This window comes from Curtobacterium sp. ISL-83 (assembly GCF_018613895.1).
In the GTDB taxonomy this organism is placed as follows: Bacteria; Actinomycetota; Actinomycetes; order Actinomycetales; family Microbacteriaceae; genus Curtobacterium.
In genome coordinates, this window is sequence record NZ_JAGGPH010000007.1 from 452,475 (window position 1) to 509,248 (window position 56,774).

Below are 56,774 nucleotides of genomic sequence, written 5' to 3' on the forward strand. Positions count from 1 at the left end.
CAGCACCGCAACGCCGTGGACGCCGCTGTCGCCGCGGGTGTCGGCCGGGTCCTGTACACGAGCCACCAGGGTGCCGGTGCCGGATCACCGTTCATCCCGGCGCAGCACCACGCGGCGACCGAAGACATGCTCGAGGCGTCCGGGCTCCGGTGGACGTCCCTCCGGAACGGGTTCTACGCCCACAGCATGCAGTGGATGCTCGGGCCGTGGCAGGCCACCGGGGTCGTGTCGGTGCCGGCGAACGGGCCGGTCTCGTGGACGTCACGGGACGACGTGGCCGAAGCCGCCGCGCGGATCCTGCTCCGCGAGGAGCCGTTGGACGGACCGGTGACGCTCACCGCGACCGAGGCGCCGACGTTCGCCGACCTCGCGCAGATCGCCTCCGAGGTGTCCGGCACCGCGGTGCGGTTCGAGCTGGTCGACGAGCAGGTCTGGATCGACCGTGGCATCGCTGCGGGGCAGCAGGAGCAGATGCTGCGGTTCCTGCTCGGCATGTACCAGGCGGCGGAGCAGGGACGGTTCGCCGGGACCGATCCGCTGCTGCGCGAGCTGCTGGGTCGCGAGCCGGTGACGGCTCGTGAGGTGCTCGGTGGCATCATCGCGGCGACGTCGGCGGCGTGACCGCCGGACCGCCTTCTCGCCGAGGAAGCGTCGGACGGGAGGCGCGTGGCGGGGCGGCCACGAGCCTCCCGTTCGAATGGCGGTCGGGCTGGGACCCGCGTCATCAGGGGAGGACGACGACCTTGCCGGTGATGCCCGCCTCTGCGGCCTCGGCGTGGAGGGCCGGCAGCTCGCTCAGCGGGATCCGGCGCGTGACCTCGACGGTGAGCGCGCCCTGGTCGACGAGTTCGACCAACTGACGGAGCCGGTCCCGGTTCGGCTGGACGAACACCGTCACCGCGCGGACACCGCGCGACTCGTCGCCCGGGGTGGCCATGAACGCCGTCGTGCTGACGACCGCGCCCCCGTCGCGGACCGGTGCGACGTTGCGGACGAACTGCTCCGGGTCGACCGGTGCGAGGTTCAGCAGCACGTCCACCTGCCCGTCGACCGCCTGCAGCACGTCGGTCGTCGTGTGGTCGATCACCTGATCGGCCCCGGCTGCACGGACGGCCTCGGCACTCCACGGGCTCGCCGTCGCGATGACGTGCACGCCGGCGCGCTTCGCGAGCTGGATCGCGTACCCGCCGACGACACCACCGGCGCCCACGATGAGCACGCGCTGTCCGGCGCGGAGGGCGCCCTCGTCGAAGAGGGCCTGCCATGCGGTCAGGGCCACGGACGGGAGGGCTGCGGCATCCGCCAGCGGGATGGTCGTCGGCGCCGCGACCAGTGCCTCCGCCGGTGCCACCACGTACTCGGCCGCACCGCCGTCGCGCTCCATCGGCAGGAACCCGATCACGGCGTCACCGATGGCGAGCCCCGTGACACCGTCTCCGAGGGCGTCGATGGTGCCCGAGACGTCGTAACCGGGGATGTGCGGAAGAGCGATCGGAATCGGGAGGAGGCCGGCGCGGATGCTCCCGTCGGCGGCGCTGTAGGCCGACGCGGCGACCCGCAGGCGAACCTGACCGGGGGTCGGGACCGGCTGCTCGACGTCGTCGTAGCGCAGGACCTCGGGGCCGCCGACCTGGTGGAACTGGACTGCCTTCATGGTGGGTTCCCTTCGTCAAGTGTTTCGAATTCGAAGCACTACGGCGACCGTAGCACTGCTTCGAATTGGAAGCAACGGGTAGGATCGAACCATGACGGAGCCGAGTGGACCCCTGACCCCGACGCAGCTGGCGGCGTACTTCGCGTTCACCGAGGTGAGTGGGCTGGTGCGGCCCGCAGTCGAGCAGCAGCTCCGCGACGTCGGCGAACTGAGCTACGTCCAGTTCCAGGTGCTCGCACGACTGGGGGATGCGCCGGACGGCCACCTACGGATGACGGACCTGGCGGACGGCGTCGTGCACAGCCGGAGCGGGCTGACCTACCAAGCGCAGCTGCTCGAGCAACGGGGGCTCATCACACGCTCGCCGTCGCCGGAAGATGAGCGCAGCACGGTGGCGGCGATCACCGCCGCCGGCCGGGACGTGCTGTCCGCGGTCCTGCCCGGCCACGCGGCGACGGTCCACGCGCTCCTGTTCGCGCCGATCTCGGAGGAGGACGCCAGTGATCTCGCGCGGATCCTCGGTCGGGTCAACGAGCACCTGCGGGCGGCCCCGCCGCGGTCGGCGAGTGGGCGGCGGCGCCGAGCGGGGTGACGGTGCTACCGGCGGGCGGTGACCTCTCGACCGCGCCAGGACCACCAGAAGACGAGTGCCGCGACGCCTGAGCAGGCGGCGGCGAGTGCGTGTGCTCCGAGGTAGGCCGTGGAGTCCTGCGCGGGATCGGCATGCGCGAGGTCGGTCCCGCGGGCGAGTGGCACGCCCCACAGGATCACGCCGAGCACGAGCAACAGCACGGTCGAGGCCACGACGACGGCGACGAGCACGAGCCGGCCGCGGCGGCGGGGGCCGGTCACGACGCCCACGGCGCCACGTCGACTCAGCCACCAGGCCGCCAGCGACGCGCAGAGCAGGGCGATCGCGTCACCGCCCAGGGTGTCGCTGAAGCGGTGCCACTTCGCCGTGACCGTGTAGGCGCCGATGCCGGTCGCCCACGTGAGCACGACGAGGAGCGTGATGCCCCGCCACCGGTGCGGGATGACGATGATCGCGGCGAACAGGACCGTCATCGCGATCGTCGTGTGGCCGCTCGGGAAGCTGTTCTGGGAGTAGTCGCCGACGACGTGCACCAGCGGTGGGCGGGGCAGCGCGAACCGCTTGAGGGTCTGCGTGATCACCTGCCCGAGGACGATGACCCCGACTCCGGCGATCGCGAGGTCGATCCGCCGCCGGAGCAGCGCGACCGCCGCGACCAGGACCACCGCCACCGCGAGGGACGAGATCGTGATGGCGTTCAACGCCCGGTTGGCGGTGTCCAGGTCGTCGTTCGTCACCTGGTCCGCGCCCCGCAGTGCTGCGTTCTCGAGGGTCTGGCCACCGACGGTCCACACGGCGACGAGGTACGTGACGACGACGACCACCGCGCTCGCCGCCGCGATGACGAGCCACCGACGCCCGGTCACCGGCTCCGTCGACTGCTCGTCGGCCACCACCGCTCGTCCGCCCATCCCCATGGCGGGAACGGTAACAGCGGGAGTGCCGGAGTCGACACAGGCGGGATGGTCCGGGACGGCCCCCGTCAGGCCAGGAGCTCCTCGCTCAGCTCCCACAGCCGCCGCGCGTCCTCGGCGTCGAGCATCGCCGAGTTCGCCATCGACGGGATGCTGTCCGGGGTGAGCGGGTACTGCGTGTCGTCGAGTTCGGCGACGTCATTGTCCCGCAGGTACACCCCGCCGATGCCGTCGAGCAGCGGACTGACCGCGGCGAAGACCAGCGTCGCGGCGCCCTGCTCGATGGTCTTCTTCCCGACGGCCGGGTCGATGATCGTGGTGCCCTCGGCGTCGACCAGCCCCTGCTGTCGGTACGAATCGACACGGCTCGGGGCGTGCGGGCCGGGGCCGATGACGACGCCCGGGTGGGTGGCGAACGCCCGGATGCCCTCCGCCGCGTACCGACGGTCGAGTTCGACGGTGAACAGGACGTTCGCCCGCTTCGACTGCCCGTACGCCGCACCGGGGTCGTAGCCGGCTGCGAAGTCGAGGTCGTCCCAGCGGATCTCGCCGAACCGGGCCGCACCGGACGTGACGGTGACCACACGGGCACCGTTCGCGGCACGGAGCGCCGGCAGGAGTGCCCGGGTGAGCTGGAAGTGCCCGAGGTGCGAGGTCGAGAACGAGAGCTCGTGGCCACGGGCGTCCCGCCGGAGCTCGGGCTGGAAGAGCACCGCCGCGTTGTTCACCAAGACGTCGAGCGGTCGGCCGGAATCGAGCCACCGGTGGGCGAAGGCGTCGATCGAGGCGGGGTCCGTGAGGTCGAGCTCCTCGACCTGCGCGCCGGTGATCCCGTCGACGGCAGCGGCGGCCTTGGCGGTGTCGCGTGCTGCGACGGTGACGGAGGCCCCTGCTGCCGCGAGTGCGCGCGTCGCCTCACGGCCGAGCCTGCTGTGGCCGCCGGTGACGATCACGTGCCGGCCGGTCAGGTCGATCCCGGCGAGGACGTCCGACGCGGTCGAAGCAGCGGTGAAGGGGGTGTGCAGTGGTGTCTGTTGGTCGATCATGATGCCCAGTCTGGGTCTCCCGAGGCGGACGCGGAATGGTTGTGCGTCCGGACTTCTTGCGCGAGAGTACGGACATGACCGAGCTCGTGCCCGATGTGCTGTCCGACGTCTTCGAGCAGGTCGAGGTCCGCGGCATGCTGACCGGCGGGTTCGCCGTCCGTGGCCCGTGGGTGGCGCGCGGCACGGTCACGCGGCCCTTCAAGCTGATCGCGCTCGTCGCGGGGTCCGCCTCGGTGATCGTGGACGGCCCGGGCGGTCCGCAGGGACCCGTCGACCTCGCCGCCGGTGACGTGGTGCTCCTGAACCACCGCACGCACCTCGAGGTCCGCGGCGGTGGCCCCGGCGTCGCGCAGACCCTGCTGCCCGAACCGAGCTTCGACTCGATGGCGCTCGCCGCGGCCGACGCGTCGCGCGACGACATCCTGATCGGTGGGTGGATCCAGGTCAGCCCCGCCGGGGAGGCGATGCTCGGTGCCGTCTTGCCGGGTCTGGTCCACGTGCAGGCGGCGCGGCCCGCGGCCGATCGCCTGGCATCACTCGTCGGTGGACTCTTCGACGAGGCCTCCAGCGGTCGTCTCGGGTCGGCGTTCGCGCTCCGGCAGCACGGGCAACTGCTGCTGCTCGAGGTGCTCCGCTCGTACCTCGAGCAGGAGCAGCCGCCGACCGGATGGCTCCGTCTGCTGGCGGACGAGCCGCTCGCGCCCGCGCTGCGGCTCATCCACGCCGAGCCCGGCCGCCCCTGGGGACTCGTGGAGTTGGCGCGTGCGGCCGGGATGTCACGGACGAGCTTCGCCGAGCGGTTCCGCACGGTCGCGGGGGTCCCGCCGCTCGCCTACGTCTCCCGCTGGCGCATGCTGCTCGCCGAGCGGGCTCTCCGTGATCCCGACGTCCGCATCGGTGCGCTCGCCGCCGAACTCGGCTACGGCTCGGACAGTGCGTTCAGCACGGCGTTCAAGCGGGAGGTGGGGGAGTCGCCAGCTCGGTACCGGCGGCGGGTCCGGTCCGCCGCGTAGACCACCACCGCTCGGACGGGAGGCTCCTCACCGGAGACGGGACCTGCTGACGCAGGCCGCGGCGCCAGCTGGCACCGCGCCTCCCGTGCTCCATGCCGCCCTTGCGGCCGGTCCGTCATCCGCGATTGGATCAGCGGACCAGTCGTCGAAGGGGGAAGCATGTATCGGACCGGTGTGTGGGCACTCTGCGGAGCCGCCGCGCTGTTCGCGCTCGACGGCATCGGGGGCGTCCTGGTCTCGTTCGGGCCCGCCGCGGCCCTCTGGGGTCAACTCCTGGTGCTGCTCGCCGCCGTGGGTGTCGCCGTCCTGGGGATCTGGTTCTACCGCTCGGTCGTGATGCGACGATGGGCCCGGCGCGAGCCTGCGGAGCTCGGTCGAGTGGGCGCCGGACGTGCGGTGGTCGTCGGACTGCTCGTCGGGGCCGGCTTCATCACCGCGACCATCGCGATCGCGATCGCCGTGCAGGTGTACCGGGTGGTGGGACCCGCACGCCTCACGATCGGGGACGTGGTGGCGGTCCTCACGCTCGTGGTCATCTCGGCGGTCCTCGAGGAGCTGGTGTTCCGCGGGGTGCTCCTGCAGGCGTTCGAGCGCTGGCTGGGGTGGATCCCGGCGCTCGTGATCACCTCGCTGTTGTTCGGCGCCGCGCACCTGGGCAACCCGGGCGCGACGTGGTTCGGTGCGCTCGCCATCGCGGTCGAGGCCGGGTTCCTGCTCGGGGCAGCCTTCCTGTGGAAGCGGAACCTCTGGTTCACGATCGGCCTGCACGCCGGGTGGAACGCCCTCGAGTCGTTGCTCGGCGTCCCGGTGTCGGGCGAGCCGGCCCACGGGTTCCTCCGGCTCGCCGCGTCCGGTCCGGAGTTCCTCACCGGAGGCACCTTCGGCATCGAGGCGTCTCTCATCCCGATGGTCCTCGGCGCGGCGCTCGGGTGCGTGTTCCTGTTCGCACGCGCTGTCGAACAGCGACAGCCTGCACGGCGCGGAGTCGGTCAGTAGTCGGTGTCGTCCGTGTTCGACACCTCGGTGTCGAAGCGGGGTCGCTGTCCGGCGTTGTCGTCGTCGAGGATGGCGAGCGCTGTGTTGGTCGTCACGAGGAGCTGGGCGCGCGTGAACCGGCCCTCGGTCGCGTTGACGGTCAACCAGAACGGCGCTCCGTCCGCGAGACTCGCCGTGAGGTGCTCACGCAGTTCATCGGGCGTCCGGTCGGAGACGGTGTAGACCCGGTCCCCGTAGACGATGATCGTCCGGCTCATGCGGTCTCCTCCGGGGGTGCGGGCTCGGGCACGATCCGCAGGCCCGCCGTCGCGATCGAGGCCTGGTTCAGCGCCTCCACCCAGTTGCGGTTGATCGTGGGTTGCCGGCTCCCGTTGTACTTGAAGGCCAGGGGGATCCCCGGCGCGATCCACAGCGCACTCCGGCCGTCGCCGATGGCGTGGTCGTCGCGCCAGGTGAACATGAATCCCTCGCCGCGGCGGAGCTTCGAGGCGATCACGATCTGCAGGTGCGCGAGCACGCGATCGTCGAAGTCGACGGTGAGCGTCGAATCGTAGGTGAGTTTTCCCATGGCGCCTCCCGGGCACGACAGCGTACGTCGTTCGCTATCCGTCCTAGTTGTACGCCTTCTTCGTTTTCAGGCTCAGAGGTGCACGATGACGGGCATGCGACGAATCCACTACGCCTCCGGCAGCGTGCTCACGGGCGACCGGACATGCAAGGCCGTGCTCCGCTATGCGCGGGCTCTCGCAGAGGCCAGCACCGCCGACGTCGTGGAGATCCCCGTCGTCACCGACGCCGGGAGCCGTGCGTACGCGCACTTCCTCATCGGTCCGGCCAGTCAGATCTTCTCGACGCCGGTCCCCGACAGCCCCGACGAACCGCTTGACGTCGACGTGATCGAGCACCTGGAGCGAGCCACGTACCGGCTGCAGCCGAGCAGGCCGGAGTGGCCTGACGAGATGACGGACGTGCCGGACCTGGATTGGGACTTCAGCTTCGACTGATCGCGGGGGCGGCGGACGGGAGGCCCGTGGCGGCGTCGCCACGGGCCTCCCGTCTGCTGGGTGGCTGTGCTGGGTCAGCCGCCGATGCGGATGAGCTTCTTGTTCACGAACTCGTCGATGCCGAACGCGCCGAGCTCCCGGCCGAACCCACTGCCCTTCACCCCGCCGAACGGCAGCTCCGGGCTGTCGGCCCCGACGATGTTGACGTAGACCATGCCGGCCTCGATCTGGTCCGCCACCCGCAACGCCTGCTCCGCGTCGGTGGTGAACAGGTACGAGCCAAGGCCGAACGGGGTGTCGTTCGCCAGCCGCACGGCGTCGTCCTCGTCGGTGACGCGGTGGACGACGGCGACCGGCCCGAAGAACTCCTCGCGGTAGGCGTCGTTCGCAGGGGTCACGCCGGTCAGGACGGTGGGCGCGAACGCGTTGCCGGTGCGCGTGCCGCCGGTGACCGCGGTCGCACCCTGCGCGAGCGCGGCCTCGACCTGCTCCTGCAGCCGGTCCGCGGCGGCGGGGGAGGACAGGGGGCCGAGTTCTGCTCCCGGAACCGACGGGTCGGACGGCTCCACGGCCTCCAGGGCGCTCGTGAACTTGTCCAGGAACGCGTCGTACAGGTCGTCCGCGACCAGGAACCGCTTCGCGGCGTTGCAGACCTGCCCGTTGCCCTCGAGCCGGGTCATCACGGCGGACTCGACGACGGCGTCCAGGTCGTCCGTGGACAGCAGGATGAACGGGTCGGACCCGCCGAGCTCCAGGACGACCTTCGTCAGGTTGCGGCCCGCGATCTCGGCGACGGCCGCACCTGCACGCGCCGAACCCGTCAGCGAGACCCCCTGCACCCGGGGGTCGGCGATGAGGTCGGCGATCTGCTCGTTCGTCGCGAAGACGTTCGTGTAGGCGCCCTCGGGGAAGCCGGCTTCGTGGAAGATCGCCTCGATGGCGAGCGCGGACTCCGGGCACTGCGGGGCGTGCTTCAGCAGGACCGTGTTGCCGATGAGCAGGTTCGGGCCAGCGAAGCGGGCGATCTGGTAGGCGGGGAAGTTCCACGGCATGATGCCGAGCAGTACACCGACCGAGCTCTTCCGCACGAAGGCGGTCCCCTCGGAGCCGTCGGCCAGGGTGATCGGCTGGTCGGCGAGGAACGCCTCGGCGTTGTCGGCGTAGTAGTCGTAGATGTCGGCGCAGAAGTCGACCTCACCGAGGGCCTGGTCGATCGGCTTCGCCATCTCGCGGACGATGGTCGCTGCGAGGGCCTCGCGGCGGTCGCGGTAGAGCGCTGCGACGCGGTGGACGAGCGCCGCGCGGTCCGCGACCGTCGTCGAGCGCGACCACTCGTCGTGCGTGCGGTCGGCGGTGGTGATCGCGTCGCGCAGCGCGTCGTCGGTGATGGTGTCGAACGTCGCGAGCACGGTGCCCGTGGTCGGGTCGGTGACGGCGTAGACGGTGGTGGTCGTGTCGGTCATGGCTGGTCTCCTCGGTGCTGCACGTTCAGACAGTACGGGTTCAGAGGCTGTCGGTCAGCTGCTTGTTGACGCCGGTCACGGGCTGGTTCTCGTCGAAGCTCTTCGGCATCACCCGGAAGCCCTTCGTGATGACGAGCAGGTAGACGAACCCGATCGCCGCCCAGACGGTGCCCGCGATGAGCGCGTCGGCGTGCAGCTGCGACCAGAGCAGTCCGGTGAGCACCATGGCGACCCCGGGCAGCACGATGTACTTCCAGACGTCACCGGCCGTGTGGCGACGGCCCTGGCGGATCGCGAAGTGCATGATGACGGTCGCGTTGACGAAGGTGAAGGCGATCAGGGCGCCGAAGTTGATGTAGGCGGAGATCGTGTCGAGCGAGAACGACATCGCGAGCAGGGTGACGAGCCCGACGATGATCACGTTCGGGATCGGGGTGCGCGTCTTCGGGTTCACCCGGCCGAACACCCGCCGTGGCAGCACGTTGTTCCGGCCCATCACCAGGAGCATGCGGGCGACGCTGGCGTGCGAGGCGAGCCCCGACGCAAGGGCGGCGATGAACCCGGCGGCGACGAGGATCGCCTGGAACACCGTGCCCCCGACGAGCAGCCCGATCTGGGGCAGCGGGTCGTCGGTGAACTCGCCGAACGGCTTGTTCGTCGGGAAGCGCAGCTGCGCGAAGTACGCCGACACCAGGAAGATCAGGCCGCCGAGCAGCACGGTCATCAGGATGGCCTTCGGCATGAGCTTCACCGACTTCGCCTCCTCGGTGTACATCGTCACGGCGTCGAACCCGATGAACGAGAAGCACACGACGGTGGCACCGGTCAGGAGCGCCGACATCGTCACGCCGTCGTGCACGAACGGCTGGGTGCTCACGATGGTGCCGGCACCGGCTCCGCGGACGAGCTCGATCACGGCGAAGACGACGAACGCGATCATCGCGAGGATCGCGCCGATGAGCAGCACCATGTTGAGGTTCGACGTGCCGCGCATCGACAGGCAGATCACGGTGGTGACGAAGACGGTGTACACGACGACCGTGACCCATGCGGGCAGCGCCGGGAACACCTGCTCCAGGTAGAGCCGGATGATGAGCGCGTTCACCATCGGCAGCAGCAGGTAGTCGAGCAGCGACGCCCACCCGACCATGAAGCCGAGGTTCGGGTGCATCGACTCGCGGACGTACGTGTACGCGGAACCGGCGGCGGGGTAGACGCGCACCATCTTCCCGTAGCTGATCGCGGTCAGGAGCATGATCACGAGCGCGATCAGGTAGGCGCTCGGGACGGCACCCTTGGTCTGGCCCGACACGATGCCGAACGTGTCGAAGACGACGGTCGGGGTCATGTAGCCGAGACCGAGTCCGACGATGGACCAGAGGCCGAGGTTGCGCTTCAGCGAACTGCTCGGGGCCGAGGGGGCCGGTGCCGTGAGCGTGACGGGTGATGCCAAGGGAGTTCCCTCCTGCGCGCGGCCTGTCCGGCCGCGGGGCTGGGGTCCGCGCGGCGGTGCGCGGGCCGGGTCGGGGTGGACCGATTTCGCAGAACCCTATCGACGGGGTGACACCGCGAGGACCCGACGTCGTGTACAGCCGTGTGAACAGGGCTGTACGCCGCGGCGATGCCGTGGACGGAGGCCGCGCACCCCGCCGCCGGGCACGTACCGGAAGCGCAACCGGGACGCCGCGGGGCTGGGCCCGCGCGATGACGCCGGCTGGCCCTGCGATCGTCAGCCGCGCAGCGCGGTCACCTCCGCCTCCAGAGCGGCCACGCGGTCGCGGAGGGGCTGGGTCAGACGGGTCACCTGCTCCTCCGTGTACTTGCGCGGGATGTGCTGCGGACAGTTCCAGTCGAAGGCGGCGATCGTGACCACGACGGCGCGCTCGATGACGGCACCGGCATCGAACGGGTGGCGGAGCTGTCCGAACAGGTCGGGGCGGTCACCCCTCCTGGTCACCGTGGCGCGGCCGTAGAGCTTGAGTCGCTTCCTGGTCGCGTAGTCCACCGCGATGATCGCGACCCGGTCCTCGTCGCGGAGGTTCCCGGTGCTCACGTGCTGCAGGTTCCCCTGGTAGTCCGCCCACGCGATGGTCGAGGGGTCGAAGACGTGCAGGAAGCCCGGGGGACCGCCCCGGAACTGCACGTAGGGCCACCCGGTCTGGCCGACGGTCGCGAGGTAGAAGGAGTCGCGCTCCGCGAGGAAGGTCGTCTCGCGGTCACTCAGCGCGTCTCCGCCGTCGGCACCGGCTCCGCGCTCAGCGATCTGTCGGTAGAAGTCGGCGCTGCCGTAGGCCTCCTGCTCGGCGTCGACCCCGGGGGTGAAGGCGATGCATCCGTACTGGCGACTCATGGACGAACCCTCCTCGGATCACCGATCGGCGTCAAGACCGGATCGGCGCGGACGGGGCCGTGTCGAGCCTCCCGACCCCGTCAGTGCGACGACGACTCCGTCAGTGCGAAGACGGTTGCAGCGCCGGCTGCACCGCCGGCTGCTGCTGCGTGATGCAGTGCAACCCACCGCCCCGGGCGAAGACCTCGCGTGCGTCGACCGTCCGGACGCGTCGACCGGGGTAGACGTCGGCGAGGATCCCACGCGCGCGGTCGTCGGCGACGGGGTCGCCGAACCCACACGCGATTACGGCGTCGTTCACCACGACGTGGTTCACGTAGTTCCAGTCGACGGGCCCGCCGTCGTCGGCCAGGAGGCCCGGGGCCGAGATCTCGACGATCGTCGCGTCGGTCGCGGCCTCGATCGCGGCCCGCACCTGCGGCATCACGAGGTGGTCCGGATGGCCGGCGTCCGGCTGGGCGTGCAGCAGGACGACGTCCGGCGAGGGGAAGGTCGCGACCATGTCGACGTGCCCCCGCGTCCCGAACCCGTCGTAGTCGCGAGTGAGCCCCCGGGGGAGCCAGACCACCCGGGTCGTGCCGATCGTGCGTGCGAGCTCCTGCTCGACCCGTGCGCGGTCGGCGTACGGGTTCCGTCGCGGGTCGAGCTGCACCGTCTCGGTGACGAGCACCGTGCCACGGCCGTCGACGTGGATCGCACCACCCTCGTTCACCAGCAGCGACGGGATGCGCTCGGCGCCCGAGGCCTCGGCCACGATCGCGGCGATCTCGGCGTCTCGGGTCCACGTCGACCACGCGTTCGCGCCCCAGCCGTTGAAGACCCAGTCCACTGCGCCGAGCCGGTCGCCGTCGAGCACGAACGTCGGTCCGATGTCCCGCATCCAGTAGTCGTCGAGCGGTGCCTCCAGCACGTCGACGTCTGCGCCGAGCAGGCGTCGGGCGTCGCCCCGAGCGACCGGGTCGACGACCACCGTGACCGGCTGGTGCTCCGCGATCGTGTTGGCCGTGGTCGCCCACGCGACGCGGGCGGCCTCGGCGCTCGCCGCATCGTCGCCGAGGGTCGGGTTCGGGCGCGGGAACGCCATCCAGGTGCGCTCCTGTCTGGCGGTCTCTGGAGGCATCGACCAGGTCATGCGCGCACCGCCCGTGCCACGTCGTCCCCGTGCTGGTCCGCGATGGCGGCGTCGATCGCGTCGCGGGCGCCGTAGGCGTGCCGCTCTTCGTCCACCGGGGCGACGAGAGTGCTGTAGAGGTCCGGGCGACGGGTCAACGAGAACGGGAAGAGCCGGAGCCACTCCGTGCGGGCATCGAGGTCGAGGTCCGCGACGAGGACGACGTCACCGGACCGCGGCGCCTCGACCAGGACGCGTCCGAACGGGTCGGAGATGAACGACGAGCCGTAGAAGGTGATGTCGCCCTCGTCGCCCCACCGGTTCGGCACGACCATGAACAGCCCCGACGTGATGCCGTTCCCGACGATCACGTGCCGCCAGATCGGCGCGGTGTCGAAGTCGGGGAAGGTCGGTTCGGAGCCGATGGCGGTCGGGTACGCGAGGACCTCGGCGTCCGCGAGGGAGTACGATCGCGCGACCTCGGGGAACCACTCGTCCCAGCAGGTGGGCAAGCCGATCCGGGTGCCGACGGCGTCGTACACGGGGAAGGGGTCGGCGCCGGGGCCCGGGCGGAAGTACGTGTCCTCGTAGTAGCCGGCGCTGATCGGGATGTGGGTCTTCCGGGTCCGGCCGACCAGTGATCCGTCGGGCGCGACCAGGACGGCGGTGTTGTAGCCGCGCGGGTCCTCCGGGTGGTCGTCGGGGCTGCCGTCCGTGCCCGGGCGCTCGTACAGCGACGCGTGGACGTGGATGCCGTGGGCTGCCGCCTGCTCGCGGGCGAAGGTCAGCGTGGGGCCGTCTTCGAGCGATTCCGCCAGGTCCTTCGGCACGCCGCTCGCCGGGACGTCGCCCGGGTACCGCGAGAGCGTGAGCTCCTGCAGGAAGACCACGTCAGCGCCGTTCGCGGCCGCGGTCGCGATGCCGTCGCCGAGGACGCGTCGGTGCTCGTCGGGGTCGGCGTGCCACCTGGTCTGCACGAGTGCGACGCGGATGCTGCGGCGGGGGTGACCCGTGTCCTGTCGGAGCGGGGAGGCCTGGGGTGCGGCGATGACGACGTCCATGCGGCCATTGTTGACCATGCGATCAATTGAGTCAAGAAATTGACCAGGTCTTGCGCGGGTCTTCACCGATGATCCGACGGAGGTCGCTGCGCGCCATCGCCAGAGCCGGGTACTCCCGATCGATCGCGGCGAGGAGCGCGAGTGTTCCGTTCAGACGGTGTCGGGCGTCCACTTGGAGCAGGTTGTCGTGGTGTGCAACTCGGTTGCGCAGACGACGGAGGGTTTCGAGCTGCTCGCCGATGGCGTGTCGGGCACTGTCTTCCCCGGTCGTGTTCGGAAATGCGTCCCGCAACGAGCGATGCCACAACAGCTGCTGCCGCCTCGGTGACTCATCCCGGGACGCAGGTCGAACGATCCGGACCCAAGACCCGAACATGAGCTGCGCGACGACATCGTCGTGCCCCGGAGCGAGGTCACGGCGGGGGTGTGTCGCAGGGCGCTGGGCTGCTTCTCGAGATGCTCTGGTCCGCGCCTCGATGAGTTGCCGACGCAGGAGTGAGTACAGCGGCTCCGCCGCGGCGCCCGGTGCGGTCCACTCCGGCCCACCTCCGTGCACGCTGTTCCACGCGGCGAGACGAGCGTCGATGGCGTTGCGGACCGCGACCTCGACGAACGCGATCTGCGCGTGGAGTGCTCCCCCGAGCTGGTTTGCCCAGAGGTACAGCTCTGCGGCCCTGCCACGATCGCCGCCGGACGCTGCGAGGTACGTCGACAGCCGGGCGTCGCCGAGAAGGCGCTCGACCGCCTGTTGACGTGGAGCGTCGGGGGCTGTATTTTGCGTATCAGAAGCGTCGGGCTCGGACCGGCGTGCATACCCCGGGAACCCCTCGCTCAGCGGGGGGTTCCCTGTTTCTCCCACCCACTTCCCGTTCGTCCGCATGCCGGAACGGTACGTGTGCGAGTAGCCCGTGGGAATCGCGGACGTGATGCCGAACGACGTCCTCAGAGGGGCCGACCGCCTCGCCACTCGTCTTCTGCAGGAACGAGCGAGCGATGCTCTGTCGTCGGGATGATCGGGTCGGCGAGCGACACCGGGTCGACCTCGTGCCCGAGCAACCGCCCGGCCGCGCGGAGTCCCGAGCGCAGCGCCCCGTGCACCGTCGCCGGGTCGTCCCCCCAGGTGGCCTCGCCAGCGAGCTGCACGGGCCCGACCGGTGTGCCGAGCAGGTCGTGGTCCTCAGGGGATGCGCCGACGTGCAGGTACGAGTACGACCCTCGGGCGAACGGGTCCTCGGCCCACCGGGTGACGTGTGCACCGGTCGGCTCCGGCACGGCGTCGCCGAACATCCGGCGGAGGGCCGCCGTGCCCTCCTCGACGACCATGGCGTCGGGGAGCCGCTCGAGTCGCCGAGCCCCGGCACCACCCACGAGTGCGGCCAGCACGGGCTCCCCGGTCACCCGGGACATGTCGTACCAGGAGTGCCAGTCCACACCCGCCGGACCCTGCTGCCGCAGGACCCAGTCGTCGCCCCAGAACCGGTGTGGGAACCGCAGGAACACCTTGTCGTAGGCGCCCATCCCGAGCCGCCCCATGGCCTCGCGGACCGGAGGTGACAGCGGGGGGTCGAACCGGACGTCGCCGGCCTGCAGGACCCCGAGCGGCAGGGTGACGATCGCGTGGCGGGCGGCCACGGATCCGCCGCCGACCAGCCCGACGACCACGCCCGCGTCGGTCGTCGTCACGGACCGGACGGGGGTCGCGAGCCGGACGTCGAGCCCGTCCGCGAAGGCTCGGGCGAACTGGCCGTAGCCACCGGGGAACACGACCTCGTCACCGGGGACGTGCTCCTCGTCGAGCCCGTGTGCGTCGAGCACGGTGACCGGGGCGCCGCAGAGGTCCTCGGAGCGGTGTGCCATGTACTCGCGGATCCGTGCGGCCCGGTCACCGTGCCACTGCAACCCGCTGAGCACGGTGTCGACCGCGGCGGCGTAGGTCGAGGGCGGTGGTGCGTCCGCGATCACCCGGGGGAGCGCTCGGTCCACCGTGCGGAGGTCGGCCGCGAACGCCGCTGCGACCTCGTCGGTGACGCGGGCTCCGGACGGGTCGTGCCAGGCGATCGGCCGTCCGTCGAACTGGAAGCTCCCGACCGTGTACTCGACGGTCTCGATGCCGAGGCAGCCGGCGAGTGCCCACAGCGGGTTGCCGTCGATGCCGTGGATCCACGACGCCCCGAGGTCGACGGGGACGCCGAGCGGGTCATCCGTCCAGGTCCGTCCGCCGATCCGGTCGCGGGCCTCGAGCACGACGACCCGCTGACCGCCGAGTGCGAGCGCCCGGGCCGCGGCGAGCCCGGAGACGCCGGCTCCCACGACGACGACGTCGAACGTCGCGTCCGCGTCAGGACCGGCGGTGGCGGGGATTCCAGGGGGAACGAGCGACATCAGTGTCCTCCGGTCAGGGGTGCCATCAGCTTCGCGGCGAGGCTCGGCCGCCCGGTCAGGGCCTCTTCGCGGTCGGCCAGGTCGGTCGCGACCAGTCCGGCGTTCGCCCCGAGGAACCGCAGCGGCTCGGGCTCCCAGTCGGGCGAGCGGTGGTTCACCCAGGGCAGGGCGGTCAGCGGAGAGGACTCCCCGCGCACCAGGTCGGCGAGCGTCCGGCCCGCCAGGTTCGTCGTCGACAGCCCGTCACCGACGTAGCCGCCGGCGGTCCCGACGTGGCCGTCCCAGGTGACGGACGCGCACCAGTCGCGCGGGACCCCGAGCGGGCCGCCCCAGGTGTGGGTGACGGGGGCGTCCGCGACGGCGGGGAAGAGTTCGACGAGTGAGCGGCGGAGGTGGGAGAACACGCGCGGCACCCGGTCGTACCCGGGGGTGATCGACGAGCCCCAGTGGTACCGGGCTCCGCGTCCGCCGAACGCCAGGCGGTCGTCGGCGGTGCGTTGGCCGTACACGAGCAGGTGCCGGTAGTCGGAGAACGTCTGCCCGTGCTCGAGGCCGATCCGGTCCCAGACGCTGGCGGGCAGGGGAGCGGTCGCGATCATGAGCGAGTACAGCGGCAGGATCCGTCGTCGGGACTGTGGCACCTGTGCGCCGTACCCCTCGAGCGCGACGACCACCGCGCCGGCCGTGACGGTCCCGCGGGTGGTGACCACGCGCCCGCGGTCCCACGACGTGGCGGCCGTCTGCTCCGCGATCCGGACGCCCCGTGCCTCCAGGGCGGCGGCCAGGCCGCGCACCAACGCTGCTGGCTGCACCCGTGCGCAGTCCGGGGTCCACGCGACCCCCGCCGTTCCGGCGGCGTCGCCCGCCTGCGCAGGGCGGTACGTCATGTCGTCGCCCCACTCGGCGGACGCCGCGACCTCGTCGCGGGCCGCGCGCTCCTGCACGGCGGACCGTGCGTACAGGACGGTGCCGCCCTTCACGTAGTCGCAGTGGATGCCGGCCGCCTCGGCGGCACGGCCGACCTCGTCCACGGTGTCCCGCATCGCGGCCCGCAGGGCGAGCGCTGCGTCGCGGCCGTGCCGTTCCGCGATCGAGCGGGCGGAGGCGGGGAACAGTGCCGAGCACCATCCGCCGTTCCGGCCCGAGGCACCGAAGCCGGCGATCTCGCGTTCCACGACGACGATCTGGAGGCCCGGGTCGGCCTGGTGCAGGTACCACGCGGTCCAGAGACCGGTCAGACCACCACCGACGATGCAGACGTCCGCGGTGGTGTCGCCGTCGAGCGGGGGCCGGGGCGTCAGGTCGTCGCGCCCGGAGGACGCGAGCCGGTCGAGCCAGAACGAGACGCCCCGGTACGCGCTCACGGTCAGATCTTCGACGACGCCTCGGACAGGACGCTCCGCAGGATCGAGGTGATCTCGCGGAACTCCGGCTGCCCGATGGTGAGCGGCGGGGCCAGCTGCACGACGGGGTCGCCACGGTCGTCGGCCCGGCAGTACAGGCCCGCGTCGAACAGCGCCTTCGACAGGAACCCGCGCAGGAGCCGCTCGGACTCGTCGTCGTCGAACGTGGTCTTCGTCGCCTTGTCCTTGACGAGCTCGATGCCGTAGAAGTACCCGGCGCCGCGGACGTCACCGACGATCGGCAGGTCCTTCAGGGTGTCGAGCTCCGCCTTGAAGAGCGGCGCGTTCTGCTGGACGTTGGCGAGCAGGCCCTCTTCCTCGAAGATGTCGAGGTTCTCCATCGCCACGGCGGCCGACACCGGGTGCCCGCCGAACGTGTAGCCGTGGTAGAAGGTCGTGTCGCCCTTCGAGAAGGGCTCGAACAGCCGGTCGCTGATGATGGTCGCGCCGATCGGGGAGTACCCGGAGGTCATCGCCTTCGCGCAGGTGATCATGTCCGGCACGAAGTCGTACGTGTCGCAGGCGAACATCGTGCCGATGCGGCCGAACGCGCAGATGACCTCGTCGGAGACGAGCAGCACGTCGTACTCGTCGCAGATCTCGCGCACGCGCTGGAAGTACCCGGGCGGCGGGGTGAAGCACCCGCCGGAGTTCTGCACCGGCTCGAGGAACACCGCGGCGACGGTGTCCGGTCCCTCGAACTCGATCATCTCGCGGATGCGCTCGGCGGCCCAGAAGCCGAACTGCTCCTCGGTGCCGCCCGGGAAGCCCATCTCCTCGGCGCGGTAGTAGTTCGTGTTGGGCACACGGAAGCCACCGGGGGTGAGCGGCTCGAACATCTGCTTCATCGCAGGGATGCCCGTGATCGCCAGGGCACCCTGCGGGGTGCCGTGGTAGGCGACCGCGCGGGAGATGACCTTGTGCTTCATCGGCTTGCCCTGGAGTTTCCAGTAGTACTTCGCCAGCTTGAAGGCGGTCTCGACGGCCTCACCACCGCCGGTCGAGTAGAAGACCTTGTTGAGGTCGCCGGGGGCGTGCTCGGCCAGCCGGTCGGCGAGCTCGATCGCGGCCGGGTGGGCGTAGGACCAGATGGGGAAGAAGGACAGCGTCTCGGCCTGCTTCGCGGCCATCTCGGCCAGGCGCTTCCGCCCGTGGCCGGCGGCGACGACGAACAGGCCGGACAGCCCGTCGATGTAGCCCTTGCCGTGGCTGTCGTAGACGTGGTGTCCCTCGCCCCTGACCATGATCGGGACCTCGGCCCCGGCTTGGTTCGCACCGTGGCGGGCGAAGTGCATCCACAGGTGGTCGCGGGACTTGCGCTGCAGGTCCTCGTTGTCGACCGCGGCGAACGGGTCGTAGGAGCCCAACCGTGTGGGCTGTTCGGAGATGGTCATCGCGTTCCCCAGTCGTAGAGCTGTTTGCGGAGTTGCAGGTAGACGAACGTCTCGGTCTCGGCGACCCCCGGGATGGCCCGGATGGTGCCGTTGAGCAGTTCGATGAGGTCGTCGTCGTCCTCGCAGACGACCTCGACCATGAGGTCGAAGCTGCCGGCGGTCATCACGAGGTAGTCGACGGCGGGGAGTCGTTCGAGTGCGTCGGCGACGGTGCGTGTGTCGCCGCTGACGCGGATGCCGATCATCGCCTGGCGGTGGAAGCCCAGTTGCAGGGGATCCGTCACCGCGACGATCTGCATGACGCCGGTCTCGGTGAGCTTCTGCACACGCTGTCGGACCGCCGCCTCGCTGAGACCGACCGCCTTGCCGATCTCGCCGTACGGGCGGCGCCCGTCGGCCTGGAGCCGTTCGATGATCCGTTTCGACGTGTCGTCGATCGGCCCCGGACGTCGTGGTGCTGCCGCCATGGCGGTCAGCATTGCAGGCCTTGTGGAACAAAGGCAAGGGATTCCGTTGTGAACTCCGTGTTTCGCAACGATTTCAGTTGTTACAAGTCTTCCGAACCGCCGTTTTCCGTGCCAGGATCACGGCCATGACCGGAGCCACCACCGCCGGAGCGGCCGCACCGACCGAGCCGTCCACGCGCCCGGGGCAGCGCGCCGCGGACGGAACTGCGGTCCCGCCGGTCCGGAACTTCGTCGGCGGCGACTGGTCGGAGCCGTCCGGTGACGCCACGATCGAACTGATCGACCCGACGAACGAGCAGGTCTACGCGACCGCCTCGGTCTCGACCGCCGCCGATGTCGACCGGGCCTTCGCGGCCGCCGAGACGGCGTTCGCGACCTGGCGTCGGACGACCCCCGGTGAACGGCAGCTCGCGCTCTTCCGCATCGCCGACGCCATGGAGGCCCGAGCGGAGGAGTTCGCGGACCTGGAGTCCCTCGACACCGGCAAGCCCCGGGCCTCGCTCGTGCAGGACGAGATCCTGCTCTCCGTCGACCAGATCCGGTTCTTCGCCGGTGCGGCCCGGAACCTCGAGGGCCGGAGCGCGGGCGAGTACCTCGCCGACCACACGTCGTTCGTGCGGCGCGAACCCGTCGGCGTCGTCGCACAGGTCACCCCGTGGAACTACCCGCTCAACATGGCGGTCTGGAAGGTCGCGCCGGCCATCGCCGCCGGGTGCACGACGGTCCTCAAGCCGAGCGACACCACGCCGCTGTCGACCCTGCTGCTCGCCGAGGTCGCTGCGGAGTTCCTGCCGCCGGGCGTGCTCAACGTCGTCGTCGGGGACCGCTCGACCGGTGGGGCGATGATCGACCACCCGACGCCGCAGATGGTGTCGATCACGGGGTCGGTCCGCGCCGGCATCGAGGTCGCCCGTGCCGCCGCCGGGGACCTCAAGCGCACGCACCTGGAACTCGGTGGCAAGGCGCCGGTCATCGTGTTCGACGACGCGGACGTCGACGCCGCGGTCGCCGGGATCGTGACGGCCGGGTTCTTCAACGCCGGGCAGGACTGCACCGCCGCCACCCGGCTGCTCGTGCAGGACGGGATCCACGACGAGTTCGTGGCGGCGCTCGCCGCGTACGCAGCCGACCACGCCACCACCGGCGGCGCACCGGACGCGCTGTTCGGACCGGTGAACAACGCCGGGCAGCTCGCCCACGTCCGCTCGTTCCTCGACGCGCTGCCGGACCACGCCACGATCGCGCACGGCGGGCACCGCATCGGCGACAGGGGCTACTTCCACGAGCCGACGATCGTCGCGGGCCTTCGGCAGGACGACCACGTGGTGCAGCAGGAGGTCTTCGGCCCCGTGCAGACCGTGCAGCGCTTCCACCACGAGGCCGAGGCGCTCCACTGGGCGAACGACGTCGAGTACGGCCTGGCCAGCTCGGTGTGGACGACCGACCACGGGCGCGCGATGCGCTTCGCCCGCGACCTGGACTTCGGCTGCGTCTGGATCAACACCCACATCCCGATCGTCGCCGAGATGCCGCACGGGGGATTCAAGCACTCCGGCTACGGCAAGGACCTGTCCCAGTACGGGTTCGACGACTACACCCGCATCAAGCACGTCATGTCGTTCATCGGCACGAGCCCGACCAGCTGAACCCGATCGGCCGGGTCCTGACCTCGGCCGCGGCCCCACCCGACCCGCAGGAGGAACCATGGCAACACCCGGCAGCTTCGCCGAACGGGGAGCGGACCTCCGCCTCGACCAGATCACGAAGTCCTTCCCCGGACACACGGCCGTCGACTCGCTCGACCTGACGGTCCCCGCCGGGTCGTTCTTCGCCCTGCTCGGTCCGTCCGGGTGCGGCAAGACGACCACCCTGCGGCTCGTCGCCGGGCTCGAGGAACCGACGAGCGGCACGATCACCCTCGGCGGCAAGGACGTCACCGACACGAAGCCGTACCAGCGTCCGGTGAACACGGTGTTCCAGAACTACGCGCTGTTCCCGCACATGAGCGTGGTCGACAACGTCGCCTTCGGGTTGAAGCGCCGTCGGATCGCCGATCCGATGACGAAGGCCATGGAGGCCCTCCGGCTCGTCGAGCTCGAGGGATCCGCGTCCAAGCGGCCCGCACAGCTCTCGGGCGGCATGCAGCAGCGCGTCGCCCTGGCCCGCGCGATCGTGAACCGTCCGGCGCTCCTGTTGCTCGACGAACCCCTCGGCGCGCTCGACCTGAAGCTGCGGCACCAGATGCAGCTCGAGCTGAAGTCGATCCAGGCCGAGGTGGGGCTGACGTTCCTGCACGTCACGCACGACCAGGAAGAGGCGATGACCATGGCGGACACGGTCGCCGTCATGAACGGTGGCCGGATCGAGCAGATGGGCAGTCCACAGGAGCTGTACGAGCTGCCCCGGACGGCGTTCGTCGCGAACTTCCTCGGCCAGTCGAACCTGCTCGACGGCGAGGTCACGGGCACCGACGGCGACCTGCTCGTGGTCCGGACCGATGCGGGCTCCCTCGCAGTCCCCACCGCACGGGCGGTCACGACGACGGGCCGGGTGCTCGTCGGGGTGCGGCCCGAGAAGCTCAAGGTCCGCACCGCCGAGCCGACCCCCGAGGCCGGACGCAACATCCTCGGGCCGGGCCACGTCGTCGACGTGTCGTTCTCCGGCGTCAGCACGCAGTACCTGGTCGAGGTGCCCGGCGCCGGTCGCGTCGCGGTCTTCGCGCAGAACTCGAAGGGCGGCCCGCGCGTCGCGCGGGGCACCGAGGTCTGGCTCACGTGGGGCGTCGACCACGGTTTCGGCCTGGAGGCGCCCCCCGCGTCGGGCGCGACGCCCACCACCCAGCCCGCACCGGGCCTCCAGTCCGCACCGACCGTGGGAGCCGTCGCGTGACCGGCGGGGCGGACCTGTTCCGAGGGCTCACCTCGGCGCGTGTCAGCCGACGCGGTCTGCTCGCCGGCGGCGGCGCCGCCGCGGTGGCCGCACTGTTGGCCGGCTGCAGCATCAAGGGGTCAGCTGCGTCCCTCGCCGACCACCCCGTCGACTGGCAGCGGTTCTGGGCCGACGCGAGGCCCACGAAGCAGCTGAACTTCGCGAACTGGCCGCTCTACATCGACTCCGACCACGGCAAGTCCGAATCGCTCCGCCTGTTCGAGCAGTCGACCGGCATCAACGTCGACTACCAGGCGGTGATCCAGGACAACGCGACGTTCTTCGCGACCGTGTCCCCGATCCTCCGGGCACAGGGCGCCACCGGGTACGACCTCGTCGTGATGACGAACGGGTTCGAACTCACCCAGATGATCAAGAACGGCTTCGTCTGCGAGCTCGACCACAGCCGGTTGCCGAACTTCGCGAAGAACGCGGGGAAGTCGGTCACGAGCCCCGTGTACGACCCGGGCAACAAGCACTCGGTGGTGTGGCAGACCGGGATCACCGGGCTCGCCTACAACCCGAAGTACATCGACCGGGAGATCACCTCGTTCCAGGACCTGCTCGACCCGGCGTTCAAGGGCCGTGTCGGACTGATGAGCGACAACACCGAACTCGGGTCGCTCGGGCTGCTCGCGAACGGGATCGCGCCCGAGCAGTCCACGCCCGCCGACTGGCGGAAGGCGCAGGCGTGGCTGAAGAAGCTGCGCCCGAACGTCGCCGGCTTCTACGACCAGAGCTACATCAACAAGCTCGAGAACGGGGACACCTGGATCACGCAGGCGTGGTCCGGTGACGTGTTCCAGGCGCAGCAGTCCGGGTTCGAGCACCTGAAGTTCGTCACGCCGGAGGAGGGCCAGATGATGTGGCACGACAACATGCTCATCCCCCGGCAGGCCGCGAACCCGGTGTCGGCGCTCGCCTGGATGGACTTCTACTACACGCCGAAGATCGCGGGCATCGTCGAGGACTACGTGAACTACGTCTGCCCGGTGCCGAGCGCGCAGGAGTACATCCGGACCGACCTCAAGGACGCCACGGTTGCGGAGAGCCCCCTCGTCTTCCCCGACGCCGCGGTGCTCGAGCGGTCGCACGAGTTCCGGGTCTTCAAGAACTACGACGAGTACTCCGAGTGGAACGCCGTCTTCAACGCGGTGGTGCAGTCGTGACCGCCGTCGGCACCGCGGCGCTCGCCGGGACCGGGTCGAACCCGACCCGTCGTCGCCTGCGCACCCCGTTCCTCCTCGCCCTGGTCGGCACCGCGTACCTGTGCGTGTTCTTCGTCATCCCCCTGCTGTCCGGCCTCATCGTCTCGCTGATGTCCGGCAACCCGGACGACGGCTACCGGTTCACCTGGAACTTCGGGATCTACTCGTCGCTGTTCGTGAACCCGCAGGTGCCGTACGCGACCTTCCTGCTCCGGTCGCTCTGGTACGGCCTGGCGGCGACGATCGTCACCATCGCGGTCGGTTACCCGGTGGCGTACTTCATCGCGTTCCGGGTGTCGCCACGGTGGAAGAACCCGCTGCTCATGCTGGTGTTCATCAGCTTCCTGGTGTCGTTCGTCATCCGGACCGACATGTGGGCGTTCGTGCTCGCGTCGCAGGGTCCGGTCGTCACGGCCCTGCAGGCGATCGGGCTCGCGGGGAAGGACTTCCACATCCTCGGCACCTCGGGGGCGGTGATCTTCGGGGACGCGTACAACGACCTGGCCTTCATGGTGCTGCCGATCTACGCGGCGCTCGAGCGCATCGACCCCCGGCTCGGCGAGGCCGCCAACGACCTGTACGCCGGACGCTTCCGGGCGTTCTGGCACACCACGCTGCCGTTGTCACGGTCCGGGGTGTTCGCCGGTGTCCTGCTCGTCTTCATCGACTGCGTGGGCGACCCGGTCAACTCGGCGCTCCTCGGCGGGACGAACACGTACACGATCGGCCAGGCGATCCAGGACGCCTACTCCGGGAACCAGCAGTACAACGTCGCCGCCGCGCTCTCGACCGTGCTCATGGTCGTGCTCGGCATCATCCTGTTCATCTACGCCCGCGTCTCCGGCACCGACGACCTGGAGGACCTCGTATGACCGCCGTCACCCCCACGCGCCAGGGGGCCGCCGCCGCGCCGGCGTCACCCGTCACCGGGACCGCCACCACCGCCACGGGCGGCCGCCGTCGTCGCGGCGGTGCCACGCACCGCGGACCCTGGCTCGCGATCGTCTACTGGGTCGTCATCGGGATCACCCTCGTGCCGATCGCCTACATGGTCGCGTACTCCTTCAACGACGCCCCGACGAACCGGCTCACCTTCGCCTGGAACGGCTTCACGACGTACTGGTACGCGAACCTGGTGAACGTGTCCGGCCTCGGGGCGGCGTTCCTGAACTCCGTCGTGATCGCGGTGCTCGCCGCCGTGGTGTCCGTCGCGATCGGGCTGCCGCTCGCCCTGGCACTGGAGCGGTACCGGTTCCCGGGCCGCGGTGTCGTCAACTCCGTCGTGTTCGCGGACATCGCGGCGCCGTCCATCGTCGTCGGGGCGGCGTCGCTGTCGTTCTTCCTGTCCGTGGGGCTCGGCACCGGGTTCCTGACGATCCTGATCACCCACGTGGCGTTCGACGTGGCGTACGTCGTCGTGGTCCTGCGGGGTCGGATCGCGGGCACCGGCCGTGTGCTCGAGGAGGCGGCGAGCGACCTCGGCGCCACCCCGCTGCAGGCGTTCCGGCTCGTCACGCTGCCGCTGCTGGCCCCGGGTATGCTCGCGGCCGGCCTGCTCGCCCTCGCGATGTCGATCGACGACTACGTGATCACGTCGTTCGTCGCCGGTCCGTCGGTCACCTTCCCCCTGTTCGTGTACGGGGCCGCGAAGGCCGGGATGCCACCGCAGGTGCTCTGCTTCGGGACGCTCGTGTTCGCCGTCGGGCTGCTCGTCGCCCTGCTGAACGGGGCGCTCAACCGCCGGCTTGCACGAACACGGGGGTGATGCCCCCTCCGAGTTCGGGGGGTTGACCGCTCCGGGTGGCCTTCCGCACACTGACACCGGCGTACCGAGGGGTTCGGTGCCGATCAGGGAGGCACCACCATGCGGACGACGTCCGCGACCGCCGGCGCGGTCGCCATCGGGATCGCGCTCAGCGCGGTCGTCACCACGTCGGTCGGGGCGGCCCCGGCCGTCGCGGGCACGACGTCGTCCTGCACGGGCAGCACGATCACCGTCGACGCCTTGTCGACCGGGTGCGCGGTGTCCTCCGGCACCGTCGTCCTGCCCGACGGGCGCCGGTTCGCGGTGCCGTCCGCCGGCACCACCGTCTCGTCGCTGCCGGTCGCCGCGGTCGGGGCCGCCGACCCCGGCGACGTGTCCCTCACGAACACCGGCCGCTCCGGCATCGCCGTGGCCGTCGACGGCTCGTGGTCCGGATCGGAAGCGGCCGTCCGCAAGCAGCGCGCGGTCGAGCAGCACCGGCGCTCGCTGACGGTGTCCGGTCCGATGGCGGCGACCACCACGACGACCACCCCCGCGTCGAGCTGCACGAACCGGACCTACACGCTCCTCGGCTACCACTGGAACGCCCCGGTGCAGTGGCGGTCGAACTCGACCGGTGCGAAGGCGACGGACGTCGCCGCCATCCGGGCCGGCGCAGACGCGTGGACCGGCACGATCAGCACGTGCGGCCGCACCATCACCTCCGGTGCCAGGGACACGTACCTCGGCGGGACGACCCAGGCGCCGGCGGTCAGCGCCACCGGCGGGTGCGGAGCCTCGAACGGCACGAGCGTCACCGGCTGGGGTCCCCTCAAGGCCGGCACGCTCGCGACCACCTGCGTGTGGTCCCGCGGTGGCGTCGCGGTCGAGGTGGACCAGCGCTACACGACCGCGTACGCGTGGTCGTCCGCTTCGACGTGCTCCGGGACACGGTTCGACCTGCGCGGTGTCGCCACCCACGAGTGGGGGCACGCGTACGGACTCGGCCACACGCTGCAGACGAGCGGCCTCGTGATGAAGCCGGCCTCGTCCCCGTGCGACCTGGGCCAGCGGCGGCTGGGGCTCGGCGACGCGTTCGGGATCGACACGGTGTACTGACGCCCGTGCGGTGGCGCGGGTCAGTACCCCGGCTGCTGTCGCCGTCCGCTGCGTTCGGCGAACGCGTCCAGCGCGTCGACGACGTCGTCGTTCACCCAGATGCGGTTGCGCTGCCGTGAGTTGCCGGGCCGGAGCAGTCCACGCTGCACGAGCTGGTCGAACGCGTTCGTGATCACGGGCGGGCTGGCACCGGTCCGTTCGGCGACGAGGCGGGCGTTCAGGACCGGGTGCTCGATCGACAGCCGCACCACCTTCCGCGCCGTGGCGTCGGAGCGGATCCCGGTCAGGCGGTCGTCCCACCGCGCCACGAGCGCCCGGATCTCGGCGGCCAGCCGTTCCGCGTTCCGGAGTCCGGAGAGCGACGCGGCGGAGAACACGTCGACGATGGGGGCGACGCGACCGGTGCGGAACGCGTCCAGCGCACCGAAGTAGGCGTCGACGTCCGTGAGGATCCCGCTGCTGACCGGGATCGTGAGGTGGCGGAGCAGACCGCCGCGACGGAGGATCGCCTGGACCAGCGCCCGGCCGGTGCGACCGTTGCCGTCGGGGAACGGGTGGATCGTCTCGAACTGCGCGTGGGCGACGGCGGCCTGGACGAGCAGCGGCAGGTCGGTCCGCGTGGTGAAGGCGATGAGGTCGTCCATCGCCGCGACGACGCGGTCGTGGTGCGGCGGGACGAACGCCGCGAGGTGCGGGAGCGCCCCGCCGATCCACACCTGCTCCTCGCGGTACCGACCGACGAGGTCCGGCGTCACGTCGTCCAGCAGCTCCCGGTGCATGGCGATCACCGTGTCGTGTCCGATGTCGTCAGCGAGCGCGACCGCCGCTTCCATCGCCCGGACGTTCCGCACGATCTGCGGGGCGTTGCCGGTCACACGCTCGTCGATCTCGGCTTCCGAGATCGCGCGAGCCCCGGCGGTGAGGTGTTCGATCTCCGAGCTGGAGGCCGACTCGCTCCGGAGGAGCACCCCGGAGAACGGCTCGGGGAAGTCCTCGTACTCCGCGTCGAAGCGGGCGATCGCACGTGCAGCGTCGTCGGCGTCGGCGAGGGTCTGCTGCGGCACCACGAACCCGAGCTGGGCGATCCGGGCAGGGATCGCCGCGCGGTACGGCTGTTGCCGGAGCGCACGTTCACGGCGGGTGACGAGGTCCCAGTTGTCGACGCGGGGGAGCATCCGGTCCTCCCAGGCCAGTTCGGTGCTCCCGGTCATCCGTATCCCTTCCGTTTCGGTCTCGTTGTTTAGGTTTAGAGCGTAAACCTAAACAACGGGTTCTGCGCGGTTGGGATCGACGCGGATTCTCTAGGATCGACGACATGACGAGCACGCTGCCCGGGTTCGGCACGGAGCGGATCACGCAGCTCGGACTGCGGGACCGGGTCTACGACCGCGTGCTCGAGGTCCTGATGGGCCACGACGTCGAGCCGGGCATGCGCCTGTCCATCGACGGACTGGCGCGGACGCTCGGCGTCTCCCCGACCCCGGTGCGCGAAGCCCTGGTGCAGCTCGAGCGGACCGGGCTCGTCACGAGGGAGGCGAACAAGGGCTACCGGGTGGCGCCCCCGCTCGCCGGGGACCAGCTCGAGGCGCTGTTCGACGCCCGACTCATCGTCGAGAGCGGCGCCGTGGAGCTCGCCGCGCACGGGGACGTCGCCGTGCTCCGGGCGCACCTGGAGCGAGCCCTCGAGCAGCAGGCCGCGGTCGCTCGGGAGGTGGCCGAGTTCGGGTCGGAGGCAGCGCCCGAAGAACTCGTCGGCCGGTACTTCCGCAGTGACTGGGACTTCCACCAGGTGATCTTCGACGCGACGCGGAACCCGTTCCTCGAGGAGATGTCCGAGATCATCACGACCAGGGTCCACCGGATGCGGCAGCTGGTCGGCGGGGGCGGGGACGACACCGGGCGTGCGGTCGACGAGCACCGGTCGATCGTCGACGCGCTGGGGGTCAGCCCGTCCGCGGCCGTCGCGGCGATGCGCGTGCACATCGACAACGTCCGGATGCGGTCCCGCGCGGACGCGTCGCACGTGTCCTGATCCCGCGAGGGGTTGCGCCCGGTGCTCGTTCGGGTATCTTTCCTATAGGAAAGAGGTTCACCGGAGAACCGCACGACTGCAAAGGAGCACCCGTGGCACTGGACGCACCATCATCCCCGGTCAGCACGGCAGCCGGCACGTCACCGCAGGCCGGCGCGTCGCCGCAGACCTGGGTCGACCAGGACTGGGACCCGACAACCTGGACCGCAGAGACCTGGCCCATCGCGGCCTGCCTGCACGGCTTCGCCCCGATCACCCGCGACGGCACACCGTTCCACGACGCCCCCGCCGAGGTGTGGGACGACGTGTTCACCCAGATCGAGGCCGTCGGGTTCACGCTCGCCGAACTGGCCGACAGCCACATCCGCCCCGCGGACCTCGAGCGGTCCCGGCGCGACGAGCTGTTCGCCATCGCGAAGGCCCACGGCATCGGGATCCCCTCGGTGCACCTGCAGCGCAAGAGCGTCATCCAGCCGGGGCACGAGGCCGAGAACCTCGCCTACGCGCACCGCACCATCGACGCCGCGGCCGAGTGGGGCATGCAGGTGTTCTCCACCGGGCTGCACCAGCCGTTCTCCGAGGCCCAGCAGCGAGCGCTCTGGTTCTGGACGGCACCGGGCCCGAAGGACCCGGACGACCCGGAGGTCCGGAAGGCCGCGGCCTCCCGCCTCCGTGAACTCGGCGAGCACGCGGCCTCCGTCGGGCTGCCGATGGCGCTCGAGCTCTACGAGGACACCTACCTCGGGACCGCGGACAGCGCGGTGCGGCTCATCGAGGAGATCGGCCTCGACACCGTCGGGCTGAACGCGGACGTCGCGAACCTCATCCGCCTGCACCGCCCGGTGGAGGACTGGCGCGAACTGTTCGCCAAGACGATGCCGCACACGAACTACCTGCACGTGAAGAACTACACGCGGGACGAAGCCGGCGACGGCAGCTGGGCGACCAGCGTGCCGAGCACCATGGAGACCGGGCTCATCAACTACCGGCAGGTCCTCCGGGACGCCGTGGCCGACGGCTTCCGCGGCATCGTCATGACCGAGCAGTACGGCGGGGACAGCCTCGGCGTGTGCGCGACCAACCAGCGGTACATCCGATCGGTGCTCGCCACGACGAGCATCGGCACGAAGCACGAAGGAGCAGTCCGATGACCACCACCCTCGACATCGCCGTCGTCGGGTCCGGCTACATGGGCGGCGGGATCGCCCAGGTCCTCGCCCTCGCCGGCCACACCGTCCGGATCGCCGACGTCTCGGCCGAGATCGCGCAGCAGAACCTCCAGCGGCTGCTCGGCGAGACCGCACAGTTCGTCGCGGACGGGCTCTTCCCCGCGGACGCCGTCGAGCGGGTGCGCCCCAACATCACCGCCGCCGAGTCGATCGAGGCCGCGGTCACCGACGCCGACTTCATCGAGGAGGCCGTCCCCGAGAAGATCGCGATCAAGCACGCCACCCTCGCCCGGATCAGCGCCGCCGCCCGCCCGGACGCCGTGATCGGCTCGAACACGTCGACGATCCTCATCGAGGCACTCGCCGAGGCCGTCACCGGTCCCGAACGGTTCCTCGGGGTGCACTTCTCGAACCCGGCTCCGTTCATCCCGGGCGTCGAACTCATCCCGCACCCCACCACCGGGGACGCCGCCGTGGTGCTCGCCGAGACCGTCGTCGCGTCGACCGGCAAGCAGACCGCCCGGGTGAAGGACGCCACCGGTTTCGTGCTGAACCGGCTGCAGTACGCGCTGTTCGAGGAGGCCAGCAAGATCGCCGACGAGGGCATCGCGAGCCCCGACGACATCGACACGATCGTGCGGACGACCTTCGGCTTCCGCCTGCCGTTCTTCGGCCCGTTCGCGATCGCCGACATGGCCGGTCTCGACGTCTACGCGTTCTGCTTCGAGTCGCTGCAGACCCGCTGGCCCGAGCGCTTCGCCACCCCGCCGACCCTGCAGGCGCACGTCGACGCCGGCGAGCTCGGCACGAAGTCCGGCGCCGGGTACCTCGACGTGCCCGCTGACCGCACGCCGGAACTCGTCGCCTACCGGAACCGGGCCTACGTCGCGATGCAGAAGCTCCTCGACGAGCTCGGCCCCGCCCCCATCCACTGAGCACCACCAGGAGCACGGACATGACCGAGCAGAAGACCGTCGTCCTCACCGGAGCCGCATCACCCCGTGGGATCGGCCGCGCCACCGCCCACCACCTGGCCGAGGCCGGATGGGACATCGGGATCATCGACCTCGACCAGGCCGCCAGCGAGGCGGTCGCGGCGGAGATCCGTGACCAGCACGGCGTCCAGGCCGTCGGTGCCGGGGCGAACGTCGCCGACGAGTCGGCCGTGCGTGCGGCCTTCGACACGATCGAAGCCGCGCTGCCGCCCCTCACGGCACTCGTGAACCTGGCGGGGGTGTCCTCCGCCCACGCGTACCTCGACCTGCCCGAGGGGGAGTGGCACCGCGTCCTGTCGATCAACCTCGACGGCGTGCACTTCGCGAGCCTCCGCGCTGCCGAGTCGATGGTCCGGAACGGGTACGGCCGCATCGTCAACCTGTCGTCCGTCTCGGCGCAGCGCGGCGGCGGCACGTTCAGCAAGACGCCGTACACGGTCGCCAAGGCCGGCGTCATCGGGCTCACCCGCGGGCTCGCCCGTGAGCTCGGGCCGCGCGGTGTCACGGTGAACGCGATCGCCCCCGGGCCCATCGACACCGACATCATGGGTGGCACGCTCACCGAAGAGCGGAAGGTCGAGATGGCCGCCGACGGAGTGCTGCCGCGCATCGGGACGCCGCGGGACATCGCGGCGGCGATCGCCTACCTGATCAGCGAGGACGCCGGGTTCGTCACCGGGCAGACGCTCAACGTCGACGGCGGCCTCTACATGCACTGAGCGCGAAGCGCTCCGGGCCGGAACACCGGCCCCACGACCACGCGAGCCGACGTGCTCGCCGTGTGTCGTGCCTCCAGTCAGACCACTCGATCGCGAAGGAGCGACCGTGTCCTCATCCGTCCCCGTCCTGGGGTCAACCCATGATCCGGCGCTGCGATCGGGCATCGCCAAGGCGACCAAGCACCTCATGCCGATGCTGGTCATCCTGTACTTCGTCGCGTTCCTCGACCGCACCAACGTCGGGTTCGCCGAGGAGGCGCTGCGCGTCGACCGCGGCATCTCGGACGCCGCGTTCGCCCTCGGCGCCGGCATCTTCTTCATCGGCTACGCGATCTTCGAGATCCCGTCGAACCTGCTGCTCAAGCGGTTCGGCGCCCGGTTCTGGCTCGCCCGTATCGCGATCACGTGGGGCACCGTCGCCGGCCTGTTCGCCTTCACGACGAACGACACCATGTTCATCATCCTGCGCTTCATCCTCGGCGTGACCGAGGCGGGGTTGTTCCCGGGCGTAATCATGTACCTGTCCGAGTGGTTCCCGAACAAGGTCCGCGTCCGGATGTTCGCGATCTTCTACCTCGCGCAGCCGTTCTCGCAGATGATCGGCGCGCCGCTGTCCGGGGCCCTGATCAGCGTCGGGGACAAGGTCACCCCGTTCCACGGCTGGCAGGTGATGTTCGGCGGCGAAGGCGTGTTGGCGGTGCTGGCCGGCGTCGCCGCGTTCTTCTTCCTGACGAACAGCCCGCAGCAGGCGAAGTGGCTCGACGACGGCGAGAAGTCGTCGTTGACCGCGGCGATGGCGCGGGAGGACACGGCGCGGAGTGCGGACGGTCCGACGGGCATCCTCAAGGCCCTGGCGAGTGGGCGCGTCTGGTACTTCACGGTGATCTACTTCTGCCTGCAGGTCGCCGTGTACGGCACGACGTTCTACCTGCCGCAGCAGGTGTCGTCGATCCTCGGGCAGGACGTCGGCTGGCAGGTCGGCCTGGTGTCCGCGATCCCGTGGCTCGTCGGGCTCGTCGCCTGCTACCTCATCGGTGCGCGGGCGGACAGCGTCGGTCGGCGTCGCCGCTGGGGCACGCTGTTCTACATCACCACCGGGCTGTCGATCCTCGGGTCCGCGTGGGCCGGCGCGAACGGCCAGCCGGTCCTCGGCATCGTGTTCATCACGCTGGCGGTCGCGAGCTTCCTGGCGGTCGGGCCCATCACCTGGGCCTACCCGACGGCGTTCCTCACCGGCGCAGCGGCCGCGGCCGGCATCGGACTGATCAACTCGCTCGGCAACCTGGGCGGCTTCGTCGCCCCGATCATGCGCACCGCCATCAACGCGGCGGTCCCCACCGACAGCGGTGCGTTCGGCATCGTCTCGCTCGGGGTGCTCGCGTTCCTGGCGGCGGTGATGATCTTCTGCACGAAGTTCTTCCGAGGGTCGAAAGCGGATGATCTGCTCGACACCTCGCACGTGGCGACGAAGGAGACGACACGATGACCAGGCTCTTCAACGACCCCGCGGACTTCGCCGACGAGGCGACCAACGGCTTCGTCGCGGCGAACGAACGATGGGTCCGCCGTGTGCACGGCGGTGTGGCCAGATCGACGACGTCCCCGGACGGCACGGTCGCCGTCGTGATCGGGGGCGGCTCCGGCCACTACCCGGCGTTCGGCGGCCTGGTCGGGTACGGACTGGCGGCCGGTGCGGCGATGGGGAACCTGTTCGCGTCCCCGAGCGCCCAGCAGGTCGTCGGGGTCGCCCGAGCGGCGGAGCACGGCGGTGGCGTCCTGTTCAGCTACGGCAACTACGCCGGCGACGTGCTCAACTTCGACGCGGCGGCGCGGACGCTCGAGGCCGACGGCATCCCGGTGCGGACGGTCCGGGTCACCGACGACGTGGTGTCGGCACCAGCCGACCAGGCCGACCGACGCCGTGGGATCGCCGGGGACCTCTGCGTGTTCAAGATCGCCGGGGCCGCCGCCGAGCAGGGGCGCTCGCTGGACGAGGTCACCGCCGTGGCGGAGCGCGCGAACGACCGCACGCGCTCGTTCGGCGTCGCGTTCTCGGGCTGCTCGCTGCCCGGTGCGGACGAGCCGCTCTTCACCGTGCCGGAGGGGCGGATGGCGATCGGGATGGGCATCCACGGCGAACGCGGCATCGACGAGGTCGCCGTGCCGAGCGCCGATGGGCTCGCATCCCTGCTGGTGTCGCGGCTGCTCGACGAGCTGCCGGACGGCGTGCAGGCGAACGGGCAGCGCGTGGTCCCGATCCTGAACGGCCTGGGGAGCGTGAAGTACGAGGAGCTGTTCGTCGTCTACCGCTCGGTGCAGCGACAGCTCACGGACGCCGGCGTCGTCATCGTCGAGCCAGAGGTCGGGGAACTCGTCACGAGCTTCGACATGGCGGGCGTCTCGCTCACCCTGTTCTGGGTCGACGACGAACTCGAAGCCCTCTGGGCCGCGCCCGCGGACACCCCGGCGTTCCGGAAGGGCGGAGCCGTCCAGCAGGACCGGGTGTCGGCCGCAGCAGCGGAGGCGGACGCGACGGGACCGACCGTCGGCCCGGCGAGCGACGAGTCGCGGTTCGCAGGGACCCGCGTCGCGGCGGCGCTCGCCGCCGTCCGGTCGCTCCTCGACGACCACGCGGACGAGCTCGGACACATGGACGCGGTGGCCGGTGACGGCGACCACGGCATCGGCATGCAGCGCGGTGCGCACGCCGCCGACGTGGCCGCGCAGGACGCGGTGGCTCGCGGAGCCGGCGCTGGTTCCGTCCTGCTCATCGCCGCGGACGCCTGGTCGGACAAGGCCGGTGGCACCTCCGGCGCCATCTGGGGAGCCGCCCTGGAGGCACTGGGTCGCGTCCTCGGGGACACCTCCCGTCCGTCGTCGGCGTCCGTCGTCGACGGGGTGCGGGCCGCGACCGAGGCGGTCCTGGCCTTCGGGGCCAGCGTGGGCGACAAGACGATGGTCGACGCCCTGGTGCCGTTCGACGATGTCCTCCGGTCCCAGGTGGACACCGGAACCGGGCTCGCGGCGGCGTGGACCGCGGCTGCGGGTGCCGCACGGACGGCGGCGGACGGCACGGCCGAGCTGCTGCCGAAGATGGGCCGGGCGCGGACCCACGCCGAGCAGGCGGTCGGGACCCCCGACCCCGGCGCGGTGTCGTTCGCGCTCATCGTGGAGACGGTGGCACAGGTCATCGCCACAACCGAGGAAGGGAAGCACGCATGACGTACCGCATGGTGATCGGCTCGGACGACGCCGGGTTCGACTACAAGGAGGTCCTGCGCGCGGACCTGGAGCAGGACGAGCGCGTGGCGTCGGTCGTGGACGTCGGGGTCGACGCCGAGGGGCACACCGCGTACCCGCACATCGCGGTCGACGCCGCCCGGATGGTCGCGAACGGTGAGGCCGATCGGGCGATCCTGATCTGCGGGACGGGCCTCGGGGTGGCGATCAGCGCGAACAAGGTGCCCGGGGTCCGGGCAGTGACCGCGCATGACAGTTACAGTGTCGAGCGCTCGGTGCTGTCCAACGACGCGCAGGTGCTGTGCATGGGACAGCGGGTCGTGGGCATCGAGCTCGCGCGCCGGCTCGCGAAGGAGTGGCTCGGCTACACGTTCGACCCGTCGTCTGCGTCGGCGGAGAAGGTCCAGGCGATCTGCGGGTACGACGGCTCGGCCGCCGCCGGGATCGACGCGCAGGCGGACGACGCGCAGGGGAACAGCGGCGCGTGATCACCATCGGGGTGTCGCTCAAGACGTACTTCTCCCACGCCCGCACCCTGGCCTGGGCGTCGGACGTGGCGGAGATCGCCCGGCGGCACCCCGCGGTGACCTCGGGGGCGGCGACGCTCTTCGTGGCACCGACCTTCCCGGCACTCGTGCCCGTGCGGGACCTGCTCGAGGGGTCCGGTGTGGTGCTCGCGGCGCAGGACCTGGGGTGGGCCGACGCCGGGGCGTTCACCGGGGAGGTCTCCGGGGCCGAGCTGCACGAGATCGGCGTCCGCCTGGTCGAGATCGGGCACGCCGAGCGCCGCACGCTGTTCCACGAGGACGACGACGTCGTGTCGCGGAAGGTCGACGCGGCGTTCCGCAACCACCTGCGTCCGCTGCTGTGCGTCGGTGAGACGAGTCGGGCCTCCACGGCGGACGCCGTGACGGCGGTGACCGCGCAGGTCGACCGAGCACTCGTGGCGGCCGCGGCGGCGGGCGTGCTCGGCCCGCTCACCGCGGCGTACGAGCCGGTGTGGGCGATCGGTGCGCCCGCGCCCGCACCCGACGACCACATCGTCGCCGTGCTCGCCGGTCTGGGAGCGCACCTGGCTGCGCGGCCGGAGCTGGCCGGGTCCACCGTGCTCTACGGCGGGAGCGCCGGGCCGGGGCTGCTCACGCGCGGGGCAGGGCGCATCGGCGGGCTGTTCCTCGGCCGGTTCGCCCACGATCCGACTGCCATCGCGACGATCCTCGACGAGGTGCAGGCGCTGCACGGTACCGCCTGACCGGCATCGGAGCCGCGCACGCCGCTGCCCATCGACCGGCGTCGCGCAGCGTGTTCTCTCAGGCGTCCCGCGCGCCGGCGAGCCCGTGGTCGTGTGCGTAGACCACGAGCTGCACGCGGTCGCGCAGCCCGAGCTTCCCGAGCACGCTGCTGATCTGCGTCTTCACCGTGGACTCGGTGACGAACTCCTTCGCGGCGATCTCGGCGTTCGAGAGTCCGCGTGACGCCCAGCCGAACACGATGCGCTCCCGGTCGGTGAGCGTCTGGAACGCCGGCGGCTGTGGTGCCGGTGCCCGCTCCACGTCGACACCGAACAGCTGCGACAGGTCGTTCGGCGCGATCACCGAACTGCCCTCGTGCACGGCGCGGACGGCCGCGAACAGGAACGGGGGCGTCGTGTCCTTCAGCAGGAACCCGCTCGCGCCGAGGCGGATCGCGGTCGCCGCCGCGGGGTCGAGCCCGAAGGTCGTGAGCACGACGACGCGGGGGAGTGGACCCTCGACGGCACCGGAGAACAGCTGCCGGACGGTCTCGACGCCGTCCATCCCGGCCATGCGCATGTCGAGCAGCAGGACGTCCGGCCGGAGCTCCGGGATGAGCGCGAGGGCCTCGGCGCCGTCCGACGCCTCGCCCACCACGAGCATGTCGTCCTGGGCGTCGAGCACGACGCGCAGGCCCGCACGGAACAGGGCCTGGTCGTCGGTCAGCAGGATCTTGATCGGTTCGGTCATCGGACTGGTCCCCCTTGGACGTCGAACGGGATGCGGGCGCGGGCGGCGAACACGTCGTCGAGGACGGCGGCGTCGAACGACCCCCCGAGCGCGGTGAGCCGGGACTGCATACCGGACAGGCCGCGTCCGGACCCCCGGGTGGTCGGTGCGCCGGTCCGCAGGGCGTCGGGGACGACGTTCTCGACCTCGAGCACCAGGTCGGCGGAGCGCCACGTCTCGCGGACGATCACGGGCAGACCGGGCGCCCCGTGCCGGAGCGCGTTCGTGAGCATCTCCTGCAGCACGCGACGTGCGGCCGTCCCGGTGGCGGCCCCGAACGGTGCCGGGACGCCGCGGACGGTCCGGTCGACCTCGACACCCGCTTCACGGATGCCGTGCACGATCTCCTCGAGCGTCCCGGGGTCCGTCACCTCGGACGAGCCGTCGATGTGGCCGAGGACCTGTCGGACCTCGACCAGCGAGCTCCGGGCGGTGCTGGCGATGGTCGCGCTGACCTCGCGGACCCGGGCTTCGTCGTCCAGGAACGGCACCGAGTCGGCCTGCGCGATGATCACGGCGAGGGAGTGTCCGACGACGTCGTGCACGTCGCGGGCGATGTCGGCGCGGATCCGTTCGGCCTCGGCGACGTCGATCGCGCGGGTCGCGGTGGCCTCGGCCTCGCTCGCGACGGCCTCCGCCAGGCTCGCCGCAGCCTCGGCGTCGGCCCGGCGCTCGGACTCGCGGTCACGCGATCGGAACGCGCGGATCGCGATGCCACCCGCCCACACCCCGAGGAGCGCGGTGACCGGGGCGGCCATCGCGAGGAACGCCTGGTCGCGGGGGCCGTTGATGAGCACGAGGAACCGGAAGCCGGTCGACGCCAGGTACAGCGTGGTGCCCACGCCGGCGACGAACGCCAGGATCCCGGAGACGACGACCTCGGCCCGCGTCCCGACCACCGCGGTGGTGCCGATCACCACGAAGATCGCGAGGTCGACCAACGAGGGCCGTTCACCGCCGCCGACCTGCACGATGCCGAGGACGACGACCATCGCCATCGCGGTGGACGGGGAGACCCGCCGGACCGCGATCGCAGCCGAGGCCGCGAGGACGGCGAGCAGGCTCGCGTGCTCCAGCTCGAGGTCGATGGGGAGCAGGAAGACGAACGCCGCCAGGCCGGCCCACGCCACGTCGATGACGATCGACCGCGTGGCGATCGGCCGGATGAACGTGCGGGCTTCCGTCACGGCTCGATCATCGCACGGGGGTGCGGCGCGGGGTCGGCCCGGAGGTGCGGCGCGCGGTCCGCCCGGGGATGCGGTGAGGTGTCGTCGCGGGGACCGGCGCGCAGCTCACGGGAGCGGTGACATCGCGATGAGCGCGGTCGCCGTGACCGCGACGATCGCGACGAACAGGACGAGGGACGCGATCGTGTGCTTCGACGAGGATTCCATGGCACCAGCATCGACAACCGGACGGCGGCGCACATCGGGCGAGGGGAGGAACGCCCTCATCCTCGCGGCCGAAGGTGCACAAAAAATCCCCCTCGCATTGCCCATCACGTTCGCGCGTTCGACCCGGTGGGCAACGGCGGAGGGAACCGCATGCTTGATCGCTCATCGGCCGTCCGTAGGTCGGGCGCCTTCTTTGGACAGGCGTCCGGCACTTGCCTCACGCTGACGCAATGCTCCTCGATGGTGACGTTTGCGTGGCCCGGCTCTGGCGGCTGACGCGGACGTCTCTATGGATGAGTGCTCCGAGAATGACGCCAACGAAGACCACCCCGAACACCCACGGGACGTCAGGAGACTGTGCCGCGAACACCCTCACGATTTCCGCGTGATCCACCTCGTTAAGTTGTGCAGGCACGATGCTATTGAGCAGCGTTTCTACTGATGGTCTGAGACGCCAGCAACGTCGAGCGATCATCCACGCGGCAAAGGCGAATGCGCCGGCTGCCGGTACCCGTACGCTCCACGGCAGCCCATCCGACTGGCGCCACACCACGTGAACCGCTTCGAAGCAAACCACGAAGGTGAGCGATAGGAACAACATCGCTAATTGCAGCACTGCCACATTGCGGATGACGGAGACGGGCTCAGTATGTGCCGGAAGGCCGATGCCGAGAGTCCATCCCCCGAGCGACGCAAGGAGCACAGGCATCGTGATTCGGCCAGTCCATGTGGTGATCCGGGCGAGGGATGCTCCGATGCCTTGCACCACTGACCGAGTTGCTTGTCTGCCGAGGACCGCGACTACCAAACTGCCGACGCTTGCGGCCAAGCTCCACGCAAAGATGCCCCAACCGAGCGCCACAAGAACGACGGGGGCGATGAAGTATGCCAGTACATGTTTACTATCTGAAGAAATCAGGTAGGACGGAAGAAGAAAGACGGACGCAATTGCCAGGGCGCCGACTAGGAGGAGGAGCGCGAGGAGGTACAACCCGAAGGAGTCGAACACAGCGGAGAAAAGCCCCCACGGCAGCTCGCGCGCCGCGCGAATGTCCCGAAGGCAGGCCTGTTGCACATCACGGAGAGACTTCATAGGACGAGCGTGGCATGAATCTCCGTCATTTGCAGGACCAGGTGCGTACCGTTCGCCCACCGGAACCATCGCCCGTTCCCCACCATTGGAACGAAGAGTCCGGCATTCGGCACGCTGTCTCAAGTTGCCACGCCTAGCCGTGCAGGCCAGAAGCCTTTCGGCTGCGGTGTTGCCGGACTCCCAGCCGGACCACGGTCAGATGGTGATCTGGCCGAGCACCCGGTGCGCGATCGCGATCGACTCACCCGACACCACCGACAGCGGCGACGCCAGGAAGGCGACGAGGTCGGCGATCTGCTGCGGGGTGGAGTCACCGGGGGCGCCCCGCTGCACCTCGGGGGACGGGGTGTCCGTGACCGTCCCGGGGTTGACGACGTTCACCGTGACGCCGGTGCCCGCGTACTCGTCGGCGAGGTTCTTCGCGATCACGCTCGTGGCGGTGTTGCGGAGCGAGGCCGTGATGTTCCCCGACAGGTACGCGTTCTGGCCGCTGATCACCACGACGCGACCGAAGCCCGCCTGGCGCTGGTGGGGGAGCACGGCGTTCGCGACCCGGAGGAACCCGAGTGCCTTGCCGTCGATCGCGGACGCGACCTGCGCCGGGTCGGACTTCTTCGCGGGGTCGAGCGTGCGGGCGCTCGGTGCCGCGGTGACGACCACGGCGTCGATCCGACCGTGCGCGTCGAGCACACTCGCCACGGCGGCGTCGACGGAGTCCTGGTCGGCGGTGTCGAGGGCGACGCCGTCGCCGGACGCGGCGCTCCGGGAGGCCACCACGACGGTCGCGCCCTCCTGCCGGAGCCGATCGACGACGGCGGTGCCGATGTACCCGTTGCCGCCGACGACGAGGGCGATGCGATTGCTGAGTTGGAGGTCCACGCGCCCACGGTATTCCCGCACGCGTCGCGGCGTCCTCCCGCGCGGGGGACAGCGGAACCACCGGTCGACGGTGACACGAGCGCGTCATGGCATAATGCCGTTATGCAGAAGGTCGAACCGGACGGGCAGGACGCCGCACGGTTGTCCACCTTCCTCGAACGGTTCGTCCCGCTGCTGCGCTCGATGAACGCCGATCGCGGGATCTCGCCGTCCGCAGCGTCCCTGCTCACCCTGCTCGAGGTCGGCGGCGGCGCACGGGTCACCGAGCTCGCCCGCACGCAGAGCGTCAGCCAACCCGCGATGACCCAGCTCGTCCGGCGGCTCCACGCCGAGGGGCTGGTGTCCCGGGCCGAGGACGATCGAACCCGCGCCACCGTGATCGAGATCTCGCCGGCCGGCCGTCGGGTGCTCGAGCAACGACGAACGCGGCGCGAGCAGGGCATCGACGCCATGCTCGACGGCCTCGGGCCAGCCGAGCGGGCTGCGGTCACCGAGGCGCTCCCGGCACTCGAACGCCTCCTCACCCTCGGTCAGCGCGCCCCCGAACACCCCCAGACCGACGGAGGAACGCCCTGATGCCCGGCACTCGCCCCACCACCAGGCTGTTGCCGGTCCTGGTCTACGCGGCCCTCTGCACCGCGATCGTCAGCTCGCTCGGCATGCTGCTCGTGCCGACGATCTCGCGGGAACTCCACGTCTCGGTCAGCACCGCGCAGTGGATGCTCACGATCAACCTGCTCGTCGGAGCGGTCGCGACCCCGGTGATGGGGCGGCTGAGCGACGGGCCGCACAAGAAGCGGGTGCTCGTCGGCGCGCTCACGATCATCCTCATCGGATCGGTGGTCGCGGCCTCGGCACCGAACTTCACGGTCTTCCTGATCGGCCGGGCCATGCAGGGGCTCACCTACGGCATCGTCCCCGTCACCATCGCCCTTGCCCGGCGGTACCTCCCCACCGAGCAGGCGACCGGCGGCATCTCGACCCTGTCGGTCACCGTCGCGACGGGCATCGGGATCGGGTACCCCCTGACGGGCATCATCGCCGGGGTGTTCGACTACCGGGTGGCGTTCTGGTTCGCGGCCGTCTTCGTGCTGAGCGCGATCGTCATCGTGGCGCGAGTAGTTCCCGCCGGCCCGGACACCCGGGTCGCCAGCCACGCGTTCGACTTCCCGGGTGCGGCCCTGCTCGGCCTCGGCCTCGCGGCCCTGCTGACCGGCGTCAGCGAGGGGCCGAACTGGGGCTGGGGCTCGGCCGCGGCGATCGGCGCCTTCGTCGGTGCCGCCGTCGTGCTCGCGGTGTGGGTGGTCGTGGAGCTGCGGAGCGCGCACCCGCTGATCAACCTGCGGGTCCTCCGGAACGGTGAGGTCCTGCTCGCCAACGCGACCGCGATCGGCCTCGGCACGGTGATGTACATGGGCCTGTCGATCGGGAGCCTCATCGCCCAGGCACCCGCCGAGACCGGCTACGGCATCGCGCTCCCGGTCTTCTGGGCCGGCTTCGTGATGTTCCCGCTGTCGGTCGGCAGCTTCACCGCGAACCAGGTCATCCGCGTCATCGCGAAGCGCATCCGGATGACCACGCTCCTGCCCGTGGGGGCGGCCGTGGTGACCGTGTCATCCGTCCTCCTGCTGTTCGCACACCACGCGCTGTGGGAGATCCTGCTCGGCATGCTGCTGTTCGGACTCGGCATCGGGTCCACCTACGCGGCGATGCCCGGGCTGATCGCCCGCCGGGTCATCGCCGAGGAGCTCGGCAGCGCCGTCAGCTTCAACCAGGTGCTCCGCACGGTCGGCGGGTCCTTCGGCAGTGCGATCTCCGGAGCGATCCTCGCCGCCAACATCGCGCCGGACCGGCACCCGTCCGCGACCGGGATCGACCTCGCGCTGGTCATCAGCGCCAGCGCGTGCGCGGTGGTCCTGATCGCCCTCGTCGTCAACCACGTGGTCACGCACGCCGGGAGCGCCACCGAGCGGCGGACGCCCGGGGCGCACCGAGCGGCATCCGACCCCGCCTGACGAGCGACGGACGGGAGGCGCGTGGCGGGCCCGCCACGCGCCTCCCGTCTGCGTCACACCGTCGTCGCGGTGATCGCCCGGAACCGGGTCGCAGCGGCGGTCTCCACGCGTTCGAGGCTGCCGTCGGACTGTTCCTCGAGCCGGATGAGTCCCATGCGTCGGAGGTAGGGCGTCTTCGCACCGCTCGCCGCAGCAGCACGGCGTTCCGCGACGACGTCGTCCGGCACACCGAACTCCTCGACGTTCCGCCCCCCGGATGCGTAGGACCAGTCGACGAAGTCGAACACGGGCCACCAGGTCGACCCCCGGACGTCGATGCCCTCGTCGGCGAGCTCCCGGAGTGCCTCGGCCGAGTCCGTCACCCAGTCGGCTCGGACGTCGTCCGTCCCCTCGATGCTCGTCTCCGTCACGATGATCGGCAGGCCGTACCGCTCGGCGAAGCCCACCACCACGGCGCGCAGGCCCGATGTCCAGAGGTCGTGTGCGTCCTGCACGACGGTGCCTTGTCGGAGGACCAGCGTCCGCGGAGTGAGGTCGGGGTAGTAGTTCACCCCGAGCACGTCGATGCGGGCCGGTTCGTTGTGCAGGCGACGCAACCGGTCCTCCGGAGCGCCGTGGTCCCGCATCCACGACCACATCGGATGGTCCTCACCGACGCGTCCGAGCATGAGGTCCGTCGGCAGCCACCCGAGGTCCCGCAGGAGCCGGGCGTGGTCGTCGAGTGCCGCGTCCTGGGTCGAGACCAGCGTGCCGGCCTCCACGTGGACGATGACGGCGTCCGGGTTGGCAGCACGGATGGCCTCGGTCGCCGCGGTGATCCCCTCGGCGATCGCGAGCGTGACGGTGGTCCATCCTCCCCAGCCCGTCAGCGCCGGCGGCCACACGCCACGGAGCCCGGCGAAGGACGCCGTGGTCAGGGGTTCGTTCAACGGCGTGAGGTGGTCGACGATCCCCGCGTACCGGGTCGCGAAGGCCGCGGAGAACTCGGCGATCGCGTCGACGTACCGCGGGTCCGCGAACGAGCCGTCCAGCCAGGTCGGGGTGCCGTAGTGCACCAGGTCGGCGATCACCGTGAGGCCGAGACCGGTCGCGTACGCGAGGCGCTCGTCGAGCTCGGCCCAGTCGAACACCCCGGGCGCGAGGTGGACGAGCGGCCACCGGACCCCGTACCGGAGCGCCGTGACGCCGAGGTCCAGGACGGCGTCGAGGTCGTCGCGCCAGCGCTCGGTGTGCTCCGTGAGGTCGTGCTCGTCGAGCGGCGCCATCGCGAAGCGGTCGGGCGGGTACACGCAGGTGTCCTCGATGCCGGCGATCCAGAGGAACGGTGCACGCGGCACCTCGGGTCGACGGTCGGCGGTCGGCGCGCTCACTTGAGCCCACTCGTCGCGACACCGGCGACGAAGTACTTCTGCGCGAAGAAGAACGCGGCGGCGATCGGGATCAACGAGATGGTGGCACCCGCGAGCAGGACGGCGTGGTCGGTGACGTGCGCACCGCCGAACAGGGTGAGCCCTGCGGGCAGCGTCAGCATGTCGTTGGACGTCGACACGACGAGCGGCCAGAGGAGGTCGTTCCACAGGTTCATGAAGTTGAGGACCGCGACCGTGGCGATCGCGGGCTTCGCCAGGGGCAGGATGACCTGCCAGTAGATGCGCCAGTGGCTGGCTCCGTCGATGCGCGCGGCCTCGTCGAGTTCGGTCGGGATGCTGATGAAGAACTGCCGGAACAGGAAGATCCCGAACGCGCTCGTGGCCCGCGGGATGATGAGCCCCTGGTAGGTGTTCAGCCAGCCGAGGTGGAACAGCTCGATGAACACCGGGATGAGCGTCACCTGGAACGGGACCATGAGCGTGGCCAGCACGATGACGAAGCAGACGTTCCGCCCGACGAAGTGCAGCCTGGCGAGTGCGTAGGCGCACATCGAGTCGAACAACAGCGTGGCGGCCGTGGTCACCCCGGCGAACACGAAGGTGTTGAGCACCAAGCGGAGGAACGGCAGCTGCTGCCAGATGCCCGTGTAGCCGTGGAGCGTGATGCTCGTCGGGAAGAGGCTCGCGGGGTTCCCGAACAGGTCCTGCTCGCTCCGGAACGATCCGGACACCATCCAGATGAACGGGATGAGGGCGAACACGACGCCGATCCCGAGGTACACCCACTTCAGGACGGCACCCACACCGACCGTGCGGGCGTCACCGCCCCGAGCGCGGCGGGGCACGCGTCGGGGTCTGGTCGCGGCAGGGGCGTCGTCGCCGGCCCGCGGTGCCCGGACGAGGCTCTCAGTCGACATCGTTGTACCTGAACAATCGGAGTTGGAGGAGCGAGATGAGCATGATGATCGCGAACAGCACCCACGAGATGGCCGACGCGTACCCGGTCTGGTAGTCCACGAAGCCGTCCCGGTAGAGCAGGTTCACGAGGGTGTCCGTGTGGAAGACCGGCCCACCACCCGTCATCACGTACACGAGGTCGAACACCTGGAACGACTGGATCGTCAGGATGAGGGACGTGAACAGGAGCGTCGGCCGGATGCTCGGCAGCGTGATGAACCAGACGAGCTTGAAGCGTGCGGCACCGTCGAGCTCGGCGGCTTCGTAGCGCTCCTGTGGCACTCCCTTGAGCCCGGCCACGAACAGGATCATCGCGAACCCGACGCTCTTCCACACCGAGACGAAGATCACGGTCGGCAGCGCGAGCGAGGTCGACTGCAACCAGGCGACGGAGGGCAGCCCGAGCGCGTGGGTGAGGCCGCCGACGAGCCCGATGTCCGGGTCGAGCAGGAACTTCCACACCAGGCCGATGGTCACGAGCGACACGATCGTCGGGAAGAAGAAGATCGATCGGACGATCCGGGTGGGCAAGCCCTCGCCCTGCAGCGCGAGCGCCGACAGGAAGCCGAAGACCAGCAGGAGCACCACGGAGACGACCGTGTACTCGAGCGTGATGCCGAGCGCGTTCCGGAACTGCGGGTCGGCGAACAGCTTGGTGTAGTTCCCCACGCCGACCCACGTCTGGGAGCTCGCGCCGACGGTCCAGTCGAAGAAGCTGTAGTACAGCGACCGGAGGATCGGGAACAGCACGAACACGCCGAGGATGAGGAAGCTCGGGGCCATGAAGAGCCAGGCCGGCTGGAACCGGCGCCGGCGCCGCCCGGGAGGCCGTGCCTCCCGGGCGGCGATCGTCTGCGTCATGCGCGTCCCCGGCTCACTGGCTGCAGCCGGTGAGGCCGTTGATCGTCGTGCCCGCGTCCTTCGTGGCCGAGTCGACCGAGGTCCCACGCGTGATCTTGCCGATGAGCGGGACGTAGGCGTCGGAGTCGACCTTGGTCGCGTTCTGCAGGTGCGGCAGGTAGAGCCGGGAATCCGGCACCTGCGATGCGAAGACGGACACCGTCGGGTCGGCGGCGAGCTTCGGGTCGCTGGCCAGGTCGGTGCGGAGCGGCGGGAAGCCGGTCGTCAGCGAGAACTTCTGCTGCACCGACTTGCTCGTCCAGTACGCGAGGAACTGCTTCGCCTGGTCGGGGTACTTCGTCTTGGCCGAGATCGCGAGCGGCGCGGTGGACCCGAGGGTCACCGACTTGCCGTCGACGCCCACCGGGATCTTCGCGATGCCGAGGTCGATGCCGGCCGACTTGTAGCCGGGAGCGGCCCACGGTCCGTTCATCTCCATGGCGGCCTTGCCCGCCGAGAAGAGCGAGTCGGCCTCGGCGCCGGTGAGGCCGACCGGGCTGATCTTGTCCTTCGCGACCAGGTCGGCCCAGGTGGACAGGCCCTGCTGCGATGCGTCCGTCTGCAGGGCGCTGCACCCCTTGCTCGTCACGATGTCGCCGCCCTCGAGCCACTGCAGGATCGGCCACATCTGGATCGTCTGGTTGTCCGCCAGGACGAGGCCGGACCTGCCACCAGACGTCAGCTTCTTCGCGTCCGCTGCCATCTCGGCCACGGTCGTCGGAGGGTTCGCGATGCCGGCCTGCTGGAAGAGCTTCTTGTTGTAGTAGAGGCTCAGCGTGGCGAAGTTGGCCGGGATCGCGTAGAGCTTCCCGTTGTACGTGAACTCCTTGACGGTGCCCGGGGCGAGCGCGGCCGTGTCGATGTCGTTCTTGCCCGTCCCCGTGTTCGTCAGGGCCATGACCGAGTTGGTCTTGACGTACTGCGCGATCGCGTTCGGGTCGGAGCTCGGCGCGGCGATGTCCGGCCCCTGCCCGGTCAGCCAGGCCGAGGGGAGTTTCTGCTGGATCGTGTCCCACGGCTGCACGGTCATGTCGACCTTGATGTTCGGGTGGGACGCTTCGAAGTCCTTGACGATCTGGGCGTAGCCGGGGCGATCGCCCCCGGTGAAGCCGGTCCAGACCTTGAGGGTGACCGGTCCGGACGACGCCGACGAGGACGTCGAGCATCCGGACAGGGCGAGAGCCACCGTGGCGGCTCCGGCGACGACGGCGAGTGCCGCGTGACGCTTCTTCATGAGAACGCTCCTTTGCGTTACGAGGGATGGTGGTGCGCTGTGGGTCGGGTCGGGTGGGGCGGGTCGTGGTGGTCGTTGTGGTCAGGGGAGGTCTGGTGCGGGTCAGCGCTCGTCGGCGGCCGGCCGACAGCCGCAGGACTCGCGCACGACGAGCGTGACGGGGAGCTCCCGCCGTGCGGGTGCTCGGTCGGTGTCCTCGATGCGGTCGAACAGCTGCTCGGTCGCGAGGCGGGCCATCTCCTCCGCGGGGACCCGCATCGTCGTGATCGCGGGCGTGGTCACCCGGGCGATCCCGAAGTCGTCGAACCCGATCACGGACACGTCCTCGGGAACGCGTCGACCCGCGTCGACCAGGACGCGCATCCCGCCGAGGGCCATGTCGTCGTTCGCGAACACCACGCCGTCGAAGTCCGCGCCCTCGGCGAGGAGCTGGCGCATCGCCGCGGCACCCGATTCCTCGCCGAGGTCTCCCTCGACGATGATCGACCGCTCCTCCACGCCGGCAGCTCGGACGGCGCGGAGGAAGCCCTCACGCCGGTCGACGCCGGTCTGGTGGTCGAGCGTGCCCGTCACGTGCACGAGGGCGGTCCGCCCGTGCACCTGGAGGAGGTGGTCCGTGGCGGTCGCGGTCGCTCCGACGTCGTCGACGCCGACGCTGACGGCGTCGGCCAGGTAGGGGAAGTTGCCGATCAGGACGACCGGGAGGCCCGACTCGACCAGGCGCTCGACGTTGCGGTCTTCGATGGCGGCGCTCGTGACGATGGCGCCGTCGGCGCTGCGCGAGCGCATCACCCGCTCGTAGGCGGCGACGCCGTTCTCCTGGTCGGCGTTCGTCGAGACGATGACCTGGGCGTCGTGCGCGTTCGCGGCGGTGGAGACGCCGGTCAGGACGTGCATGAAGTAGTTGTGCCCGAACACATGCTGGGAGGAGTTCGGCACGATGAGTGCGACGGCACCTGCGCGCTGGTTGCGGAGCGCCCGACCGGCGGAGCTCGGCACGTAGCCGAGTTCGTCCGCCGCACGCTGCACCGCGGATCGCGTGGAGTCGCTGATGCGCTCGTTGCCGGACAACGCCATGGAGGCGGCAGCGGCGGTGACACCGACGCGCTGCGCGACGTCCTTGAGGGTGACGACCTTGCGCATCCGACGCTCCTTTGCGTGCTTTATCGATTAACTGGTCTCACGATAGTGCTGTTTTATCGATTGAGCAAGAACGGCGTGTCCCCGTTTCCGAGGACACGCCGTTCTCCTGCTGCGGTGAGACCAGGCGGTCAGTTCACCGCGAACACCTGGGCCTGGTTGCCGTTGCAGTCGTAGAGCTGCAGCGCCGTCTGGTTGGCCGTGTTCCCCGACGGGTCGTCGAGGCACCGCCCGGAGGACGGGTTCAGGATCGAACCGTTGGCCTGCGGGATCCACTGCTGGCCGCCAACGCCGTTGCACTGGTACAGCTCGACGTGGGTGCCGTTGGCGGTGGCGTTGCCGTCGGCGTCGAGGCACCGCCCGAGGGACCGGAGGGTGTGGTCCGACGGGTTGATCGTCCACTGCTGGTCGAGCGCCGCAGGCTGCGCGGTCTCGATCGTCAGGCAGTCGTAGAGCTGCACCTGCTGGCCGTTCTGCTGCAGGTCGTCACCGGCGACGTCGACGCACTTCCCGCCCGGGCCGATGATCGGGACCGCCACGGCGAACTTCTGCGGTGCCGCGCCGTTGCAGTCGTACAGCTGCAGGGCCGTGCCGTTCGCGGTGTTGCCGGACGGGTCGTCGAGGCACCGGCCGGACTGGGGGTTCTTGATCGACCCGTCGCCCTGCAGGATCCACTGCTGCGCACCGCCGCCCGTGCAGTCGTACAGCTCGAGGTGGGTGCCGTTGGCAGTGCCGTTGCCGTCTGCGTCGAGGCAACGACCGAGCGTGCCGAGGGTGCCCGTGCCGTAGGCCGTCCCTGACCAGTGCTGGTCTGCGGCGAGGACCGAGCAGTCCCAGAGCTGGACGACCGCGGTGTTCCCCCCGGTGTCGTCGCCCGCGACGTCGACGCACTTGCCGCCGGGGCCGACGATCGTCGACCCCGGTCCCCCGCCGGTGCTCACGCCCTGGTAGTTCTGCGCGACGACGTTCGCCTGCACGGCGTTGTCCGCCGCGTCGGTGCTGTAGCCGCTCGTCATGACTCCCTCGAAGAAGGACTGCGTCCCCCGGTTCGAGTTGTCACCCCCGGCACCCAGCACGATGGAGCCCTCGAGCTGCATCGGCGAGTAGTTGCCCGCTGGTTCGGCGCCCTGGTACCACGTGGTCAGGGAACCGCTCTGGCTGTTCCCGCCCTTGAGCGCGAACTGGTTGACGCCGTTGTTCTTGAGCTCGGCGGTCACGAACTTGCTGCCGTTGCCGGTGTTCGGCGTGTACGTGGCCGTTCCGCCCTGGAAGACGCCGTTCTCCAGGTCCGCCTGCACCCATGGTCCCTTCCCGGAACTGCCGGGGGCGTTGAGGGTGGACAGGTTGAGCGCGTCCATGTGCCCCTGGCCGGTGTCCTTCTCCTGGGTCTCGACGTTGCCGAAGTCCGAGCAGCACCCGTTGTTGCTGTTCGTCCCGCTCGCGACCTCGTACATCGACTCCGGGTTGGCCCCGCGCGCCGTCCCCTTGGCCAGCGTGCTGGAGATCCGGTACGCCACCTGGGGCGGCATGAAGATCCCGTACGCCTCGTGGCCGCCGACCGTGACCGGCAGCGCCGCTGCGTTCGCCGCGTGGTTGGCCGCTCCGGCATCGCCCGCCGGAGCGACGGTGAGGTCGTTGTGGTTCGCCGTCTGGTCGTAGATCTTCGGGATCGTGCAGGTGGTGCCCGCACAGAAGGCGTCTTGGGCCGGTGCGTTCGCGTACCCACCGGCAGCGAGCAGACCGATGTTCGTGGTCGCACCGTCCGAGGCGCGCTGCACCTGGTACAGCGGGCCGTTGTACGCCGAGAAGAGCGCACGCGTGGAGCTGTAGGCGGCGACGCACGGCGTGCTGGTGCTGCCGTAGACGTCGCACGACGACGCGGTCGCGGCGTCGGCGCTGGAAGCCCCGATGGTGGAGGCGAACAGGGAGCCGGCCACGAGCGCGAGCGCGCCTGCAGTGGCGAGGAGTTTGCTCCTCCGCCTGGCCGTTGGGTGGAGTCGATGCATGGTCGTTCCTCTCGAGCGTCATTGCTGGAGTTGGTCGATCGAAGCGCCGGGAGCAACACGGGTTGCCGCTGTTTAATCGATTAACCACATCAAGTCTAGCCGTCAGCAGTCCTCGCCACCAGAGCCCGCTCCTGTCGGACCTGCTCCGGTCTTCGTCATCCGGCCATGCCGCCCGCGCGATCTGTCCACCCCGGACAGCCACCCAGGGCGAGCCGCCGACCATCGCACCTGAACGAGAACACAACTCGATCACAGGGAGTGACATGAGCGACCAGCAACAGCAACCCCCCGGCAGCGAGCAGGAACTGCAGCCGAAGGCGGACCACGGCGAGGAGTCCTACCGCGGCTCCGGCAAGCTCAGTGGCAAGCGCGCCGTCATCACCGGCGGCGACAGCGGCATCGGCAAGGCCGTCGCGATCGCCTTCGCCCGCGAAGGTGCCGACGTCCTGATCAGCTACCTCCCCGAAGAGGAGGACGACGCCCAGGACACGAAGCACTGGATCGAGGACGCCGGTCGGAAGGCCGTGTTGCTCCCCAGTGACGTCAGCGATCCCGCCTACTGCCGGAGCGTCATCGCGACCGCGGTGGACGAGCTCGGGGGCGTCGACGTCCTCGTGAACAACGCCGCGTACCAGATGACGCACGAGACGCTCGAGGAGATCAGCGACGAGGAGTGGGACCACACCCTCGCGACGAATCTCAGCGCGTACTTCCACCTGGTCAAGGCCGCCCTGCCGCACATGCAGGCGGGTGCCTCGATCATCGGCTCCAGCTCGGTGAACTCGGACAACCCCGTCCCGACGCTCCTGCCCTACGACGTGACGAAGGCGGGCATCGCGAACTTCTCCGCCGCGCTCGCCGGGCTCGTCGGGTCCCGTGGCATCCGCGTCAACAGTGTCGCGCCCGGCCCGATCTGGACGCCGCTCATCCCGTCGACGATGCCGCCCGAGCAGGTCGAGTCGTTCGGCAAGCAGACGCCGCTCGGCCGCGCCGGACAGCCCGCGGAGCTCGCCCCCGTGTACGTCCTGCTCGCGAGCGACGACGGCAGCTACGTCTCCGGAGCCCGCATCGCCGTGACCGGCGGGACGCCGATCCTCTGATCAGCACGACCTCGACGCGGCCCGCTCAGCGGTGCCGTGATCTGCACGACTGAACGAAGGAGCACGATTTGTTCTTCCACAAGCAGGAACTCCAGTTCAAGTCGACGCCGGACAAGCCCGACGCCGTCTACGCCCGCAAGCTGCAGGAGGTGCTCGGCGGCCAGTACGGCGAGATCTCGGTCGCGATGCAGTACCAGTTCCAGGCCTGGAACATGCACATCCCGGGCAAGTACCGGGACATGGTCTTCGGCATCGGTGCCGAGGAGATGGGTCACGTCGAGATGCTCGCGACGATGATCGCCCAGCTGCTCGAGAAGGCCCCCCTCGGTGTCACCGGGGACGCGCTGCAGGACGACCCGACCGTCGCCGCGGTGATCGGCGGCACGGACATCCAGCACGCCATCGTCGCCGGTGCCGGTGCGCGCCCGGTCGACAGCATGGGCAACCCGTGGCAGGGCTCCTACATCACGGCCAGCGGCAACCTGCTCGCCGACTTCACGGCGAACGAGAACGCCGAGATGCAGGGCCGTGTCCAGGCAGCCCGTCTCTTCCACATGACGGACGACCACGGCGTGCGCGACCTGCTCTCGTTCCTGATCGCTCGGGACACCATGCACCAGAACATGTGGGCGACTGCTGCCGCTGAGCTGCGCGAGTCCGGGCTCGAGGCGCTGCCCGTGCCGAGCAACTTCCCGCAGAAGAAAGAGAACCAGGAGGTCCACTACCAGTACCTCAACTTCTCCGACGGCGCGGAGGCGAAGAACGGTCCGTGGGCGAGCGGCCCCTCGTTCGACGGCAAGGGGGAGTACACGTACCACGACGGCCCCACCACGACGTCGCCGATGCCGCCGCCCACCCGTCCAGACGCTCGGTACTACGGCACGACGGACATCCCGAACCGCGTCGAGAAGATCGCGGGCACGGTGCAGGACAAGCTCAACAAGGAGTAGCCATGCGGTGAGCGGCCGGATCTCGGTCGCCGTCGACGTCCGGCTCGGCCGCGCGGTGCATCCGCGTCGGCCGGGCCGTTCTCAGTCCGTGGCAGGTGGGCAGGCGGCTCGGCGGTCGTCGTTGCCCTCAGGCCGTCACGCGAGCGAGGACCTCCGTCTCGACCGCCATCCGCGACAACTGCAGTGCTCCGGCCAGGACCGCGCCGTTGCCGAGCGTGGAGACCCGCACCTCGGGAGGGTAGAGCACGAGCTGGCTGAGGCGATGCTCGAACGCGTCCTTCAGCACCGAGCTCTGCGACATGCCACCGCCGATGACGACCATGTCGGTGTCGAGCGTCAAAACCGACGGCGCCGTGCCGTCCGCGAGCAGCCGCCCGGTCCGACGCACCACCCGGACAGCCGCCGGCTTCCCGAGCTCGGCTGCTTGCAGGATCTCCGAGGACGAGGGCGGCCTCGACGCTTCCTCGTCGGAAGGCGCCACCCGCCCCGCTCCGGTCTCCCGCAGGTAATCGGCGACCAGTCCCGAGGCATTGACCCGCGACTCCAGCGGCCCGTAGGCAGGGCTCCGGTCACGCGTGCCTGCCGTGTTGACGTACCCGACCTCGCCCGCCGCGCCGTGCCGCCCGCGCACCAGACTGCCGTTCGCGATGACCCCTGCGCCGTAGCGCTGTCCGAGCAGCAGGAACAGGACGTCAGCTCGACCTCGGGCAACGCCGCTCGCTTGCTCGCCCACCGCCGCCAGGTTCGCATCGTTCTCGAGCGCGACCGGGCGGCGCACCAGGGTAGCGAGCGCGGCTGCTACGTCGAACTCGGTCCAACCAGGGACGCCAGGGGACTTCACGACGCGGTGTTCGCCCGGCGACACGGCACCGGGCGTCCCGACCGTCCAGGCCAGCGGGTCCTCGACGCGCAGCCCGACGCGTGACGTGGCGTTGCGGATGGTCTGCTCGATGACCGTGAAGCGCTCGTGCGCGACGGCCTCAGGGTCGACCGGGGTGCGGATCGTCTCGACCGTGGCGCCCCGGAGGTCGGCGAGCACGACGGTGACGGAGTGCGCGCCGACGTCGATGCCGGCGATGTACCCGGCAGTGGCGTTGAACTCGTACCGCTTGGCCGGCCGACCAGTCGCGGGTCGTCCCAGGTCAGCGGCATGCAGCCAGCGTTGGTCGACCAACCCCTCGGCGACCGCCTCGACGGTCGGTCGGGACAGACCCGTCGCCGACACGATCTCCGTCACCCGCAGCGGCCGAGGCGAGCCGGCGAGGGTCTCGAGCACGAGGCGCGAGTTGCGCTGACGCAGCAGGACGCCAGGCGCCACTGCCTCCGTTGACAACTCCACGAAGCCAGCTTAGAGTGCCTCCATTACGTAACGCAATTGCGTTTCATAAGTCGTCTCTCCCACATCCCATCGCACCGGACACGAGCACAGGAGCAAGAATGAGCACCAGTACACCTCGGCCACCTAGCACCGTAACTGCTTCGGTTCCGCAGCGAGCACGTCTCGAGTCGAGCTCGCTGCGAGCGGTGCTCGTCCGGCGATTCGGCCTCTGGATCGTGCTCGCAGTGCTCGTCGTCGCCCTGTCGATCGCGTCCCCGTCCTTCCGGGACCCGTTCAACCTGCAGAACATCCTCGAGCAGAACTCGCTCCTCGGGATCGTCGCGTGCGGGATGACGATCATGATGATCTCGGGCGGGTTCGACCTGTCCGTCGGCGCGACCGGTGCAACGGCGGCCGTGGTCGGTGCGAGCGTCTCCACGCTGCACCTCGGGACGACCCTGACCGTGCTCATCGCTCTCGCAGTCGGCGTGATCATCGGCCTGGTCAACGGGTACCTCATCGCGAGGGTCCGGATCAACGCGTTCGTCACGACCTTCGCGATGTCGAGCGTGGTGTCGGGCCTCCTGCTCGTCGTCACGGAGTCGCAGTCCATCACGGGCGGGACCGGTGCCCTGCAGTGGGCGGCGACGGGAACACTCGGGCCGCTCCCGGTGGTGTTCGTCGTCTTCGCGATCTGCCTCGTGGCCGTCTGGGTGCTCCTCACCAGGACGAAGTTCGGACACTACGTCTACAGCGTCGGCGGCAACGCAGAGGCGAGCCACCTGTCCGGCGTCCCCGTTCAGCGGGTGCAGATGCTCTCCTTCGCACTCGGTGGGTTCTTCGCTGCGGGTGCGGGGGTGCTGCTCCTCGGTCAGACGAACGTGGGCCAACCCTCCGCCGCCGGTGACTGGCCGCTGCAAGCGATCGCGATCTGCGTGGTGGGAGGCGTCGCGCTGACGGGTGGCATCGGTCGGATCGAGGACGTCCTGGCGGCCACCCTCATCCTCGGGGTCATCGCGAACGGGCTGAACCAGCTCAGCGTCTCTCCGTACTGGCAGCCCGCGGTGACCGGTGTCGTGATCCTCGCTGCGGTGACCCTCGACCAGGTCAACCGGCGACGGCGCCGTGTGACCGCTCGCCTCGTTCCTGCCGCCCGGAGCGGCGCGACCGCCACCGTTTCCGCATCCTGATCCCTCCATCCCTTTCGTACCCACCCACCCAACCGAACAGGACAGACCGATGACGTTCTCAACCACCCGCCGGGCGATGACCCGAACTGCCGCCGTACTTGCTGCCAGCGCGCTCGTCGCCGCCGTCGCCGGATGCTCGACCCCGGGCGCCGCGAGCACCGGCTCGTCGAAGAAGACGCTCACGATCGGGGTCGCAGAGACCAGCACGAGCATCTCGTTCCTCGCCACCCTCGACAACGCGATCGAAAAGGAGGCCGCTCGGCTCGGGATGAAGACGATCATCCTGAACGCAAACCTCGACAACGCGACCGAGGCGAACAACATCACGACGTTGGCAGCTCGCCACGTGGACGCGATCCTCGTGATCTCGTCCAGCCCGACGGCCGTGGTGCCGGCGATCAACCGTGCGACCGCCCAGGGCATCCCCGTGTTCGCGGTGAACGCCGCGCTCGACAAGGCGGCGAAGGTCATCACCTACGTCGGCGCGTCGGACTTCGACTACGGCGTCGCCGAGGGTGATCTCCTCGTCAAGGCCCTCCCGCACGGCGGAAAGACCGCGATCATCCTCGGACCGCTCGGCGACACCCCGGAGGTCAAGCGCCTCGAAGGAATCAAGAGCGTGCTCCGGAAGCACCCGGCCATCGAGATCGTGGCGACGCCGACGGACGGCTTCGACAACAGCAAGAACCTCGCCGCGACACAGGACCTCCTGTCGAAGTACCGAACGGGGTCCCTGGACGCCATCGTCGCCGAGGGGCCGCAGATGTACGTCGGCGCGGACTACGCCCACGCGCACGGCCGCGGAGAGATCAAGTTCATCGCCGGCGACTACTCGAAGCAGGTCGAAGCGTCCATCCGGTCCGGCGCGCTGTACGGCACTGTCAACCAGAGCCCTGACCTCGAGGGCCAGCTCGCAGCTCAGTACGCCCACTCCTGGCTCACCGGCGGGAAGAACGACGTGCCGCGGCCGGAGCACCTCATCGACCTGCCACCCGTCACGAAGGACAACGTCGACCAGCACCACTCCACCTGGAGCAGCTGACGCACCGTCGTCCGAACGCGGTGACCGCAGACCGGCCGGTCGTGCGACCTGCGGTCACCGCACCCCCCTTGGCACACCACGAACCGCGAGGACACTCACGCATGACCCCGGCACCCAGTCTCCAGATCCGCGGCCTGACCAAGCGGTTCGGGCCGACCACCGTCCTCCACGACGTCTCGTTCACTGTCGAACACGGCCGGATACTCGGCCTCATCGGACAGAACGGCGCCGGCAAATCCACCATCGTCAAGACCCTGGCGGGTCTCTACCCGGACCATCAGGGCGACGTCGCGGTGGCGGGAGAGTCGGTCCAGCTGCGGAGCCCGAAAGAGTCGCGCGACGAGGGCATCGCGGTCATCTACCAAGAGTTCAGCCTGGTCTCCGAGATGACCGTCGCGGAGAACCTGCTGCTGGGTCGCGAACCCGGACGGTTCGGGTACAGCCGCGCGGGCATTCGTCGACGCGCCGAAGAACTGGTCGCACGTATCGGCATCGACTTGGGCGCTCCGGTCGGCACCACCGTCGAGGGTCTCAGCCCCGCCGTCCACCAGCGCATCGAGATCGTCAAGGCCCTCGCCGACGACGCGCGCGTGCTCGTCATGGACGAGCCGACTGCCCGCCTGTCCGAGGCCGAGCGCGTGGCACTCTTCGCCCTGATGCGACGGCTGGCAGCGAGCGGCGTCGGCATCGTCTTCATCTCCCACTACCTCGACGAGGTCCGGGACATCGCCGACGACATCACGGTCCTCCGGAACGGCGCCGTCGTCACCACGGCCTCCAGTGGGGATCTGCCCGTGAACCGGATGGCGTCGCTGATGCTCGGCGACGCGTTCGCCGACGACCTGCATCGTGAACGTGGCGAGAGCGCCGCACACGACGGGAACGAGGTCGTCCTCGAGGCCCGGGGCCTCAGCGACCTCGACCGGCTCCGGGACGTCGACGTCCTACTCCGCGCTGGTGAGATCCTCGGACTGGCTGGGCTCGTCGGCTCAGGGCGCACCCGGTTGGCTCGGGTGCTCGCGGGGGCGGATCTCCCGAGTTCCGGGGCACTCGTGCTCCGCGGTGAGCAAGTGCGGTTCCGTGGCCCGCGCGACGCCATCCGCAACGGGATCGTGCTCATCCCGGAGGACCGAAAGCACCAGGCTCTGAGCATGGAATCGCCGCTCACGGAGAACCTCGCGATCATGGCGGTTCAGTCCCGTATCGGTCGCGCGGGCTTCATCAGCCGGAAGGCCGTCCGGACGCTGTCCGACCGACTGATCCACGACCTCCAGGTCTCGCCCGCCGCACCGGACGCCATCGCGGCGACGCTCTCCGGCGGCAACCAGCAGAAGATCGTGCTCGGCAAGGCCCTTGCGGCGGAGCCTGAGGTACTGATCGTCGACCAGCCCACTGCCGGTGTCGACATCGGGACGAAGGCGCAGATCCACGACCTCCTCCGAGCCCGCGCGCGTGCCGGGGCCGCGGTGTTGGTCATCTCGGACGACCTCGACGAGCTGTACGCACTCGGGGACCGCTTCCAGGCGCTCCGGTCGGGACGGACCGTCTGGACCGGTACGGCCGCGGAGATCACCTCCGAGCAGCTCGTCGAGCTGACCGCCACGGGGACGTTCACACCGGCCGAGGTGGGTTAGGTGTCGCGGTCTTCCCCTTCGGCCGTCCTCGCCGTCGACATCGGTGGGACCAGCGTCCGTGGCGCCGTTGTCCTCGAGGACGGGTCTGTCCGCTGCCGCCGGACGCTCAGCACGTTCGGCACGCACCGGGACGCGCTCGCGTCGACCCGGCTCCTCGTCGCGTCCCTCCTCGAGGCGTCCGCAGACGTATACGTCCGGCGGATCGGGGTGGCCGCGCCCGGCACCGTCGACCCGGTCGCGCGGACGGTGACCCGTGCGGCGAACCTCGGGTGGCGCGACCTGCCCCTCGGCGAGCTCCTTGATGCCGCCACCGGGGTCCCCGTCGTCCTCGACCACGACGCGCGCGCCGGGGCCCGAGCCGAACTGGCGGGCCTCCCGGTCCCGCACCCGCGCGCGCTGGTCTTCATCCCGATCGGCACGGGCATCGCGGGGACACTGGTCATCGACGGCACACCGCTCGTCGGTCAGACCAACGCTGCGGGGGAGCTCGGGCACACGATCGTGCACCCGGGCGGGCGTCTCTGTCC

Annotated in this window: 54 protein-coding genes (2 of these 54 cut by a window edge); 27 read left to right on the plus strand and 27 right to left on the minus strand. The window is 70.2% G+C overall.

The window, feature by feature from the left end; all coding sequences use genetic code 11:
• A protein-coding gene (locus J7E22_RS06650) for an NmrA family NAD(P)-binding protein (protein WP_214980055.1) crosses the window boundary here: on the plus strand, window positions 1–621 show its 3' portion. It extends 249 nt beyond the left edge of the window; 621 of the gene's 870 nt are visible here — the last part of the coding sequence; its start codon lies beyond the left edge, outside the window; it ends in the stop codon at window positions 619–621.
• 103 nt (window positions 622–724) lie between these two features.
• Here the strand turns inward: J7E22_RS06650 and J7E22_RS06655 are convergent, their stop codons facing one another.
• Window positions 725–1,654, minus strand: coding sequence for an NADP-dependent oxidoreductase (locus J7E22_RS06655; protein WP_214980057.1), 930 nt, complete (start codon window positions 1,652–1,654; stop codon window positions 725–727).
• A gap of 91 nt (window positions 1,655–1,745) precedes the next feature.
• Between J7E22_RS06655 and J7E22_RS06660 the strand changes: the two genes are divergently transcribed.
• Window positions 1,746–2,246 carry a MarR family winged helix-turn-helix transcriptional regulator gene (locus tag J7E22_RS06660; RefSeq protein ID WP_214980059.1) on the plus strand — a complete coding sequence of 167 codons (501 nt, stop codon included), beginning with the start codon at window positions 1,746–1,748 and terminating at the stop codon, window positions 2,244–2,246.
• A 5-nt stretch (window positions 2,247–2,251) separates the two neighbouring features.
• On the opposite strand, the gene J7E22_RS06665 is transcribed toward J7E22_RS06660, so the two are convergent.
• A complete protein-coding gene (locus tag J7E22_RS06665) occupies window positions 2,252–3,163 on the minus strand; it encodes a phosphatase PAP2 family protein (protein WP_214980061.1) in 912 nt (303 codons plus the stop codon).
• A gap of 65 nt (window positions 3,164–3,228) precedes the next feature.
• Entirely contained in the window at window positions 3,229–4,206 is a 978-nt protein-coding gene (locus J7E22_RS06670) for an SDR family NAD(P)-dependent oxidoreductase (RefSeq protein WP_214980064.1), read from the minus strand.
• 74 nt (window positions 4,207–4,280) lie between these two features.
• On the opposite strand from J7E22_RS06670, the gene J7E22_RS06675 reads away from it, so the two are divergent.
• Both J7E22_RS06675 and J7E22_RS06680 read left to right on the plus strand, forming a co-directional pair.
• The gene (locus J7E22_RS06675; protein WP_214980066.1) at window positions 4,281–5,219 is read left to right on the plus strand and encodes an AraC family transcriptional regulator; all 939 of its coding nucleotides are present in this window, start codon (window positions 4,281–4,283) and stop codon (window positions 5,217–5,219) included.
• Window positions 5,220–5,378: 159 nt separating this feature from the next.
• Entirely contained in the window at window positions 5,379–6,215 is an 837-nt protein-coding gene (locus tag J7E22_RS06680; protein WP_214980068.1) for a CPBP family intramembrane glutamic endopeptidase, read from the plus strand.
• Here the strand turns inward: J7E22_RS06680 and J7E22_RS06685 are convergent.
• Both J7E22_RS06685 and J7E22_RS06690 read right to left on the minus strand, forming a co-directional pair.
• Entirely contained in the window at window positions 6,209–6,472 is a 264-nt protein-coding gene (locus J7E22_RS06685) for a hypothetical protein (RefSeq protein WP_214980069.1), read from the minus strand. The two genes, J7E22_RS06680 and J7E22_RS06685, sit on opposite strands and share 7 nt — an antisense overlap.
• Complete coding sequence (locus J7E22_RS06690; protein ID WP_214980071.1) at window positions 6,469–6,783, minus strand: ATP-dependent DNA ligase; 315 nt, start codon at window positions 6,781–6,783, stop codon at window positions 6,469–6,471. Before J7E22_RS06690 ends, J7E22_RS06685 begins: the two co-directional genes overlap by 4 nt.
• Window positions 6,784–6,877: 94 nt before the next feature.
• Here J7E22_RS06690 and J7E22_RS06695 point away from each other — a divergent pair, with 94 nt between their 5' ends.
• Window positions 6,878–7,219 (plus strand): hypothetical protein, encoded by a 342-nt coding sequence (locus J7E22_RS06695; RefSeq protein WP_214980073.1) that lies wholly within the window; start codon window positions 6,878–6,880, stop codon window positions 7,217–7,219.
• 74 nt (window positions 7,220–7,293) lie between these two features.
• On the opposite strand, the gene J7E22_RS06700 is transcribed toward J7E22_RS06695, so the two are convergent.
• From J7E22_RS06700 to J7E22_RS06745, 10 genes are all read right to left on the minus strand, one after another.
• Window positions 7,294–8,682: an NAD-dependent succinate-semialdehyde dehydrogenase gene (locus J7E22_RS06700; RefSeq protein ID WP_214980074.1), complete on the minus strand. Its 1,389-nt coding sequence runs from the start codon at window positions 8,680–8,682 to the stop codon at window positions 7,294–7,296.
• Between the two features lie 40 nt (window positions 8,683–8,722).
• Window positions 8,723–10,135: an APC family permease gene (locus tag J7E22_RS06705; protein WP_214980076.1), complete on the minus strand. Its 1,413-nt coding sequence runs from the start codon at window positions 10,133–10,135 to the stop codon at window positions 8,723–8,725.
• Window positions 10,136–10,411: 276 nt separating this feature from the next.
• On the minus strand, window positions 10,412–11,032 hold the full coding sequence (locus J7E22_RS06710) for a pyridoxamine 5'-phosphate oxidase family protein (protein WP_214980078.1): 621 nt from the start codon (window positions 11,030–11,032) through the stop codon (window positions 10,412–10,414).
• A 100-nt stretch (window positions 11,033–11,132) separates the two neighbouring features.
• Window positions 11,133–12,164, minus strand: coding sequence for an agmatine/peptidylarginine deiminase (locus tag J7E22_RS06715; protein ID WP_214980080.1), 1,032 nt, complete (start codon window positions 12,162–12,164; stop codon window positions 11,133–11,135).
• Entirely contained in the window at window positions 12,161–13,204 is a 1,044-nt protein-coding gene (locus tag J7E22_RS06720) for a nitrilase-related carbon-nitrogen hydrolase (protein ID WP_214980082.1), read from the minus strand. The genes J7E22_RS06715 and J7E22_RS06720 overlap by 4 nt, the downstream gene beginning before the upstream one ends.
• Window positions 13,205–13,235: 31 nt before the next feature.
• Window positions 13,236–14,084, minus strand: a complete 849-nt coding sequence (locus tag J7E22_RS06725; RefSeq protein ID WP_214980084.1) for an Abi family protein — start codon at window positions 14,082–14,084, stop codon at window positions 13,236–13,238.
• Between the two features lie 62 nt (window positions 14,085–14,146).
• Window positions 14,147–15,586: an NAD(P)/FAD-dependent oxidoreductase gene (locus J7E22_RS06730; RefSeq protein WP_214980086.1), complete on the minus strand. Its 1,440-nt coding sequence runs from the start codon at window positions 15,584–15,586 to the stop codon at window positions 14,147–14,149.
• Window positions 15,586–16,950, minus strand: a complete 1,365-nt coding sequence (locus tag J7E22_RS06735) for an FAD-binding oxidoreductase (RefSeq protein WP_214980088.1) — start codon at window positions 16,948–16,950, stop codon at window positions 15,586–15,588. The genes J7E22_RS06730 and J7E22_RS06735 overlap by 1 nt, the downstream gene beginning before the upstream one ends.
• A gap of 2 nt (window positions 16,951–16,952) precedes the next feature.
• Window positions 16,953–18,383 (minus strand): aspartate aminotransferase family protein, encoded by a 1,431-nt coding sequence (locus J7E22_RS06740; RefSeq protein ID WP_214980090.1) that lies wholly within the window; start codon window positions 18,381–18,383, stop codon window positions 16,953–16,955.
• The gene (locus J7E22_RS06745; protein ID WP_374193259.1) at window positions 18,380–18,862 is read right to left on the minus strand and encodes an Lrp/AsnC family transcriptional regulator; all 483 of its coding nucleotides are present in this window, start codon (window positions 18,860–18,862) and stop codon (window positions 18,380–18,382) included. The genes J7E22_RS06740 and J7E22_RS06745 overlap by 4 nt, the downstream gene beginning before the upstream one ends.
• A gap of 113 nt (window positions 18,863–18,975) precedes the next feature.
• Between J7E22_RS06745 and J7E22_RS06750 the strand changes: the two genes are divergently transcribed.
• From J7E22_RS06750 to J7E22_RS06775, 6 genes are all read left to right on the plus strand, one after another.
• Window positions 18,976–20,496 (plus strand): aminobutyraldehyde dehydrogenase, encoded by a 1,521-nt coding sequence (locus J7E22_RS06750; protein WP_214980094.1) that lies wholly within the window; start codon window positions 18,976–18,978, stop codon window positions 20,494–20,496.
• Window positions 20,497–20,554: 58 nt separating this feature from the next.
• Window positions 20,555–21,739 carry an ABC transporter ATP-binding protein gene (locus tag J7E22_RS06755; RefSeq protein ID WP_214980096.1) on the plus strand — a complete coding sequence of 395 codons (1,185 nt, stop codon included), beginning with the start codon at window positions 20,555–20,557 and terminating at the stop codon, window positions 21,737–21,739.
• Entirely contained in the window at window positions 21,736–22,947 is a 1,212-nt protein-coding gene (locus tag J7E22_RS06760) for a spermidine/putrescine ABC transporter substrate-binding protein (protein WP_214980098.1), read from the plus strand. Before J7E22_RS06755 ends, J7E22_RS06760 begins: the two co-directional genes overlap by 4 nt.
• Window positions 22,944–23,858: an ABC transporter permease gene (locus J7E22_RS06765; protein WP_214980100.1), complete on the plus strand. Its 915-nt coding sequence runs from the start codon at window positions 22,944–22,946 to the stop codon at window positions 23,856–23,858. Before J7E22_RS06760 ends, J7E22_RS06765 begins: the two co-directional genes overlap by 4 nt.
• On the plus strand, window positions 23,855–24,751 hold the full coding sequence (locus tag J7E22_RS06770; protein WP_214980102.1) for an ABC transporter permease: 897 nt from the start codon (window positions 23,855–23,857) through the stop codon (window positions 24,749–24,751). Before J7E22_RS06765 ends, J7E22_RS06770 begins: the two co-directional genes overlap by 4 nt.
• A 99-nt stretch (window positions 24,752–24,850) precedes the next feature.
• A complete protein-coding gene (locus tag J7E22_RS06775; RefSeq protein WP_214980104.1) occupies window positions 24,851–25,849 on the plus strand; it encodes a matrixin family metalloprotease in 999 nt (332 codons plus the stop codon).
• Window positions 25,850–25,869: 20 nt separating this feature from the next.
• Here the strand turns inward: J7E22_RS06775 and J7E22_RS06780 are convergent, their stop codons facing one another.
• The gene (locus J7E22_RS06780; RefSeq protein WP_214980106.1) at window positions 25,870–27,060 is read right to left on the minus strand and encodes a Fic family protein; all 1,191 of its coding nucleotides are present in this window, start codon (window positions 27,058–27,060) and stop codon (window positions 25,870–25,872) included.
• A gap of 104 nt (window positions 27,061–27,164) precedes the next feature.
• Between J7E22_RS06780 and J7E22_RS06785 the strand changes: the two genes are divergently transcribed.
• The 8 genes from J7E22_RS06785 (at window position 27,165) to J7E22_RS06820 (ending at window position 35,256) form a co-directional block, all read left to right on the plus strand.
• Window positions 27,165–27,881: a GntR family transcriptional regulator gene (locus tag J7E22_RS06785; protein WP_214980108.1), complete on the plus strand. Its 717-nt coding sequence runs from the start codon at window positions 27,165–27,167 to the stop codon at window positions 27,879–27,881.
• 92 nt (window positions 27,882–27,973) lie between these two features.
• Window positions 27,974–29,032: a TIM barrel protein gene (locus tag J7E22_RS06790; RefSeq protein WP_308159168.1), complete on the plus strand. Its 1,059-nt coding sequence runs from the start codon at window positions 27,974–27,976 to the stop codon at window positions 29,030–29,032.
• Window positions 29,029–29,985, plus strand: coding sequence for a 3-hydroxyacyl-CoA dehydrogenase family protein (locus J7E22_RS06795; protein WP_214980110.1), 957 nt, complete (start codon window positions 29,029–29,031; stop codon window positions 29,983–29,985). The genes J7E22_RS06790 and J7E22_RS06795 overlap by 4 nt, the downstream gene beginning before the upstream one ends.
• 20 nt (window positions 29,986–30,005) lie before the next feature.
• Window positions 30,006–30,764 (plus strand): SDR family NAD(P)-dependent oxidoreductase, encoded by a 759-nt coding sequence (locus J7E22_RS06800; RefSeq protein ID WP_214980112.1) that lies wholly within the window; start codon window positions 30,006–30,008, stop codon window positions 30,762–30,764.
• A 106-nt stretch (window positions 30,765–30,870) separates the two neighbouring features.
• Window positions 30,871–32,250, plus strand: a complete 1,380-nt coding sequence (locus J7E22_RS06805) for an MFS transporter (protein WP_214980114.1) — start codon at window positions 30,871–30,873, stop codon at window positions 32,248–32,250.
• On the plus strand, window positions 32,247–33,986 hold the full coding sequence (locus J7E22_RS06810) for a dihydroxyacetone kinase family protein (protein ID WP_214980115.1): 1,740 nt from the start codon (window positions 32,247–32,249) through the stop codon (window positions 33,984–33,986). The genes J7E22_RS06805 and J7E22_RS06810 overlap by 4 nt, the downstream gene beginning before the upstream one ends.
• Window positions 33,983–34,492 carry a ribose-5-phosphate isomerase gene (locus tag J7E22_RS06815; RefSeq protein ID WP_214980116.1) on the plus strand — a complete coding sequence of 170 codons (510 nt, stop codon included), beginning with the start codon at window positions 33,983–33,985 and terminating at the stop codon, window positions 34,490–34,492. The genes J7E22_RS06810 and J7E22_RS06815 overlap by 4 nt, the downstream gene beginning before the upstream one ends.
• Window positions 34,489–35,256, plus strand: a complete 768-nt coding sequence (locus J7E22_RS06820) for a triose-phosphate isomerase family protein (RefSeq protein WP_214980117.1) — start codon at window positions 34,489–34,491, stop codon at window positions 35,254–35,256. Before J7E22_RS06815 ends, J7E22_RS06820 begins: the two co-directional genes overlap by 4 nt.
• 58 nt (window positions 35,257–35,314) lie before the next feature.
• Here the strand turns inward: J7E22_RS06820 and J7E22_RS06825 are convergent, their stop codons facing one another.
• The 4 genes from J7E22_RS06825 to J7E22_RS06840 all read right to left on the minus strand — a co-directional run bounded on the left by J7E22_RS06825 (window position 35,315) and on the right by J7E22_RS06840 (window position 39,391).
• Window positions 35,315–35,986: a response regulator transcription factor gene (locus J7E22_RS06825; protein ID WP_214980118.1), complete on the minus strand. Its 672-nt coding sequence runs from the start codon at window positions 35,984–35,986 to the stop codon at window positions 35,315–35,317.
• A complete protein-coding gene (locus J7E22_RS06830) occupies window positions 35,983–37,212 on the minus strand; it encodes a histidine kinase (RefSeq protein ID WP_214980119.1) in 1,230 nt (409 codons plus the stop codon). The genes J7E22_RS06825 and J7E22_RS06830 overlap by 4 nt, the downstream gene beginning before the upstream one ends.
• Window positions 37,213–37,636: 424 nt before the next feature.
• A complete protein-coding gene (locus J7E22_RS06835; protein WP_214980120.1) occupies window positions 37,637–38,512 on the minus strand; it encodes a hypothetical protein in 876 nt (291 codons plus the stop codon).
• A gap of 195 nt (window positions 38,513–38,707) precedes the next feature.
• Entirely contained in the window at window positions 38,708–39,391 is a 684-nt protein-coding gene (locus J7E22_RS06840; RefSeq protein ID WP_214980121.1) for an SDR family NAD(P)-dependent oxidoreductase, read from the minus strand.
• Window positions 39,392–39,493: 102 nt separating this feature from the next.
• Here J7E22_RS06840 and J7E22_RS06845 point away from each other — a divergent pair, with 102 nt between their 5' ends.
• Both J7E22_RS06845 and J7E22_RS06850 read left to right on the plus strand, forming a co-directional pair.
• Complete coding sequence (locus J7E22_RS06845; protein WP_214980123.1) at window positions 39,494–39,967, plus strand: MarR family winged helix-turn-helix transcriptional regulator; 474 nt, start codon at window positions 39,494–39,496, stop codon at window positions 39,965–39,967.
• The gene (locus J7E22_RS06850) at window positions 39,967–41,406 is read left to right on the plus strand and encodes an MFS transporter (RefSeq protein WP_214980125.1); all 1,440 of its coding nucleotides are present in this window, start codon (window positions 39,967–39,969) and stop codon (window positions 41,404–41,406) included. The genes J7E22_RS06845 and J7E22_RS06850 overlap by 1 nt, the downstream gene beginning before the upstream one ends.
• 53 nt (window positions 41,407–41,459) lie before the next feature.
• On the opposite strand, the gene J7E22_RS06855 is transcribed toward J7E22_RS06850, so the two are convergent.
• The 6 genes from J7E22_RS06855 to J7E22_RS06880 form a co-directional block, all read right to left on the minus strand.
• Entirely contained in the window at window positions 41,460–42,776 is a 1,317-nt protein-coding gene (locus J7E22_RS06855; RefSeq protein WP_214980127.1) for a family 1 glycosylhydrolase, read from the minus strand.
• Window positions 42,773–43,693 (minus strand): carbohydrate ABC transporter permease, encoded by a 921-nt coding sequence (locus J7E22_RS06860; protein WP_214980129.1) that lies wholly within the window; start codon window positions 43,691–43,693, stop codon window positions 42,773–42,775. The genes J7E22_RS06855 and J7E22_RS06860 overlap by 4 nt, the downstream gene beginning before the upstream one ends.
• Window positions 43,683–44,594, minus strand: a complete 912-nt coding sequence (locus J7E22_RS06865) for a carbohydrate ABC transporter permease (protein ID WP_214980131.1) — start codon at window positions 44,592–44,594, stop codon at window positions 43,683–43,685. Before J7E22_RS06865 ends, J7E22_RS06860 begins: the two co-directional genes overlap by 11 nt.
• A gap of 13 nt (window positions 44,595–44,607) precedes the next feature.
• The gene (locus tag J7E22_RS06870) at window positions 44,608–45,867 is read right to left on the minus strand and encodes an ABC transporter substrate-binding protein (protein WP_214980133.1); all 1,260 of its coding nucleotides are present in this window, start codon (window positions 45,865–45,867) and stop codon (window positions 44,608–44,610) included.
• 102 nt (window positions 45,868–45,969) lie between these two features.
• Window positions 45,970–47,010: a LacI family DNA-binding transcriptional regulator gene (locus J7E22_RS06875; RefSeq protein ID WP_214980135.1), complete on the minus strand. Its 1,041-nt coding sequence runs from the start codon at window positions 47,008–47,010 to the stop codon at window positions 45,970–45,972.
• Window positions 47,011–47,138: 128 nt separating this feature from the next.
• On the minus strand, window positions 47,139–49,013 hold the full coding sequence (locus J7E22_RS06880) for an arabinofuranosidase catalytic domain-containing protein (protein WP_214980137.1): 1,875 nt from the start codon (window positions 49,011–49,013) through the stop codon (window positions 47,139–47,141).
• 263 nt (window positions 49,014–49,276) lie between these two features.
• Here J7E22_RS06880 and J7E22_RS06885 point away from each other — a divergent pair, with 263 nt between their 5' ends.
• Window positions 49,277–50,113, plus strand: a complete 837-nt coding sequence (locus tag J7E22_RS06885) for an SDR family oxidoreductase (protein ID WP_214980139.1) — start codon at window positions 49,277–49,279, stop codon at window positions 50,111–50,113.
• Window positions 50,114–50,181: 68 nt separating this feature from the next.
• Complete coding sequence (locus J7E22_RS06890) at window positions 50,182–51,063, plus strand: manganese catalase family protein (RefSeq protein ID WP_214980140.1); 882 nt, start codon at window positions 50,182–50,184, stop codon at window positions 51,061–51,063.
• 127 nt (window positions 51,064–51,190) lie between these two features.
• Here the strand turns inward: J7E22_RS06890 and J7E22_RS06895 are convergent, their stop codons facing one another.
• The gene (locus J7E22_RS06895; RefSeq protein ID WP_214980143.1) at window positions 51,191–52,402 is read right to left on the minus strand and encodes an ROK family transcriptional regulator; all 1,212 of its coding nucleotides are present in this window, start codon (window positions 52,400–52,402) and stop codon (window positions 51,191–51,193) included.
• 185 nt (window positions 52,403–52,587) lie between these two features.
• On the opposite strand from J7E22_RS06895, the gene J7E22_RS06900 reads away from it, so the two are divergent.
• The 4 genes from J7E22_RS06900 to J7E22_RS06915 all read left to right on the plus strand — a co-directional run.
• Window positions 52,588–53,571, plus strand: coding sequence for an ABC transporter permease (locus tag J7E22_RS06900; RefSeq protein ID WP_214980145.1), 984 nt, complete (start codon window positions 52,588–52,590; stop codon window positions 53,569–53,571).
• 49 nt (window positions 53,572–53,620) lie between these two features.
• On the plus strand, window positions 53,621–54,613 hold the full coding sequence (locus tag J7E22_RS06905; protein WP_214980147.1) for a sugar ABC transporter substrate-binding protein: 993 nt from the start codon (window positions 53,621–53,623) through the stop codon (window positions 54,611–54,613).
• A 101-nt stretch (window positions 54,614–54,714) separates the two neighbouring features.
• Window positions 54,715–56,247: a sugar ABC transporter ATP-binding protein gene (locus tag J7E22_RS06910; RefSeq protein ID WP_214980149.1), complete on the plus strand. Its 1,533-nt coding sequence runs from the start codon at window positions 54,715–54,717 to the stop codon at window positions 56,245–56,247.
• Window positions 56,248–56,774, plus strand: the 5' portion of a protein-coding gene (locus J7E22_RS06915; RefSeq protein ID WP_214980151.1) for an ROK family protein. The gene runs 505 nt beyond the window's last position; the window shows 527 of its 1,032 coding nt (coding positions 1–527); its start codon is at window positions 56,248–56,250; its stop codon lies beyond the right edge, outside the window.

Coding starts and splice junctions, on each gene's coding strand:
- J7E22_RS06655 (WP_214980057.1), bottom strand. CDS start 1,654: ATGAAGGCAGTCCAGTTCCACCAGGTCGGCGGCCCCGAGGTCCTGCGC.
- J7E22_RS06660 (WP_214980059.1), top strand. CDS start 1,746: ATGACGGAGCCGAGTGGACCCCTGACCCCGACGCAGCTGGCGGCGTAC.
- J7E22_RS06665 (WP_214980061.1), bottom strand. CDS start 3,163: ATGGGGATGGGCGGACGAGCGGTGGTGGCCGACGAGCAGTCGACGGAG.
- J7E22_RS06670 (WP_214980064.1), bottom strand. CDS start 4,206: ATGATCGACCAACAGACACCACTGCACACCCCCTTCACCGCTGCTTCG.
- J7E22_RS06675 (WP_214980066.1), top strand. CDS start 4,281: ATGACCGAGCTCGTGCCCGATGTGCTGTCCGACGTCTTCGAGCAGGTC.
- J7E22_RS06680 (WP_214980068.1), top strand. CDS start 5,379: ATGTATCGGACCGGTGTGTGGGCACTCTGCGGAGCCGCCGCGCTGTTC.
- J7E22_RS06685 (WP_214980069.1), bottom strand. CDS start 6,472: ATGAGCCGGACGATCATCGTCTACGGGGACCGGGTCTACACCGTCTCC.
- J7E22_RS06690 (WP_214980071.1), bottom strand. CDS start 6,783: ATGGGAAAACTCACCTACGATTCGACGCTCACCGTCGACTTCGACGAT.
- J7E22_RS06695 (WP_214980073.1), top strand. CDS start 6,878: ATGCGACGAATCCACTACGCCTCCGGCAGCGTGCTCACGGGCGACCGG.
- J7E22_RS06700 (WP_214980074.1), bottom strand. CDS start 8,682: ATGACCGACACGACCACCACCGTCTACGCCGTCACCGACCCGACCACG.
- J7E22_RS06710 (WP_214980078.1), bottom strand. CDS start 11,032: ATGAGTCGCCAGTACGGATGCATCGCCTTCACCCCCGGGGTCGACGCC.
- J7E22_RS06715 (WP_214980080.1), bottom strand. CDS start 12,164: ATGACCTGGTCGATGCCTCCAGAGACCGCCAGACAGGAGCGCACCTGG.
- J7E22_RS06720 (WP_214980082.1), bottom strand. CDS start 13,204: ATGGACGTCGTCATCGCCGCACCCCAGGCCTCCCCGCTCCGACAGGAC.
- J7E22_RS06725 (WP_214980084.1), bottom strand. CDS start 14,084: ATGCGGACGAACGGGAAGTGGGTGGGAGAAACAGGGAACCCCCCGCTG.
- J7E22_RS06730 (WP_214980086.1), bottom strand. CDS start 15,586: ATGTCGCTCGTTCCCCCTGGAATCCCCGCCACCGCCGGTCCTGACGCG.
- J7E22_RS06740 (WP_214980090.1), bottom strand. CDS start 18,383: ATGACCATCTCCGAACAGCCCACACGGTTGGGCTCCTACGACCCGTTC.
- J7E22_RS06745 (WP_374193259.1), bottom strand. CDS start 18,862: ATGCTGACCGCCATGGCGGCAGCACCACGACGTCCGGGGCCGATCGAC.
- J7E22_RS06750 (WP_214980094.1), top strand. CDS start 18,976: ATGACCGGAGCCACCACCGCCGGAGCGGCCGCACCGACCGAGCCGTCC.
- J7E22_RS06755 (WP_214980096.1), top strand. CDS start 20,555: ATGGCAACACCCGGCAGCTTCGCCGAACGGGGAGCGGACCTCCGCCTC.
- J7E22_RS06770 (WP_214980102.1), top strand. CDS start 23,855: ATGACCGCCGTCACCCCCACGCGCCAGGGGGCCGCCGCCGCGCCGGCG.
- J7E22_RS06775 (WP_214980104.1), top strand. CDS start 24,851: ATGCGGACGACGTCCGCGACCGCCGGCGCGGTCGCCATCGGGATCGCG.
- J7E22_RS06780 (WP_214980106.1), bottom strand. CDS start 27,060: ATGACCGGGAGCACCGAACTGGCCTGGGAGGACCGGATGCTCCCCCGC.
- J7E22_RS06785 (WP_214980108.1), top strand. CDS start 27,165: ATGACGAGCACGCTGCCCGGGTTCGGCACGGAGCGGATCACGCAGCTC.
- J7E22_RS06795 (WP_214980110.1), top strand. CDS start 29,029: ATGACCACCACCCTCGACATCGCCGTCGTCGGGTCCGGCTACATGGGC.
- J7E22_RS06800 (WP_214980112.1), top strand. CDS start 30,006: ATGACCGAGCAGAAGACCGTCGTCCTCACCGGAGCCGCATCACCCCGT.
- J7E22_RS06810 (WP_214980115.1), top strand. CDS start 32,247: ATGACCAGGCTCTTCAACGACCCCGCGGACTTCGCCGACGAGGCGACC.
- J7E22_RS06815 (WP_214980116.1), top strand. CDS start 33,983: ATGACGTACCGCATGGTGATCGGCTCGGACGACGCCGGGTTCGACTAC.
- J7E22_RS06825 (WP_214980118.1), bottom strand. CDS start 35,986: ATGACCGAACCGATCAAGATCCTGCTGACCGACGACCAGGCCCTGTTC.
- J7E22_RS06835 (WP_214980120.1), bottom strand. CDS start 38,512: ATGAAGTCTCTCCGTGATGTGCAACAGGCCTGCCTTCGGGACATTCGC.
- J7E22_RS06845 (WP_214980123.1), top strand. CDS start 39,494: ATGCAGAAGGTCGAACCGGACGGGCAGGACGCCGCACGGTTGTCCACC.
- J7E22_RS06850 (WP_214980125.1), top strand. CDS start 39,967: ATGCCCGGCACTCGCCCCACCACCAGGCTGTTGCCGGTCCTGGTCTAC.
- J7E22_RS06860 (WP_214980129.1), bottom strand. CDS start 43,693: ATGTCGACTGAGAGCCTCGTCCGGGCACCGCGGGCCGGCGACGACGCC.
- J7E22_RS06865 (WP_214980131.1), bottom strand. CDS start 44,594: ATGACGCAGACGATCGCCGCCCGGGAGGCACGGCCTCCCGGGCGGCGC.
- J7E22_RS06870 (WP_214980133.1), bottom strand. CDS start 45,867: ATGAAGAAGCGTCACGCGGCACTCGCCGTCGTCGCCGGAGCCGCCACG.
- J7E22_RS06875 (WP_214980135.1), bottom strand. CDS start 47,010: ATGCGCAAGGTCGTCACCCTCAAGGACGTCGCGCAGCGCGTCGGTGTC.
- J7E22_RS06880 (WP_214980137.1), bottom strand. CDS start 49,013: ATGCATCGACTCCACCCAACGGCCAGGCGGAGGAGCAAACTCCTCGCC.
- J7E22_RS06885 (WP_214980139.1), top strand. CDS start 49,277: ATGAGCGACCAGCAACAGCAACCCCCCGGCAGCGAGCAGGAACTGCAG.
- J7E22_RS06905 (WP_214980147.1), top strand. CDS start 53,621: ATGACGTTCTCAACCACCCGCCGGGCGATGACCCGAACTGCCGCCGTA.
- J7E22_RS06910 (WP_214980149.1), top strand. CDS start 54,715: ATGACCCCGGCACCCAGTCTCCAGATCCGCGGCCTGACCAAGCGGTTC.